The sequence below is a fragment of the Endozoicomonas arenosclerae genome (genome assembly GCF_001562015.1).
Taxonomy (GTDB): Bacteria; Pseudomonadota; Gammaproteobacteria; order Pseudomonadales; family Endozoicomonadaceae; genus Endozoicomonas_A; species Endozoicomonas_A arenosclerae.
The window spans coordinates 1-57,671 of the sequence record NZ_LASA01000060.1; the positions used below are offsets into that span (position 1 = coordinate 1).

The 57,671-nt window shown below is 47.2% G+C and carries 48 protein-coding genes (1 of these 48 running past the window's edge); 21 read left to right on the plus strand and 27 right to left on the minus strand.

The window, feature by feature from the left end; genetic code table 11:
* Nucleotides 1-164: 164 nt before the first annotated feature.
* Entirely contained in the window at nucleotides 165-644 is a 480-nt protein-coding gene (locus WG89_RS07755) for a hypothetical protein (RefSeq protein ID WP_153301476.1), read from the plus strand.
* Nucleotides 645-665: 21 nt separating this feature from the next.
* The gene (locus tag WG89_RS07760) at nucleotides 666-1,133 is read left to right on the plus strand and encodes a helix-turn-helix domain-containing protein (RefSeq protein WP_062263786.1); all 468 of its coding nucleotides are present in this window, start codon (nucleotides 666-668) and stop codon (nucleotides 1,131-1,133) included.
* Here WG89_RS07760 and WG89_RS07765 read toward each other — a convergent pair.
* The 8 genes from WG89_RS07765 to WG89_RS07800 all read right to left on the minus strand — a co-directional run bounded on the left by WG89_RS07765 (nucleotide 1,123) and on the right by WG89_RS07800 (nucleotide 9,873).
* Nucleotides 1,123-2,097 carry an IS30 family transposase gene (locus tag WG89_RS07765; protein ID WP_062263789.1) on the minus strand — a complete coding sequence of 325 codons (975 nt, stop codon included), beginning with the start codon at nucleotides 2,095-2,097 and terminating at the stop codon, nucleotides 1,123-1,125. The two genes, WG89_RS07760 and WG89_RS07765, sit on opposite strands and share 11 nt — an antisense overlap.
* Nucleotides 2,098-2,284: 187 nt before the next feature.
* Complete coding sequence (locus WG89_RS07770; RefSeq protein ID WP_062263792.1) at nucleotides 2,285-3,499, minus strand: tetratricopeptide repeat protein; 1,215 nt, start codon at nucleotides 3,497-3,499, stop codon at nucleotides 2,285-2,287.
* Complete coding sequence (locus WG89_RS07775) at nucleotides 3,492-4,169, minus strand: energy transducer TonB (protein WP_062263794.1); 678 nt, start codon at nucleotides 4,167-4,169, stop codon at nucleotides 3,492-3,494. Before WG89_RS07775 ends, WG89_RS07770 begins: the two co-directional genes overlap by 8 nt.
* A gap of 1 nt (nucleotide 4,170) precedes the next feature.
* The gene (locus WG89_RS07780; protein ID WP_062263798.1) at nucleotides 4,171-4,584 is read right to left on the minus strand and encodes an ExbD/TolR family protein; all 414 of its coding nucleotides are present in this window, start codon (nucleotides 4,582-4,584) and stop codon (nucleotides 4,171-4,173) included.
* Between the two features lie 83 nt (nucleotides 4,585-4,667).
* Entirely contained in the window at nucleotides 4,668-5,222 is a 555-nt protein-coding gene (locus WG89_RS07785; protein ID WP_062263801.1) for a MotA/TolQ/ExbB proton channel family protein, read from the minus strand.
* An 18-nt stretch (nucleotides 5,223-5,240) separates the two neighbouring features.
* Entirely contained in the window at nucleotides 5,241-6,674 is a 1,434-nt protein-coding gene (locus WG89_RS07790) for a MotA/TolQ/ExbB proton channel family protein (RefSeq protein WP_062263804.1), read from the minus strand.
* Complete coding sequence (locus WG89_RS07795; protein ID WP_079253716.1) at nucleotides 6,671-7,453, minus strand: DUF3450 domain-containing protein; 783 nt, start codon at nucleotides 7,451-7,453, stop codon at nucleotides 6,671-6,673. Before WG89_RS07795 ends, WG89_RS07790 begins: the two co-directional genes overlap by 4 nt.
* Nucleotides 7,454-7,731: 278 nt before the next feature.
* Nucleotides 7,732-9,873 carry a TonB-dependent receptor gene (locus WG89_RS07800; protein ID WP_062263810.1) on the minus strand — a complete coding sequence of 714 codons (2,142 nt, stop codon included), beginning with the start codon at nucleotides 9,871-9,873 and terminating at the stop codon, nucleotides 7,732-7,734.
* 676 nt (nucleotides 9,874-10,549) lie between these two features.
* Between WG89_RS07800 and WG89_RS07815 the strand changes: the two genes are divergently transcribed.
* From WG89_RS07815 to WG89_RS07825, 3 genes are all read left to right on the plus strand, one after another.
* A complete protein-coding gene (locus WG89_RS07815; protein ID WP_062263819.1) occupies nucleotides 10,550-11,629 on the plus strand; it encodes a 3-ketosteroid-9-alpha-monooxygenase, oxygenase component in 1,080 nt (359 codons plus the stop codon).
* A 75-nt stretch (nucleotides 11,630-11,704) separates the two neighbouring features.
* Nucleotides 11,705-12,346: a PAQR family membrane homeostasis protein TrhA gene (trhA, locus tag WG89_RS07820; protein ID WP_062263823.1), complete on the plus strand. Its 642-nt coding sequence runs from the start codon at nucleotides 11,705-11,707 to the stop codon at nucleotides 12,344-12,346.
* Nucleotides 12,347-12,454: 108 nt separating this feature from the next.
* Entirely contained in the window at nucleotides 12,455-13,336 is an 882-nt protein-coding gene (locus WG89_RS07825) for an amidohydrolase family protein (RefSeq protein WP_062263826.1), read from the plus strand.
* Between the two features lie 50 nt (nucleotides 13,337-13,386).
* Here WG89_RS07825 and WG89_RS07830 read toward each other — a convergent pair whose 3' ends face one another.
* Nucleotides 13,387-15,606, minus strand: coding sequence for a hypothetical protein (locus WG89_RS07830; RefSeq protein ID WP_062263829.1), 2,220 nt, complete (start codon nucleotides 15,604-15,606; stop codon nucleotides 13,387-13,389).
* A 433-nt stretch (nucleotides 15,607-16,039) separates the two neighbouring features.
* Between WG89_RS07830 and rlmB the strand changes: the two genes are divergently transcribed.
* On the plus strand, nucleotides 16,040-16,777 hold the full coding sequence (rlmB, locus tag WG89_RS07835; protein WP_062263833.1) for a 23S rRNA (guanosine(2251)-2'-O)-methyltransferase RlmB: 738 nt from the start codon (nucleotides 16,040-16,042) through the stop codon (nucleotides 16,775-16,777).
* Nucleotides 16,778-16,803: 26 nt separating this feature from the next.
* Here the strand turns inward: rlmB and WG89_RS07840 are convergent, their stop codons facing one another.
* A complete protein-coding gene (locus tag WG89_RS07840; RefSeq protein WP_062263838.1) occupies nucleotides 16,804-17,046 on the minus strand; it encodes a DUF2789 family protein in 243 nt (80 codons plus the stop codon).
* Nucleotides 17,047-17,138: 92 nt separating this feature from the next.
* Here WG89_RS07840 and WG89_RS07845 point away from each other — a divergent pair, with 92 nt between their 5' ends.
* Nucleotides 17,139-18,089, plus strand: coding sequence for a D-2-hydroxyacid dehydrogenase (locus tag WG89_RS07845; RefSeq protein WP_062263840.1), 951 nt, complete (start codon nucleotides 17,139-17,141; stop codon nucleotides 18,087-18,089).
* Here WG89_RS07845 and WG89_RS07850 read toward each other — a convergent pair.
* On the minus strand, nucleotides 17,995-20,379 hold the full coding sequence (locus tag WG89_RS07850; RefSeq protein WP_062263847.1) for a helix-loop-helix domain-containing protein: 2,385 nt from the start codon (nucleotides 20,377-20,379) through the stop codon (nucleotides 17,995-17,997). The two genes, WG89_RS07845 and WG89_RS07850, sit on opposite strands and share 95 nt — an antisense overlap.
* Before the next feature lie 169 nt (nucleotides 20,380-20,548).
* On the opposite strand from WG89_RS07850, the gene WG89_RS07855 reads away from it, so the two are divergent.
* Together WG89_RS07855 and WG89_RS07860 are read left to right on the plus strand one after the other, a co-directional pair.
* Nucleotides 20,549-21,046, plus strand: coding sequence for a flavin reductase family protein (locus tag WG89_RS07855; protein ID WP_062263849.1), 498 nt, complete (start codon nucleotides 20,549-20,551; stop codon nucleotides 21,044-21,046).
* 40 nt (nucleotides 21,047-21,086) lie between these two features.
* Entirely contained in the window at nucleotides 21,087-22,535 is a 1,449-nt protein-coding gene (locus tag WG89_RS07860) for an NAD-dependent succinate-semialdehyde dehydrogenase (protein ID WP_062263853.1), read from the plus strand.
* Nucleotides 22,536-22,595: 60 nt separating this feature from the next.
* Here WG89_RS07860 and ppnP read toward each other — a convergent pair whose 3' ends face one another.
* The 4 genes from ppnP to WG89_RS07880 form a co-directional block, all read right to left on the minus strand.
* On the minus strand, nucleotides 22,596-22,877 hold the full coding sequence (gene ppnP, locus WG89_RS07865) for a pyrimidine/purine nucleoside phosphorylase (protein WP_062263855.1): 282 nt from the start codon (nucleotides 22,875-22,877) through the stop codon (nucleotides 22,596-22,598).
* A gap of 89 nt (nucleotides 22,878-22,966) precedes the next feature.
* Nucleotides 22,967-26,260, minus strand: coding sequence for an autotransporter assembly complex protein TamB (gene tamB, locus WG89_RS07870; protein WP_062263858.1), 3,294 nt, complete (start codon nucleotides 26,258-26,260; stop codon nucleotides 22,967-22,969).
* Nucleotides 26,257-27,990 carry an autotransporter assembly complex protein TamA gene (gene tamA, locus WG89_RS07875; RefSeq protein WP_153301477.1) on the minus strand — a complete coding sequence of 578 codons (1,734 nt, stop codon included), beginning with the start codon at nucleotides 27,988-27,990 and terminating at the stop codon, nucleotides 26,257-26,259. The genes tamB and tamA overlap by 4 nt, the downstream gene beginning before the upstream one ends.
* A 92-nt stretch (nucleotides 27,991-28,082) precedes the next feature.
* On the minus strand, nucleotides 28,083-29,285 hold the full coding sequence (locus WG89_RS07880; protein WP_062263864.1) for a hypothetical protein: 1,203 nt from the start codon (nucleotides 29,283-29,285) through the stop codon (nucleotides 28,083-28,085).
* 411 nt (nucleotides 29,286-29,696) lie between these two features.
* On the opposite strand from WG89_RS07880, the gene rpsF reads away from it, so the two are divergent.
* The 7 genes from rpsF (at nucleotide 29,697) to WG89_RS07915 (ending at nucleotide 37,311) form a co-directional block, all read left to right on the plus strand.
* A complete protein-coding gene (gene rpsF, locus WG89_RS07885) occupies nucleotides 29,697-30,119 on the plus strand; it encodes a 30S ribosomal protein S6 (protein WP_062263867.1) in 423 nt (140 codons plus the stop codon).
* Between the two features lie 62 nt (nucleotides 30,120-30,181).
* Complete coding sequence (gene rpsR / locus WG89_RS07890; RefSeq protein WP_034835335.1) at nucleotides 30,182-30,406, plus strand: 30S ribosomal protein S18; 225 nt, start codon at nucleotides 30,182-30,184, stop codon at nucleotides 30,404-30,406.
* A 36-nt stretch (nucleotides 30,407-30,442) separates the two neighbouring features.
* A complete protein-coding gene (locus WG89_RS07895; protein ID WP_062263870.1) occupies nucleotides 30,443-31,315 on the plus strand; it encodes a YybS family protein in 873 nt (290 codons plus the stop codon).
* A gap of 32 nt (nucleotides 31,316-31,347) precedes the next feature.
* Nucleotides 31,348-31,794: a 50S ribosomal protein L9 gene (rplI, locus tag WG89_RS07900; protein WP_062263874.1), complete on the plus strand. Its 447-nt coding sequence runs from the start codon at nucleotides 31,348-31,350 to the stop codon at nucleotides 31,792-31,794.
* 409 nt (nucleotides 31,795-32,203) lie between these two features.
* The gene (locus tag WG89_RS07905) at nucleotides 32,204-32,854 is read left to right on the plus strand and encodes a hypothetical protein (protein ID WP_172806741.1); all 651 of its coding nucleotides are present in this window, start codon (nucleotides 32,204-32,206) and stop codon (nucleotides 32,852-32,854) included.
* A 134-nt stretch (nucleotides 32,855-32,988) separates the two neighbouring features.
* Nucleotides 32,989-35,046 carry a PhoX family protein gene (locus WG89_RS07910; protein ID WP_062263886.1) on the plus strand — a complete coding sequence of 686 codons (2,058 nt, stop codon included), beginning with the start codon at nucleotides 32,989-32,991 and terminating at the stop codon, nucleotides 35,044-35,046.
* Nucleotides 35,047-35,241: 195 nt separating this feature from the next.
* A complete protein-coding gene (locus WG89_RS07915; RefSeq protein ID WP_062263889.1) occupies nucleotides 35,242-37,311 on the plus strand; it encodes a PhoX family protein in 2,070 nt (689 codons plus the stop codon).
* A gap of 75 nt (nucleotides 37,312-37,386) precedes the next feature.
* On the opposite strand, the gene WG89_RS07920 is transcribed toward WG89_RS07915, so the two are convergent.
* The 5 genes from WG89_RS07920 to tatA all read right to left on the minus strand — a co-directional run bounded on the left by WG89_RS07920 (nucleotide 37,387) and on the right by tatA (nucleotide 42,349).
* Nucleotides 37,387-39,819 (minus strand): PKD domain-containing protein, encoded by a 2,433-nt coding sequence (locus tag WG89_RS07920; protein WP_062263892.1) that lies wholly within the window; start codon nucleotides 39,817-39,819, stop codon nucleotides 37,387-37,389.
* A gap of 43 nt (nucleotides 39,820-39,862) precedes the next feature.
* Entirely contained in the window at nucleotides 39,863-40,570 is a 708-nt protein-coding gene (locus tag WG89_RS07925) for a hypothetical protein (RefSeq protein ID WP_062263895.1), read from the minus strand.
* 474 nt (nucleotides 40,571-41,044) lie between these two features.
* Nucleotides 41,045-41,791, minus strand: a complete 747-nt coding sequence (gene tatC, locus WG89_RS07930; protein WP_062263898.1) for a twin-arginine translocase subunit TatC — start codon at nucleotides 41,789-41,791, stop codon at nucleotides 41,045-41,047.
* Nucleotides 41,792-41,825: 34 nt separating this feature from the next.
* The gene (gene tatB, locus WG89_RS07935) at nucleotides 41,826-42,119 is read right to left on the minus strand and encodes a Sec-independent protein translocase protein TatB (RefSeq protein ID WP_062263901.1); all 294 of its coding nucleotides are present in this window, start codon (nucleotides 42,117-42,119) and stop codon (nucleotides 41,826-41,828) included.
* Nucleotides 42,120-42,130: 11 nt separating this feature from the next.
* The gene (tatA, locus tag WG89_RS07940) at nucleotides 42,131-42,349 is read right to left on the minus strand and encodes a Sec-independent protein translocase subunit TatA (RefSeq protein WP_062263904.1); all 219 of its coding nucleotides are present in this window, start codon (nucleotides 42,347-42,349) and stop codon (nucleotides 42,131-42,133) included.
* A 299-nt stretch (nucleotides 42,350-42,648) separates the two neighbouring features.
* Here tatA and dnaB point away from each other — a divergent pair, with 299 nt between their 5' ends.
* Nucleotides 42,649-44,052 carry a replicative DNA helicase gene (gene dnaB / locus WG89_RS07945; protein ID WP_153301482.1) on the plus strand — a complete coding sequence of 468 codons (1,404 nt, stop codon included), beginning with the start codon at nucleotides 42,649-42,651 and terminating at the stop codon, nucleotides 44,050-44,052.
* A 22-nt stretch (nucleotides 44,053-44,074) separates the two neighbouring features.
* Here dnaB and WG89_RS07950 read toward each other — a convergent pair whose 3' ends face one another.
* Complete coding sequence (locus WG89_RS07950; protein WP_062263906.1) at nucleotides 44,075-45,073, minus strand: serine/threonine protein kinase; 999 nt, start codon at nucleotides 45,071-45,073, stop codon at nucleotides 44,075-44,077.
* A 156-nt stretch (nucleotides 45,074-45,229) separates the two neighbouring features.
* Between WG89_RS07950 and WG89_RS07955 the strand changes: the two genes are divergently transcribed.
* Complete coding sequence (locus WG89_RS07955) at nucleotides 45,230-46,129, plus strand: protein kinase domain-containing protein (RefSeq protein WP_062263908.1); 900 nt, start codon at nucleotides 45,230-45,232, stop codon at nucleotides 46,127-46,129.
* A gap of 8 nt (nucleotides 46,130-46,137) precedes the next feature.
* On the opposite strand, the gene WG89_RS07960 is transcribed toward WG89_RS07955, so the two are convergent.
* The 6 genes from WG89_RS07960 to WG89_RS07990 all read right to left on the minus strand — a co-directional run bounded on the left by WG89_RS07960 (nucleotide 46,138) and on the right by WG89_RS07990 (nucleotide 54,743).
* Nucleotides 46,138-47,304, minus strand: coding sequence for a DUF3322 domain-containing protein (locus WG89_RS07960; protein ID WP_172806742.1), 1,167 nt, complete (start codon nucleotides 47,302-47,304; stop codon nucleotides 46,138-46,140).
* Between the two features lie 4 nt (nucleotides 47,305-47,308).
* Nucleotides 47,309-50,734, minus strand: coding sequence for an ATP-binding protein (locus WG89_RS07965; protein ID WP_062263914.1), 3,426 nt, complete (start codon nucleotides 50,732-50,734; stop codon nucleotides 47,309-47,311).
* Nucleotides 50,727-51,476 carry a DUF4194 domain-containing protein gene (locus tag WG89_RS07970; RefSeq protein ID WP_062263916.1) on the minus strand — a complete coding sequence of 250 codons (750 nt, stop codon included), beginning with the start codon at nucleotides 51,474-51,476 and terminating at the stop codon, nucleotides 50,727-50,729. Before WG89_RS07970 ends, WG89_RS07965 begins: the two co-directional genes overlap by 8 nt.
* On the minus strand, nucleotides 51,473-52,933 hold the full coding sequence (locus tag WG89_RS07975) for a DUF3375 domain-containing protein (RefSeq protein ID WP_062263918.1): 1,461 nt from the start codon (nucleotides 52,931-52,933) through the stop codon (nucleotides 51,473-51,475). The genes WG89_RS07970 and WG89_RS07975 overlap by 4 nt, the downstream gene beginning before the upstream one ends.
* 181 nt (nucleotides 52,934-53,114) lie before the next feature.
* Entirely contained in the window at nucleotides 53,115-53,606 is a 492-nt protein-coding gene (locus WG89_RS07980; RefSeq protein ID WP_153301481.1) for a hypothetical protein, read from the minus strand.
* A gap of 390 nt (nucleotides 53,607-53,996) precedes the next feature.
* Entirely contained in the window at nucleotides 53,997-54,743 is a 747-nt protein-coding gene (locus WG89_RS07990; RefSeq protein WP_079253720.1) for a phosphoribosyltransferase family protein, read from the minus strand.
* A gap of 106 nt (nucleotides 54,744-54,849) precedes the next feature.
* Between WG89_RS07990 and bioB the strand changes: the two genes are divergently transcribed.
* The 3 genes in view from bioB to WG89_RS08005 are tightly spaced (each overlapping or abutting the next) and all read left to right on the plus strand, a layout consistent with a single transcriptional unit that may run on beyond the window.
* The gene (gene bioB / locus WG89_RS07995; RefSeq protein WP_062263929.1) at nucleotides 54,850-55,941 is read left to right on the plus strand and encodes a biotin synthase BioB; all 1,092 of its coding nucleotides are present in this window, start codon (nucleotides 54,850-54,852) and stop codon (nucleotides 55,939-55,941) included.
* A complete protein-coding gene (gene bioF, locus WG89_RS08000) occupies nucleotides 55,941-57,116 on the plus strand; it encodes an 8-amino-7-oxononanoate synthase (RefSeq protein WP_062263932.1) in 1,176 nt (391 codons plus the stop codon). The genes bioB and bioF overlap by 1 nt, the downstream gene beginning before the upstream one ends.
* A protein-coding gene (locus WG89_RS08005) for an alpha/beta fold hydrolase (RefSeq protein ID WP_062263935.1) crosses the window boundary here: on the plus strand, nucleotides 57,113-57,671 show its 5' portion. 188 nt of this gene lie beyond the right edge of the window; only the first 559 of its 747 coding nucleotides appear in the window; the start codon lies at nucleotides 57,113-57,115; the stop codon falls past the right edge of the window. Before bioF ends, WG89_RS08005 begins: the two co-directional genes overlap by 4 nt.

The following is a 57,671-nucleotide window of genomic DNA, read 5'->3' on the forward strand; positions in this document are numbered from 1 at the left end:
GAATTCTTTGGTCACTTTCTTTTCTTACACTATCAATAGCATCATACTGCAAAATAAAAGAAACCTAACAAAAGCATGGAATTCGTTCCGCCCTAAAGGGCTCCACCCGACGCGCCTTCGGCGCGCGGCTCATGCAGGCGTTATGCATTGAGAGAATTCGAGTTTTGTTCAAATTAAAGAAGAATACAGAGAATGAATTCACAGCAATTAAGCTGTACTCGATAGATAGTGACCAGAATTCAATAAAAAGAGATGCCACAATTGATTGTGTGTTACAAATTATGGAATTGCAATTTAATGGATATCCCGATGAATTCGATATTCATGGACCTTATGGCATTAAAAAAGGATCGAGTGTAAAGATCGAAAGCTTTAAGAAAAAGCTCTCTCAAAAGGGACATGAAAAATATTACGCATTAGACGGCTTATCACATGATGAATTTGGATTTCATATTTCTTATGCAAATAAATTCAAAGATCACACATACTCTGAATTAATCATCTGGTGGCGTTCTGATAAATATAAAGTAGATCAAGTCTCTATCATAAATAAATTGTCTCGGCCATTTTGCGTGAGTTCAGGATATGAAATTGAACTATTGATCTGGGCCAAAACTTCCCGACAAGAGTTTCTGTATAACTGACACCTCATATTTGAGGTGTACATGAGCAAAGTCGACGGCCGTAAAATTTCCCATGATGTTCGAGAATCTATTCGTTTAGAGGCTATACACCTATGGCTGGAGGGCGCCACTGTCAATCAGCTATCCGAAAAGTATTCTACTCACAGGTCATGCGTTTACGACTGGATTGATCGTTATGAACGAGGTGGCTTGGAAGCCCTGAAAACTCGACCTATCAACGGTCGGCCTTCCAAACTGAGCTTGCAACAGAGAGAAGAGCTCACACTGATTATTTCATCAAAGCTCCCCACTGACTTTGGGTTTTATAAGGCTATGTGGACTCGGGATATTGTAGCTTCTGTCATCAAGTCTGAGTTTGGAGTGTCTATGCACCCAGCAGCCGTCGGTAAAATGCTCAAACGGTTGGGCCTCAGTCCTCAGAGTCCTGTACGAAAAGCCTGGCAACAGGATCAAAAAAAGTCGATGACTGGTGCTGGATTCAAGCAATAAGTGCAATCGACACCCCGGAGTAGACTTCGAGAGGAGTCCGCCCTCCTAAAACCTTCCTCGGCATCGTATTGATCAAGAGTTCAGTTTCTCGAATACTTTCCTCTGAAAGATTCCCAAGAGCTATTTTCTTTGGCCAGGTTCGACGGATAATTCCATTGGTATTTTCGTTAGTTCCTCGCTGATAACTGGCATAAGGTTTGGCAAAAAATACATCAGCATTCATAGCTTTTGATACCTTCTCATGAGCCGCAAACTCGCCTCCGTTATCCAGTGTGATGATGCAAACGGTTGAGACTCGTTTCAGCAGATTAATCATCGTGTCTGCCACTGTTTCAGCTTGTTTGGTATCCGTTTTTCCAATGAGCGTATATCGGCTCTTTCGGTCAACCAGGGTCACCAGATGAGCGTCCTGCCCAAATACCGTATCGCCTTCCCAGTCGCCCAGTCGGGAGCGGAGTTCGACCACTTCAGGACGTTCGCTAATATCGACACGATTGGGGATCAAGAAGCGCCCGGCCTTGCGTTTACCGCCTTTGCAGCGCCTTTTTCCATAACGGGGTGGCTCTTTATACAATGTTCCTCCCTGAGTCTTGTTGGCACCTATACGCTTGTAAATAGTCATATGGCTGAGGGCGATCTCAGGCACCTCCACTTTCATCCGTGCGCTGATGTTTTCCGGCGACCAGCCGAGAGATAAACCTTTCTTGATGATCGGCATATGTCGTTCATTTGATTTGCTGAACTTTGTGGGGGACGCTCTACGCTGAGTAGTCAGGGCATGAGCGGTTTCGGCATAGTATCCGTCATTACTGGCATTACGGTGCAATTCGCGGGATAAAGTACTCTCAGTGATGCCAACCTTATCTGCGATTTCTTTTTGCAGAAGATCTGTCCCAAGAAGGGCTTCAATCTGGTATCGTTGCCCCAGAGTCAGTTGTTTGTATTGTCTGGTTTGTGTACTCATTCCTAACGTCCATTTCTGAGTGTGATCGCTACGAAATGTACCAGCAGCTGGCTCACATCCGAAATATCAGTCGATTGCACTTATTGTATTAATCCAGCTGAAACTCCCATTTGCTTTTTCTTTTATAAGTTGATCTGATCCTATCAAAAAGTTAGAAGCCTTTTAAAGTATCTTTACTTTATCGATTTCATCTCTCAGCTTCACTGCGATTTATCTCTATCTTTGTATAGTCCAACCACTGTTGAGCAGAGGTTCTGGTTTTCTTATGTTTTGAAGCGGTCTCAAGAGCAACCAGCGCATCCTGAAATTTTTTCTGATTAAACTGGGCCATCCCCAGCATTAACTGAGCGGTGGGCTGATCTTTGAGATTCTTCGTCAATGCTGACTTCAAAGCAGTCTCAGCTTCTGACCACTTTTGCGAGCGCAGATGCAGTTGGGCCATCAGTAAAGACGACTGACCCGTGTTATCCAGAGCTGCAGCTTTCTTAAGAGTTTGGAGGGCTTTGTCGTCTTCCCTTGCCTGCAGCCAGGCCTGAGCCAGCAGTCTGAGGTTATCCAGTGAAGACTCCATAAATCCGGCATTAAGTCCCTGGGACAAGACTTTGGCGGATTTGATGGGAAGGTCCTGCTGCAAAAGTATTGTTGCGAGTGCTTTTAAATGAGGTTCGCTGTCCAGCTGACCGGTTTCAAACAATCCTTCCAGTAAGACCAGTTGTTTTTTGGGTTTTTCCATCTGACTGTAGATGGCAGAGAGTGCCAGCATAGTGTCTTTTTTTGGAAAACGCGTCACCATTTCTTCCAGTACTTTGGCTACAGCAGGGAAGTCTTCCAGAATCTGGTAGTTAGCCCTGAGTAGCTGATACCAGCTTTCTTCCGGCTTTTGGGAGGAATGTATTGTCAGTTGGATAACTTTGGCAGACTCCTTGTGCTGCTTTAACTGATAGAGGCAGTGGGCCATCAGGATGCTCAGACCCGTGTCCTGTGTTTTTTGATCAGCAGTGACTGAGCGGGCTTGTTCAAGCGCATCCTTATATTGACCCATACTGAACCAGAGTTGGGCCAGTGTTCTTCGGGTACTGAGTTTCAGAGCATCCGGAAGATCTTCCTGTTTCAGTACCTGTTGGTAGGCATCCACTGCTTTGGTGTAGTTGTCTTCGAGATAAAAAGTATACCCGGTCAGGTTCCAGATCTGTGCTTTCTCATAGGATGACAGACGGCTATTGTCGGCCAGGAGTTTTTTTAGCTCAGTATGAGCCGCTTGATACTGGGTTTCGTTGACCTGGTCTCGGATACTTTCCAGCGATCGGTATACAGACTCGGACATAGCCGTAGCCTGGAGCTCCATAGAGGCAACCAGCGTAAAGCAGAGCAGTGCATTACGCAGAGTAGAAAGCTTAACCATTGTTACCTCCCTGTAATTGATAGGTGAAGCGGTTTTTGACGCCTTTTACTTCCTGGGCTTTACCATTCACGACTTTGGGCTGGTAGCGGAAACGTTTGGCTGCATTGATGGAAGGTTTCTGGAATAGCCAGCTGTCACAGAGAGACTCAAGCACTTTGACGTCCTTCACAAGGCCTTCACGAGTGACGGTATACTCCACCGTACAATAACCTTCTATGCCACGGTTGATAGCTCGCTCTGGATAGATTGGAGCCACTTTCACAATGGGCAGGTATGCACCTTCCTGCAGGTTGCCCAGATTAAAACCCAGACCATCCATATTAATGGCGGGATTAATGGAAGGCTGCGAAGTAGCGATTTTTTCCAATACTGGAGCATCGGTGTTTACCTGAGGCATGGCCGGTGGCGGTGGAGGCGCTTTGGGTGTTTCCGGCTTTGCAGGACGTTCTTTCTTTTTAACGGGTTCCTCTTTGGGTTTGACCCGGACAAAATCCAGAACATCCCCATAACGCTGGGCTTCGGCATTGCCTGATGGCAGATCGATCAGGGCCTTCATGCCCCAGCAAAGTGCCAGAGTGATCACAGCTCCGGGAAGGGCAACCGTCAGAAGCCGTCTGGCAAGCAGAGGCTCCCGAAAGTTTTGCTCAATATCTATGGCTTGTGGACTCACGTCATTCACCCTCTGCCGTAGCAATGGCGACATTACTGACTCCCACCGCTCTGGCAGAGTCCATAACGGCAATCAGCAACTCATTGCGTGAATCTTTGTCAGCCTGAATCACCACGGAACCTTTGGGGTTCTCGGCATGCAGACGTTCGATATTGGCTCGAAGGGCGTGCTGTTCAATCTTTCTGCCATCAATCCAGATGCTGTCATCATCGGTCAGGGCTACCAGAATGCTGGCATTCTCCTGTTGAACGGCGGTGGAAGCCTGTGGGCGATTGACGTCTATACCGGCTTCCTTGACGAAGCTGGCGGTGACGATGAAAAAGATCAGCAGAATAAACACCACGTCCAGCATGGGTGTGACATCAATATTCAGCTCCTCGTCACCCATGCCTTCCTGCCAGGAAAATTTCTTCATTATGCTTTCTCCTTAAACTGTACCGTGAAAAATATCTTGCGACTTTGTTATGGTTGAGCTCGGTGCAAAATATTTTTCTTCCGCTATGGGCATCCAGCCGGAAGGGAAGTGAGAGATTGCTGAGCCTGATTAAGCATGCGCTCATTCAGCAGTCGTTTTTCTTTCTGGGCGCTGCGCATCAGCCAGGTAATCACCAGAATTCCGGACAGGGCAGTGACCATGCCTGCCATGGTCGGCACAGTGGCTTTGGAGACGCCAGAGGCCATAGCCCGAGCGTTTCCTGTACCGGTGAAGGACATGACTTCAAAGACTTCCAGCATACCGGTCACGGTGCCCAGTAGGCCCAGTAGAGGGCATACGGCAATCAATGTCTTGATCAGGGCAAGATTACGCTCCAGCTTCAGGCTGACCAGAGACATCAATCTCTGCTTCAGTTTTTGGGTAAACCAGGGTTCATTGTGGTCCTGCGCATGCCAAAGTGTCAGAGCCTTGCTGACCATTTTCGGATGGTGGAATTTCAGGTAGTAGATTCTTTCCAGCACCAGTACCCAGAGAAGTCCTGTTACCAGGGCGATCACGGTCAGTACCGTGCCCCCCAGTTCCAGAAAGTCTCTGATCGAAATCAGTATCTGTTCCATTGCATTCTCCTGCCGTGTTTAAGCCATTGCTTCAGCAGGTTTGTTGACTGTTTGGCTACTCTTGGCTTTTGGCTCGGCAACGGTCTGCACCTTACCAGCCTGTTCAGCAATGATGCCCACCGCCTGTTCTTCCAGAATCTGGGACAGAACCTTGGCTTTGCTGGATACCAGAGAGTGAAGCAGCATGGTTGGGATAGCGACCGCAAGACCCAGAACAGTGGTGACCAGAGCCTGGGAGATACCACCAGCCATAAGACGGGGGTCGCCTGTACCAAACAGAGTCAGAGCCTGGAAGGTCACGATCATACCGGTGACGGTTCCCAGCAGTCCCAGCAGAGGAGAAATGACGGCGATGACTTTAAGTATCGTCAGTCGTTTCTGGATAGCAGGCACTTCTTTCATCAGAGCCTTGCCTATTTTCAGCTCCAGCGTTTCGGGGTCTGCAGAACGATTCTTTTCATAGCTTGCCAGAATTCTGCCCAGAGGGTTGTTACCTGCTGTGTCTGGCTGTTTGATCTGTTTTCGAATGCTGCTGCCTGTCAGACCGAGAGAAATTAACCGTTCCAGAGTCACCAGCAGAGCCAGGAAGCCGAGAGCCAGAATGACGTAGCCGACAATCCCACCCTGCTCAATTCTCTCTTTCAAGTTCGGAACGTTAACCAGCATGGAAAGGAGCTGTCCACGGGTAGGGTCCAGAGAAAATGTGGTTGGGGTTGTGCTATCTGCGTTGTTAATAAGAGTGTTCAAATCAGCAATAGCATTGAGATAACGACTTTGTGGCTGACGGGGCAGTTCTACCAGACGGCCAGTCTCTGCAATGTACTGAAGGTATTTTTCGCTGCTGACCACATTAAAAAGACCTACACGGGTGACATCTGTCAGTTGTGTTTCACCGGATGTATCAGTGACTTGAGCCTGAAAACGTACAACTTTTCCGGACTCTGTCATTTCCTGCTGAAGCTCGAACCAGAGTCGTTCAATATCCTGCAGGTCTGGCAGTCGTGTAGCTTTGCCCATTCTTTCGGAGAAGTTCTCAAGAAAAACATCCCGTTCGGGGTATTGAACCTGAGTAATAGAGGCGCTGAGCTGTGAGCGACTCTCATTGGCGGTCTGTTGAAGCACGCCAAACAGCTCTTTCATTGAACCCAGCTTTAACGACAATGCTTCATTTAATTCATCGAGTTGTTGGCTGTTCTTTTCGTACTGTTGCTCATAGTCTTTGCTGATACTGTCCAGCTGAGTTTTTTCCTGCTGGAGCGTTTTCAGCTGCTGTTGCTGTTCAGCTCTGTCCTTACGAAACTCGGCCAGACGGTTTTTATGCTGGGTTTGATCTTCAATGCTGCCTTTTTTGATGTGTTCCAGCAGTGCGTCAAGAGTGACGGGTTCGTTTGCTGAAAGAGCTGAAGGCAGAATAAGCGATGCGCCAAGGATAAGAGCCTTTAACGTTTTCACAGGGCTTCTCCTTTGGCATCAACATTGAATACGGGGATCGATAACAAATCCGGAGCAGCCAGCTTTCGCGCTATTTTCAGGCCCTGACTTAAATGTCTCTGGTAGTCAGATGCTTCCAGTGACTGCCATTCCCTGGTGGTAGAGTTCCAGGCTCCCATCTGATCGCCGGATGCTGTTTGATACAGTAATGCCACTCGACCAACCCTCAGAAAATCAACATCACGGGGAGAGCCTTTCAGCTCCAGTTGTCCGCGATAGGCTTCAATGGTCCGGCCGTATTTGTTTTCTTCCTGATAGGCTTCAAACACTTTACGAAGTTTTTCTGCTGTTGATACATCAGGGCGTCCCAGCAAGGTTTTTAATGAAGCGACACGTTGCTGGCGTTCTTCTGTTAAGAAGGGGGTATCCAGAGTGACAAAAGCATCCAGCGCTTGAATCATTCGTGTGATTAAAGGAATGATCTGTCGTTCAATTTCAGCAGCGTTTTCAATGGAGTTCTGGATATCGGCAATCTCTGCTGTTTGACTATCCAGCTGCTGTTTCAGTACTGAGTTGTAAGTTTTAATGCCTTCCGTCACTTTGGATAAGTGCAGGTAGTCTCTTTCCAGTGATGTGATCTGGTTATCAATAGCTTCTATTTGTTGTTGAGCTTTCTGGCCTGACTGGATGCGATCCTGACCAGTACGAGTGACTTCTTCAATAGTGGATGCCAAGGTCTTCCCTGAAACAGCGACAGCAAGGAGGAGTCCGACATGGCATAAACATTTATTTTTATTCATTGATACTGTTATGGGCTGGTTGAATACATGAATTCTGTCAGTTTTTTTTGACAGAAATATTTCGTTCAGGCAAGTCTGCCTCAAGACATGCCTCTATAATAGTGATCCCTTCAATATTATTAATTCCCGGAACCTGACCGAGATTTTAGACTGCTCAGCAGTTCATAACATTGAGCAACACAATGTTTACGAAAGCAGATAAGCCAAGTCAGGAACACTTAATTAGAAAAGGGCTGTGTTCCTGTTTGGGCTTCATATCAATTGTTAAAATCTTGTAGTCAGAATCTGTATACTGCTTCAATACCATAAGTTCGGGGGTCGCCGTAATAATTGACAGCTCCTGTCCCGTTATTGTTGCCACCAACAGTAATCCCGTTAATCCTGTATTCTTCATCTCCCAGATTCTTGCCCCAGACAGCTATTTCCAATGTCTGTTCTGGACCTATTTTTATCTCTTCAAGGGCTATACGTGCATTCCATAACCTGTAATCACCTGTTTTTGTTAACTCGGCTGCAACAGGATTTGGAGAAAGATAAATTGTATCTACCCAACTGTAATCAAGACGGCCTGTCAGGTTAGCAAAACCAAGATCCTGATGATAAGTCAGTCCTGCTGATATTTTATTCTCAGGCGCATAAGTAAATCTGTTGGTGTCTTTTAACTCATTACCATTCAAATCCTTATAGGAATCGTATTTTGAATCCAGGTAACCATAATTCAGGTTAAAGGTAAGCTGGTTAGTCAATACTGCCATGGCTTCCAGTTCAATACCTCGCATAGTTGCCCTGCCTGCGTTATCGACTAACGAATAGGCTCCCTGGAAGTTGGATATCTGAAGATCCTTGACATTATTTTGAAACAGGGCGGTATTCAGCTGTAAGCGGTCATTAAACCAACGCGATTTCAGACCTGCTTCAAATGCTGTTATTTTTTCTTCATCGTAAGATTGTTTGAATGCCTCTACACTTGGAGCTTCACCATTGAACCCCCCTGCTTTCCAGCCCTCGGAAACTTTGAAATAAACACTGGTGTCGTCGGAGAAGGCATACGTCAAAGCCACCGTAGGGGATATGTTGGACCAGTCATCCCTAGCCTGGAGTCTGGATATATTACCACCAAAATTACTTCCAGGGGTGTTATCCTGTCGCTGCAAAAAGGCTTCTTTCTCTTCTCTGGTCCAGCGAATCCCGCCTGTCAGTGTCCACTGGTCTGTCAGATAGTAATCTAACTGACCGAATAAAGCATGCGACTCACTTTTGACTCCATACCCATTCCTCACCACATTATTGTTTCCAAAAAGATGGAAAGGGTTTAAAGCATCAGAGTCTTCTTTAAAATAAAAGGCTCCCAAGACATAATCAAAACGATCACTTTTTCCTAACCACTGAAATTCCTGTGAAATCTGGTCTGATTCCACATCACGGACGGTATGGAAACCAATTACGTCTGTTCCATCATAGTCGCCAGCATCTTTGAATTTGGTGGAGCGATAGGCTGAAATGGATTTCAAGGTAATAATGTCAGAAAGTTGATAGGTGAGATGTAACGCATGCCCAAAAGTGTCAGAAGTATCTTCAATACCGCCATCATTAGCGCCTTCTCTTCTTCTTTCAACACGGCTGCCAGGTAAGTCCAGCTGAGCAAAAGAGGGTGTATTGTCTTTTTTACTTTGATCAAAAATATAAAAGGCTTCCAGCTGGTCAGTAATATCAAAAGAACCAGTCAGTCTTACTGCAGTAGTATCCAGCTTTTTAAATTCATCTGCTGCTTCTGACGCTCTTGACGTATTGTCATAGAAGCCATCACGCTGTCTGACACTCAGAGCTATATTGAATGCTGCTCGTTCAGCCAATCTGCCGGTATCAAGACTGAAAAAGCCCTCTTTGTAATCATAATTCCCGCTTGATAACTTCAAGGTGCCACCAAACTCTTCAGAGGGCTTGCGTGTAATCAGATTAATGGCTCCACCCAAAGTGTTCTTTCCATAAAGGGTTCCTTGTGGGCCACGAAGGATTTCAACACGTTCCAACTCAGCAACATCAAATAAACCACCAACATTCTTGGCTACAAAAACACCATCAACATAGATACCTACCGAAGGCTCCCAGGTCACTGCAGGATTACCTGTAACCAACCCTCGTATACTAATAGTTGCTCCTGTATTGCCTCCAGGGGAGGGGGCTATTTCTACATTCGGCAGATATTGACTTATATCAGAAATGTCCTCAATACCTTGCTCTTCAATAGCTGAAACGTTAAAAGCGGATATGGCAATTGGTGTGTCTTGCAGATTTTGTTCTCGTTTTTGAGCAGTGACAATGACTTCTTCCAAAGCCCTTGTTTCAGCATAAAGCTGTCCTCCATACAAGGCAATGGAAAGTGCTAGAGCGAGTGGAGATCTGAACAGGGTGGTTGGCATTTGCTTTACTCTCAACTTTTTTATGATTTTTAAATAACAGTCATCTGTAAATTTTCAGAAAGAGTTAGTTTGAAAAAGTACAGCGGATTTACCTGATCTGTCGCACTTATTACTTTAATTACTTGAAAGGCTCTGTTCACAATAGATGTTGGCGTACTCTCGAAAGCCAGTAATGGCGAGGGGAGCTGTATTTTTGTGAATGCAACGAATTGCAAGGCTCTCCGCGACATTCCGTATGCTGCCAACATTTAGTTTGAACAGAGCCTACTTGAAATATGTAAGTCCTGACTGTCTCCTAAGCACTTTGATTTTGAGCCTATCACTACAACTTTAATTAACCACTAGTCTTTTTGGATTAGTTGGAGATTGTTTTGTCAACTGCTTTCCATTGAATAACTTTGAGTGTCGACACACTCTTTTTTTTTTAAGTAGTTATGTTCAGAATGATACATGTTAAACATTGAAACGCTGACTTTATTCAAAATAGATGTTGGCGATTTTGATAAACCATATGAAGGCTCATTACAGCTTCTTCCAAAAACACGACTTACCATGGTATCAATGGCTTTAAAGGGTGCAACAACGAACATCTATTGTATGTACTGTGAACAGAGCCGAAACGTTTATTGACAAGAGCTGATCCAAACTTTCTGATAGGACGAAGGAGCACCTTAAAATGGAGCAGACAAGCAGAGCAGATATTGAGCCCTATGAAATTAAAGGGGAACTTCCTGATCGTTTTCCGCGAGGTTGGTTTTGTATCGGTGCAGATTATGAATTTACTTCTACTCCCAGAAAACTAGACTATTTTGGTACATCAATAGTGGCATACAGGGGGGCTGACAGTGGAAAAGTGCACATTCTGGACGCTTATTGTCCCCATATGGGAGCTAACCTGGCAAGTGAAGGAAGCTTGATTGTTGGTGATTCAGTCGTTTGCCCATTTCATGCCTGGCACTGGGGGGGGGATGGTTATTGTAAGCATATCCCATACGCTAAAAAAATTCCTGTCAAGGCTCGTATAAAATCTTGGCAAGTGATGGAGGAAAATCAACTGGTTTTTCTCTGGTTTGATCCTGATGGTGGAGGCTCTATTCCTGAGCAGGCAATTCCTAGAGATGAAGAAGTTTTTGAAGAGCACTGGACTCCCTGGGTTATTCGTCGAACCATAGTCAAAAGCAATAGCAGAGAAGTTATTGATAATATGGCGGATAAAGCACATTTTATTCAGGTTCATGGCAGTTCAGAAATCAATCACTTCACTAATATCAGTGAAGGACATAAATATACGCAACTCATGAAGGGGTGGGGTCAGTCAGGTGTTGTAGATTCTGAAGCCACCTATCATGGGCCAAGTTATATGTTGCATCGTATGACTATAACTCCTGATGAAGAGCCTGATGTAAGATCATTGTCACTGGTGATGAATGTGCCGACCAGCTTGAACAGCTTTGAGTTTCTGGCAGGTTTTAAATACCTTATTCCACCCGGTATGCAAGGTAATATAGTGGCACAAATTGAATACTGTAACGAGATGATTGATCAGAACGTACAGGGTGTATTCGCTGATCTGGCTATCTGGAAGGATAAGGTCACGATTGACAACCCGGTTCTTTGTGATGGAGATGGCCCGGTACACCAATTAAGGCGGTGGTATAATCAATTCCTGGTGGCTGTTAATGAAGTTCCAGAGGCTTTAAAAGAGCGTAAAGTTTATGAAAATCATGATGTTATTAAGGCTGGCCCTTTATTTTAAAGTGAGTCAAGTCAAAATCCATTTCTGTAACGTCAATATTGGGGCTATTTAGTACAGTAAGTAGGAAGACGTTTAATGTCCAGAAGCTACAGCCTGGCAGAAGAAATTGCGAACAGTATCACCCACGGCCTGGGAGCTTTGCTCAGTGTGGCAGGTTTAACTCTGTTGGTGGTGTTTGCAGTCCAACAGCAGGATGTCTGGCGTATTGTCAGTTTTAGTATCTATGGAGCAACACTGATACTGTTGTTTCTCTCTTCAACGTTGTACCACAGTTTTCAGCACGCAAAGACCAAGAAGGTTTTCAAGCTGTTGGATCATTGTTCCATTTATCTTCTAATCGCGGGTACCTACACACCGTTCCTGCTGGTCAGTATGAGGGGGACAGTAGGCTGGACCATGTTTGCCATTATCTGGCTGCTGGCGTTTTCAGGAATAGCCTTTAAAGTCTGGTTTGGTCCACGGTTTAAAAAGCTCTCAGTATCCACTTATATCCTGATGGGATGGCTGGTTCTATTTGCCTCAAAAGAGCTGGCCAGCAAGATCTCTCTGGAAGGTATTTACTGGCTGGTGGCCGGTGGGCTCTCCTACACCCTGGGAGCCGTTTTCTATCTCTGGAAAAAACTGCCTTTTAACCATGCTATCTGGCATGTGTTCGTTCTGGGTGGTAGCGTTTGCCACTTCTTTGCGGTGCTTTTGCACGTCCTCCCTGCCAAATAATTTGCATTCAGGCTATCGATTTAAGTCGGTAGCCTGAATAGAAGTTGTCGATTCCTGTCCTGCTCTGCACAATAGAACCCAATAAAATAACAATAAGGGACTATTCCCATGCCAATGCCTAATGACATAAAGATCATTGACCTCATGCTCAGTGTACCCGGTGAAGACAACAGTCAGTGGTACGAATATATGAAGCCGATGCTGCTGGATGCCGAGAGCCGTGAGATGTTCAAAATGCCTGCCCAGTATATGTTCACGGATATTCCGGAGGCCGGTAAAAAGGAAGATTACATTGCCTACACTCTTGAGCAGATGGACAAACACAACATTGATAAAGCCTTGATGGGGTTTGATGAAGATAATGACACCGCTATGAAAGCCTTAAAGCGTTTTCCTGACCGCTTTATGGCTTCTTATGAAGCCAACCCCAATAATGCCATGGATGAAGTGCGCAAGATCGAGAGGCTGTATCACGAATACGGGATTAAGGCGGTGACAGGCTTTCCATCCGGTTTGTGTCCCCAGGTGCCGATCAACGATAAGAAGTGGTATCCGATCTATGCCAAATTGGTGGAACTGGATCTGCCTTTTTGTGTCTGTGTCGGTGTGCCCGGCCCGCGTTTGCCCATGGCGCCACAGAAAGTGGAATTGCTGGATGAAGTCTGCTGGTTCTTCCCGGAGCTGAAAGTAGTCATGAGGCATGGTGGTGAACCCTGGGACGATCTGGCCTGGAAGCTGATGCTGAAATACCCCAACCTTTATTATTCAACCAGTGCCTTTGCGCCGAAATATTATCCGGAATCGATCATAGAGTTTGTCAACACCCGGGGTGCCAATCAGGTCATGTATGCAGGTTATTTCCCCATGGGCATCTCTCTGGATCGTATTTTCAGAGAGTTGCCCGAAGTGCCTTTCAAAGATGAAGTCTGGCCCAAGTTTCTTCGTGAAAATGCCAGGCGGGTTTTTAAAATCAATGAAGATATAACCTGAGGGTTTTAAAAATACCCCGCATCGGATGTGCAGGGTAAGCTTTCGGACATTCAAAATGTTGGTTTATAGGGTAAAGAAGTCCACCTTGGAACGGCTAATGCGGAGGTTCCACTATCGCTAATCATAGGTACTCCTATGTTTTGGTAGGCAATATTGGGACTTCTTCTTCCTCCCAGATATTCACTGGTATTCTTCCCTTTGCAAGGGATTACACTTTCTTTCCCATGTTCTCGAACCGCTAAATAGTGAGAGCGTTTAGAGGGAGAATACAACATTGCTATGCGAATACCGCTCGTATGGGTTACGCAGCCAACGTCGAATGCATCTTCAGGTTTAGGACATAAATCTTGGCTTCTGACTTTTCCTTTCATTCCGGCTTTGTCAGGGAATAAGGATTCCAAAACCTTCATTGTGGCTTCGGAAAATATTTCTACCAGAAAGCGAGAGCGCGTTGAATTATCAAAGGCATGGATCTTTGTGTAGTCTGCATAGGAAACCATGGGGAACCCTATCCATTCATCGTATAGACTTTGTGCAATTAATCCAAAGGGCTCCTCAGGCAATTTAACGGGTGTTGCCATATCTTTGAAATAACTGAAGGGGTAACTTTTGTTTCCAAGAAAACTTTGTAGTGTCCGCAAATGCTTTCTTATGCACTCTCTCTGGGTGTCGCTAAAGCGTCCAGCTTTATTTTCAAACGCGGCTTTCAGTTGTGTAAGAGACCAGCTTCTAGCCTCTTCAGGAGAAACATCGGCTGGAGAATCAAATCGCCTCATAACAGGTTGCTCAAGAAGTTCCACTAAGGTGCAATGTATATTGGCAGGCTTTCCGGGCTTTTCGTTATTAATGGCCATTACTTCGGGAGGGCGTGTTCCCGGTGGCACGACTTCATCCTGAATAGCACGTACATCAACAAGATGCCCCGTTTTACTGATGACTTTATCTTTAGAAAGTGGTTTTTTGGCAATGTCTCTTGTTTTCTCAACAACTTTCGCATTGGCTGCATCAGCCATAAGCACCATTTTTTTGGTAGCTGCTGCCATTTTTTCTTGATCTCCCTGAGCATCGGCAACTTCCTGCTTCCTTTGTTCAATTATTTTGAATTTCGTCTTTGTTTTCGTCATCTCCTTTGTTTTTACAGGTTTAACCAGCATTAATGGAGCAGGGCGCAACGTTTCTGAAGTGGGTGGTAGAGAACTATCTTTATGTTGTTCTTGTTCATCTCTTTCTTTGATGTTGTCTAAAGAAGGGGATAAAGTTGTGGCAGTGTTTCCTGGTGCAGGAAAACTTTTCCTTTGTTTTAAATTTTCTTCCTCGAGTTTTTTTGTCAAAAGCTTTTGCCATTGGTCAAGACTATCAAGCTCCGACTGTTTTTTTCGCTCTTCAAATTCCTGCTTGCTTCTTTCGATCTCACCTATTGAGGCCATGGCTTTTCTATATTCTTCATCATCCTTTGCCTTTTTTTCACTTTCTTCTTTTGATTTTTTTGCTTCTTCTTCTGGTCTCATTGGAGCACGGTCGGAACTGGATAACGCTTCTTCACCTTCCCCTTCATCTGAAGAGTCTCCAGGCTGGGAAGGATCTGCCACTTCAGCGACTATGTGATTAATATCCAGCTGGTATTCTTCAAACGCCATTAAGTCTTGTATGGCCTGAACCTGATTTTTTTGTTCCTCTGTTGAACATGTGGTTATGACTCTGTCTTTTTCAGCGTGACGGTAGGTTTGTCTAATACAGTGTTTTCTAACTTCCGTTGTCAGAAAATCCATTTTGTCTGCCAGCATATTTAAAGCTTTTTTAATAAGGCTTCTGGCATATTCAGATTTTGGAAGTGCTTTGGCTACTCTCCTGAATTCTTCCATGCAGATTGTGAAATGCTTTGCCGCTTTATCTTGATTAGGTGACACAAAAGCATGTGTCAGGTGGTTTACGAAGCCCGCAACATCTTGTTCCAGAGATAAGCGTTCACACTCTTTTGTTTCAGCGTCCTGTATCCTTTGAGAGAGAATAACAGGGTCTAATCCAAACGCTTTGGAGATAGAAACTCTTTCCGGAGAAAAGTCTCCCAGTTCATCACCCAGAGAAAATTCACCCAGATCATCCCGTAGTTGATCGAAATCCTTGTCCAGATTCTTAGGGTCAATGCTATCGGGAATCTCATAATCTTTGAGTGGATGAGGCTGAACCAATTTTTGGCGCATGTTCATCCATTCCACTTTGCGTTCGGAGCATTTTGGGTGCTGGCTCCATGTGTCGTGGCTTACAGCCATAGATCTTCTCGCAGTATGCTTAGTGCTAGTTTTTCCTTTCTGTGGGGCAGACTGTGAATGTGTGTGCGGTTTCTGAGCGACCTGTGAAAGCATGGAAAAATCTCCTCTATGATGCGTATTTGATCCTATTGGACAACAACTTTGCAGGAGAGTTTTTCTGTTGTTAGAAATACTGTCGCAGTTGTTAGAAATATCATGAAAAGAACTTCCAACCGAGATACCGGTGTCGGTGCAATCCAGACGGAAGGAGTAGTCTCTCACCCCGCATAAATCAGGATGAGAGAAGTCTAAACGGGCGAGTGTGTAGGGGGTGGTTGTTTTATGTACACAGACGATTCAAGATTGGGTCAATGGATCAAAATTCCACTAGAGCCTTTGGCTCTGCTAATATGCAGAACAATCCTAATTCCATATCTGTATACGAATTCCCGCAATGAGTGATGATGTTGTTTTTGGCCTGCATGCCGTGCAGAGCCTGTTTGAGCATTCTCCGGAAAAAGTTCTGGAACTGCTGATCCAGAAAGGCCGTACTGACAAGCGTATTAATGCGCTGGTGGACGAAGCCCGCAGCCAGGGAGTAACGGTGCGTTTTGTTGAGCGTGGCCGACTGGACTCAAAAGTTGAGGGTGTGCACCAGGGAATTGTTGCCCGTGTTGCCCAGGCAAAAGTGTATCGGGAAGGTGATCTGGAAGATCTTCTGAACAACCTCGATGAACCTCCTTTTCTGTTGATACTGGATGGCGTGACCGACCCTCACAACCTGGGTGCCTGCCTGAGAACAGCTGATGCCGCTGGCGTACATGCCCTGATTACTCCCAAGGACAAGTCAGCCAGCCTGAATGCCACTGCCAGAAAGGTAGCTTGTGGTGCTACAGAAAATGTTCCGCTGGTGCAGGTCACCAACCTTTCCAGAACGATGGAGTGGCTGAAAGATCGTGGCGTCTGGATGATTGGTACGGCAGGAGAAAGCTCGTCTGATATCTACAAAACAGATCTAAAGGGGCCGTTGGCTCTGGTCATGGGTGCTGAAGGTAAAGGCATGAGAAGACTGACCCGGGACAAATGCGATTCACTGATATTTATTCCCATGGCCGGATCAGTCAGCAGTTTGAATGTTTCAGTAGCGACAGGTGTATGTCTGTTTGAGGCCGTAAGGCAGAGAAAGAGTTGATTGAAGCGTGACAGGGTCTGACGTTCTCAAGAAGGTTTTTCCCTGAGCAGAGCGTCCAGATGTTCGATAACTACCACCCAGTCGGCATCTTCATGATAAGCCTGTTGAATAAATGCCTGCTGGCTGTCCGAAAAAAAGTCGGCATGCTGGATTTTGGTCTGGTGGGGTATTCGTTGGTGTTTGGCGATAAACAGGTCAATTTCTTTATCACTGCTGGGTAATCCCAGCTGATCAAACAGGTCGTTCATGGTGTGATGAGCAGGTTCCATGGATACCTCCTGACAGAATCTGTTCTCGTACCGTCAGAATAGCAGGCTACTGTCTTCAGCAAAGATAAAATGCAGATTCCAAAGGTAAAAATGTGAGTACGACTAAGAACGCCGTTTTATTGGATCAAGGGACTCTGGGTGCAGGCGTTTCGCTGGAAGCCTTTCATCACCTTTCTGTCCCGCTGGAAACTTATGAGCAGAGTGGTTCAGAAGATGTGGTTGACCGTTGTCGTGATGCAGTAGCCATTTTTACGAATAAAGTGGTCATTGATGAGGCGGCACTTTCTTCTTTACCCAATCTCCGATACATCGGTGTGCTGGCAACGGGAACGAATAACATTGATCTTGCTGCCTGTGATATTCACGGTATCAGGGTTCAGAATGTTGAGCGATACAGTACCGCATCAGTAGCCCAGCATGCCATGGCGCTAATTCTTTCTCTGGCAGGGTATCTGCCAGCTTATTCCCGTGACGCAGCAAATGGAACCTGGGCCGCCAGCGATATGTTTTGTCTGTTGGATCATCCAATCATTGAACTGGAAGGCAAAACCCTGCTGATTGTAGGTTATGGCGACTTGGGTAAGGCCACGGCAAGGCTGGCAGAAGCTTTTGGCATGAAGATTATGAAGGCCAGGGTTCCAGGTTCTGGTTCAGGGGCTGAAGATCGCATTGAACTTGATGAAGGTCTAAAAGAGGCCGATGTCGTTAGTCTGCACTGCCCTTTGATCGAAAGCACTTGCAACCTGATTGATCAGAGAAGGCTTTCGCTAATGAAAGACTCTGCCATTCTGATTAACACCTCAAGAGGAGGGCTGGTTGATGAAATGGCTTTGTTAACGGCTCTGGAGTCTGGCCAGCTGGGAGCAGCCGGGTTTGATGTTTTGACGGAAGAACCTCCCGTCAATGGTAACCCTTTGCTGCAGCAGAAGTCTTTGCCGAACCTGATCGTTACACCTCACTGTGCGTGGGGGAGTCTGGAGTCGAGACAACGTCTTGTGAATCTGGCCGCCCAACACTTTGAACAGTTTCTTGAGGGGGTATAATTGAACTGGTAACAGCTTCCATATCTACAGCGCTGCCGACTCTCGAAAGGGAGAAATCTTCAGAGCTTGTACTCACAGGTGTAAGAGGTTCTTGAAATGGATTCATCTCTTGGACTTTGGTAGCGGCATCTGTGAGAATGGCAAGTTGTGAACGCTTTTTCTTTGATTGAGGCTTGGGTAGTAGTGATCCAAGCTTATTAAGCTTATGTGCAATTTCTGAGCGGCGTTTCTGTTCATTCTGAAGGTGACCCTGATATTTCTGATCCTTTGTTTGCTTTTTGAGTCTTCTAAAGTGTTCCTGATGTCTTTTAACGGGAGAGGGTAAATGGCGTTCCTGGATATGGGATATAGTGGCATTCAATATATCCACTTTATACTTTAAGTGATGGAACTTGCTGGGTAATGCTGATAAGAGCTGTTGATAGGCTTGATGCATTTTATCTCTTGATTGCTTTTCACGAATTTTATGTAGGAATTTATTGGTAACTATTAAAGTTTCTTGCCTTCTTGGCGTTCTATCATTTGAAGTAACGGATGCTGTTGAGCTGCTTAGTTGAAGTGTCTCTTGATCCAGAGTTGCTGGTGGTTTTTTCTTGGTCGAGGGAGGGCAATAATCCGGTGACAAGGAATAACTGTGCTCCTCTCTGACTCTCTTCAGTTCACTGCTCAGGTTCGACTCTGAAGGGCTGATAGTCGGCTCTTCAGGTGTACGATCATGGCTACGTTCTCTGGGCGGTGAAGGTTCCGACAAAGAGGGGGTCTCTGTTGTTGATACAGTGCTATCGGAATTAGAGAGAAAGTGGTCTCGCCATAGCATCAGCATCTTATAACGCTTGCCGGTACTGACCAGGCAGCAGTCCACTTTTGCTGCTCCAGTACCCGTATAGTTAGGGACTCCCTTGTGGCTGTGATATTCACGGTACTGTCTAAGGGTCATCGCTGGTGTTAATTGAACACCGTCCTGCATTTTTTCGCGGTGAACGACTACGTCCATCAAGTTTTTGCCAACATGTGGGCTTATAGCATCATCAGGCACAACTCTGTCCAAGTCTTTACTCGAGCCCTGGTAGAGCTTTAGAAGGACTGCTGGATAATCCACCAGATCAATCATCAAGTGGTTTGTCGTTGTTCTTTTTCTTTCGTGAGTATCAGGCAAGGGCTTGTCAGGCGCGGCCTGTTTAAGAAGCCATGGGTCCAGCTTATTCTCGGGTTTGGCCAGGGCGTTCAGGGTTTTTTCAGTAAAGACACCACAGGAAGAAAAATCTTTTTGACTTTCAAATGCCGGGGACAGTATCACCCTGTTCATGGTCGGAAAGGCTCTTTCAAGGGCTTTTGTTACTTCTTTATAAATCCCTTCAGAATGTTTGTTACCACCGTCCAGGGTTTCATGGAGATAGCAGACAAGATGATCGCCTTTTCGAATGATTCGGGCGGCAATCATATGGGCAGCGAAAGAGTGTTGGACAATAAAGCTGACGGCTCCATCTTCCTGCAGGGTTTTCATCCAGGGAATCATTTCTTCCGATGTTCTGAAGACTTCAGGCCTTGTTCCATGCTTGAGCTCAAATAAATCTTGAACAACATCTGACGTTGGGTAGAGTTCGCCTTCAGTAACCGGGTGAGGGAGAGGTTTCCCAGTGGTATCAAAGACTCTGGGAATATCAAAGACGAGGGGGTTACTCTGAATAAACTGATCTTTCACTGCGCCAAATTCGGCACCCTTTCTCCAGACTGGCTTGCCATTCTGTCCGGTTGTTCTTTCAAGGATAAGGCCTTTCCAGGATTCCAGATTAAGGTGAGTCCTCTCTTCATGATTTTGGATCACCAGTGTTTTTTTTTCTTCCGAGTTAAAGACAGAAATGAGGGTGTTTTCCTCGAAACGATCCGCTTTCGGCAGTTTCAAATCGGTGGAATGGCCATATTTCCAGTTATAGCCCAGTGATTTAGGCTTGTCGGGCGTGGCAGGCATATCCTTGGATGATTCGGCTTTTCTCCGATAGGACAGCGCCATGGAGTGAGCAAGGTCATCGGGACTTCGTTTGTCGAAAGACTCTCTGGCGTTGGTGATCCGGTAGATATCCCAGTTATCTGTGTCCCTTTTCAATCGGTCACACAGAGGTGTTCCCAGAAAATGCTGCCGATCTGGCTCCAGAAGTTTAAAGATTTTGACGGGGAGAGTATCTAGAAAATGGAATCCGAAACTTTTTCTGACATGCGAGTAAACCTCACGTTCGTCAAACGCTTCTGATGATACTGGTCCTGAGGGCTTGGTAACTGCATGCAGATCCATTGCTGATGACTCTCCCTTTCGATCTTTATCCAATCAATGAATAGACCTTTTCGAATAGCTGAAGTTCCCGGATGGCGTGGGAATAGATTCGTCTGGGTTATAAGTGTTGAAGTGAGCGTTCGTTCCGTTATAATTTGAGCACTAACCTGATGGGCGAGGAAGAATAACAATGATCAGTGAAGAGCTATACAAACAGGCACTGGGCTCCTTTCCGGCAGGCGTCACCATCGTCTCTGCTTATGACGACAATGGTCAGGTGACAGGTTTAACCGCCAGTGCTTTTTCAGCGGTGTCCATGTCTCCGCCTCTGGTGCTTGTCTGCCCTAATTACAGTTCTGACACTTATCCGGTTCTGACTGAAGGGAAACGCTTTGCCATTAATATTCTGGCGTCAGATCAGGCAGGGCCTGCTTTTGCTTTTGCCAAAAAAGGGGAAGCCAAAGTCGAAGCCATCAAGGGGGTGGCAGTCAGTGAAGGACAAACGGGCGTTCCGGTCATTGAAGGAGCTGTAGCAACCATTGAGTGCAGTCTGTGGAATGAATACGACGGTGGAGATCACGCCATTCTGGTAGGGAAGGTGGAATACATTCATCTGGATCAAAACAGTGCGCCTTTGGTGTATTGCCGTGGGCAAATGAGTGCCTGGGAAGAACCTGTTACAGCATAACGTCAAGCCATTCTGATCAGCTCCTGTGGAGAAAAAAACAATGCCGGATACCGAATTTTTTAAACAGCAGGCTTATATTGCCGGCCAGTGGCTGGACAGTGAAGACGGAGAGAAGGCCAATGTCACCAACCCCGCAACCGGAGAGGTGGTTGGAACGGTTCCATTTTTAGGGGCTGAAGCGACTCAAATGGCGATTGAGAGTGCTGAAGCGGCTCGTCATGAATGGGCTGGAAGGACTGCTCAGGAGCGAAGTGCTGTTCTCAGGCGCTGGTATGATCTGATGATGACTCATGCGGATGAACTGGCTGAGATTCTGACGCTGGAGCAGGGTAAGCCATTGGCTGAAGCCAAAGGTGAGATCCATTACGCTGCCAGCTTTCTGGAGTGGTTTGCCGAGGAAGGTAAACGTATATACGGCGATGTTATTCCAACACATAAGGCTGACGCCCGCCTTATGGTGGTAAAACAGCCGGTGGGTGTTGTTGCTGCCATCACCCCCTGGAACTTTCCGGCGGCCATGATTACCCGTAAATGTGCACCCGCCCTGGCAGCAGGGTGTTCATTTATCGTCAAGCCTGCTCTGGAAACCCCTTTATCGGCATTGGCTTTAGCCGCTCTGGCGGAAAAAGCAGGTGTGCCCGCAGGAGTTTTTAATGTTATTACAGGAAAGTCATCCGCTATTGGCAAAGTGATGACAGAGAGCAAACTGGTTCGCAAATTGAGCTTTACAGGCTCCACGCATATTGGAAAGTTGCTCATGCAGCAGTGTGCTGGAACTGTGAAAAAAGTATCTATGGAGTTGGGTGGCAATGCGCCGTTCATAGTTTTTCCCGATGCTGATCTTGATTCGGCTGTTGAAGGCGCTATGGCTTCCAAGTTCCGTAATGCCGGTCAAACCTGTGTCTGTACCAATCGTTTCCTTGTGCATGATGAGGTTTATGATCTGTTCGTTGAGAAGCTGACAGTAGCTGTGAATAAGTTGCGAGTGGGCAATGGTCTGGGTGATGTTGATCAAGGGCCGTTGATTAACGCTGAGGCAGTCAGCAAAGTAGAAGAGCATGTTGCTGATGCGGTCAGTAAAGGTGCGAAAATCACAACGGGTGGAGAGCTCCATCCCAAGGGTGGAAACTTTTATAAGCCCACTGTTGTCTGCAACGTAACACCTGATATGCAAGTGGCTGATGACGAAACATTTGGGCCACTGGCTCCTGTTTTTCGTTTCAGCACTGAAGATGAAGCGATCAGTATGGCCAATGATACTGAGTCAGGACTTGCTGCTTATGTTTATACCCGGGACATTGGTCGGGTCTGGAGGGTCAGTGAAAAGCTTGAATATGGCATGGTGGGTATCAACGAAGGCATTATTTCCACGGCAGTAGCACCTTTTGGGGGCATCAAGGAATCGGGTACAGGTCGGGAAGGCTCGAAGTACGGTATTGATGACTATGTGGAGATCAAATACCTGATGATGGGTGGTTTAGGCCGCTGACTTTTGTTTGCCAGAAGTTTCAGACTTTAATCACCCGATTAAAGTCTGATGGTCTGAAGTTTACTCGTAAGAGCAAAGGTAGGCGGTATCGCTGGCCACTTTCAGTTGAAAAGACTGATTGGCTTCAACGATAAAATGCTCGCTGGCTCGGAAAGTTTGCCAGATATCACTGTCCGGTAGCTTCACAGTCAGTGCTCCGCTGATGACAGTCATGGTTTCTTTCTGGCTGGTGCCAAACTCGTACTCTCCAGGAGCCATAACACCCACCGTTGTGGGGAGTTTGTCACCTTTAAATGCAATGGATTTCACCTGCCCGTCAAAATACTCGTTAACTTCCAGCATACAACTTCCTTATGGGATTTTTATTATTGGCCGCTGCAGTATATTACGACTTATTCATGGCCACAAAAGTTGAAAAGGATCGCGGTCTTTTAGTCATGTTTGATGGTAAAGCGATAGAAGATATCCACCGCCTGGGCCAGGCCGCTGACCACCTGCAGATAAAGTCTTGGCATCAATTCATAGCGGACTTTCACTTCACTGACTGAACTGAAGACACCGGCACCGTATTGCAATCGCAGACCAGGGGCAATGTAGCCACCAATTGTGACCTGAGTATCTTCGCCACTTCCCTCAGTGTCCAATGAGACATCGGTGAAACCAAAGGTTTCACCGATAGAGGTGGCAATCCCCCCAAACTGGGACACACCGATACCAACCAGCATGGCCTGAGCGCTGGAACTGTCTCCCCCTTCCAGGCCTTTTCCTCGGAGCAGGTAGGAAATCTGTTCCTGCTGGGGCATTTCCGGGCTGGAGTAAACGGTCCATTCCGGTTTTGTTACGGGGCCACTGACGTTAATGCCGACCTCAACATTGTCTTCAATGGTATCCGGGTTGCGAATGGCATTAACCAGCAAGTAAGGGGTATCGATAGGTCCCTGGAAAATGATCTTTCCTTCTTTGATCAGTAAGTCCTGCCCCAGCTGACGGTATCGTCCCTCAATCAGTTTAATAGTACCGTGTCCTTCAAGCGGCTTGTTGGGCAGTTGCAGAAGATCAAGATGTCCTGCGAGTTTGGTTTTCAGGCCGTAGGCGTCCAGTCGTATATCGTCCCCCAAGGCTATCCGTACTTTCATGGAGAAACGTTTGCTGGCCTCCTCATGTAACTCTGACGTTTGCCCTTTGCGTATGACAACAACGTCGTCTGAAACTGAAACGGCACTTTCAGGAAGACTATTGATATCAATACGGCTCCAGGGAATATTGATAATGCCAGTCAGTTCGATCTGTTCAGAGAGAGCCAGCTTTAACTTCGGCGAAACCCTGATTTCGCCAATGCCTGGGTACTTCACGTCCAGGTTCTGGCCTTCAAGGCTGATGGTGCCTGATGGGTTTTGAAGATCTTTCCAATCCAGTTTGCCGCCAAGATTCAGGGAGCCCTGTCCCACCTGCATTTTTCCTTCTACGGTTCCGGAGTCGCCATTCACGTTCAGGTAGGTGTTGAGTTCGGAAACACTGACTATTTCGCGGGTGGTATTGGCGTAACCATTTTCGATAGCCAGTCGGCCATAGAACAGAGGTTGAGTCAGGGTTCCGGCCAGCCGCCCCTTAGCAGAGAAAGTGCCGTTCAGGTCGCTGACTTCAGGCATGAAGGGCGCAAAGATTTCCAGTAGCAACTGATCAATATTCAGCTGTCCGCTTAAGTTTTTTTGATCTTGCAGATCATCGACTGCTACTGAAAGACTGCTGTGGCCCAGTTTGTCAGAGAGAAAGTTTAATGAACTTCTTAGCTGATTGTTGGCAATGCTGGCTTCTACAGAAAGCTGTCTGTAATCGCCTGACAGATCATAGGCCTGAAGTGTTCCGGGGGTTGAGGATAACTTCAGGGTGAGTTCCGGTTGATTGTCTTTCCAACTGACTTCTCCCTCTGAGGAAAGGAAAGCCTGCCAGTCAAAACGGGCAGGGAAAAAAGCTTTAAACCGTTCGGGTGCCAGTTGGTCGATAGTAAAAGAAAGCTGCCCAGCGTCTTTACTTAATTGACTCGATTGTATGCAGATGCTGGAGGGTGATGACTGCAGGCAGAACTGGGAGAAAGATGCACTGGCAGGTGTCGCTGTGATATCAACAGGACGCTTCAGTGACCAGTCGCCAAACCGGGTATTCAAATCGCTTCGGGTCAGTTGTCCTTGCCACTTTTCATGACTGTAACTGCCTTTGACCGAGATGATGCTCTTGAGCTCTTTGCCCTGAGTCGTCAGTCGGGCTTCGTGCTGCTGCTCATTTCCCCTTGCTTCCAGTAAGATGTCGTTAAGCGTTTGAGAGCCCTGGGTTAGCGCTTCAAGATTGATTCGTCCTTGTCCGATAATTTGCTCTTTCTTGTCGATATCACCTTTGGCAGAAAGTCCTTTGATGGTCGTGTCCAGATAGTGGACGGATGGACTTGTCAGTTGAAAGTTCAAGTGGGGTTGTTCTTTACTCCCGGTGATGTTTACTGAACCTGTCAGTTCACCTTTAAGGCCGGGATAAAGCTCTGCCAGTTTTGATGCGTTAATGCTTGCTTCTATATTCCATTGTTCATCAAGGTGTCCGTGGGCGCTAAGGCTGTTTTCACCCACCTCGGCATTGAAACGATCTACTTCCCACTTAAAAAGACTGTTGACGTCTAAAGTGCCGGACAGCGAAACGGGTTTGTCCCTGAGCGTTCCTGAAATGTCCATTTTGGAAACAATCAGATGCCAGGCATTACCTTCGAGACTGAAATTGCTTTCCAGAACACCGTCTAGCATGCCAGGGTAGTCCGGTAAAAATGTACCTGTATCAAGGGTTTCGAGATTTACCTTCCCGCTCCAGGCAATACCGTGAGTCCAGTCAAAGCGTCCGGTAACTTCTGCGTTGCCCTGAGGGGTTGAGAGGTAAAGTCGTTGGATAGCAATATGCTCAAGGCTGCCCTGTGCCTTGAGAGTAGTTTCAACTCGTAACTCTTGTTGAGCAACAGGCGCTTTCTGGGCCTCTGGCGTGGAGAGAAACGTGGAAACAAACGCCGTTGTCGCTTTGAGGCGATAATTGACTAAAGAGCCGTGGGCAGAAACATGCAGTGTTTCAGGCTGCAATTGGTCATTCAAAGGGGCCGCATCAACGGTAAGCTCTGCCGAAAGGGGGTAGTTGCCATTTAAAGTTATATCACCTTCAAGGCTTGCTTTGCCCAAAGCATGCTCAGCATGAAGCTTGTGGATCTTGATGTGAGATTGACGGGCATCGGCAGACAGAAAAAGATCGGTGACTTCTTCTTTGGTTTCTCCCTGTTCATAGATGCCTTGATCCAGGGTCAGCTTTTTCAGGGTGATGGGTAAAGGCATCACTACTTCAGGCAGTTCAATCCTGTCGCTGGAGCTTGCAGGTTCTTCAACTGACGTTGGCAGCTTTATTGTCAGGCTTTCCAGAACCAGATCATCAATCACCAGCCGCCCTTCAAACAACATTTGGGGTTGCCACTGAAGAGTCAGCCAGTTGGCTGTGAAAGACATCTCCTGATCTGCCCAGCCCGGGTTTTTGAATACCAGGCCGTTGGGGATTGAGCCTTTAATCAACTCACCCTGAAGCTCTGGCAGCTGTGAACGTGCCAGGTTCCATAACCAGAGATTGCCTGTATGGGTGAGCAGAAGAAACAGCACCATACAGAGGACTGCAACCAGGGTGATCAGAGTAGCCTGCAGAGCCGTCTTCATATCTCTGGCCCCATGGAAAAGTGCAACTTATAGGGCGTGCCGGGCTCACTGACAGCAAAAGCCAGATCCACTCTCAAGGCTCCCAGAGGTGTCACCCACCGAATACCGAAACCGGCGCCGGTTTTCCAATCGTCCTTGTAATCATTGGTGGCCGTGCCTGAGTCTACAAAAACTGCCGCTCGCCAGTGCTCAAGAAACTGATAGTTGTACTCCACACTGAGCGCCGTCATGTATTGGGCGCCGATCAGTTTTCCATTAGCATCCTTTGGCGCAATGCTCTCATAGTTGTATCCCCTGACAGTTTGATCTCCCCCGGTAAAGAAACGAATGGATGGAGGAATCTTGTTGACGTCGTTTATCCAGATAGCACCTTGCTCAACTCTGCCAATAAACCGGTGTTTTTCTGCCAGTGTCGTTAAACCTTTGGTACGTCCCCAAAGCTTTACGAAGTTCTGATCTGACCCCCAGAGTTTTTCAGAAAATTCAGCCTTGGACATGATCAGATAACCGCTTCTTGGATCCAGCTTCCCTCCTTTTGCACGACGCTGGGTCATTGAAATGCCGGGAATCATCAGAAAGCTTTCACCGTCCTGCAAACCCTGTTCATAGCTTTCGTACTGGATTCGAAAAAACAGATCCCGGTCCCAGCCCTGAGGGTTTTTATTCCACTTATGGATAGCGGTTGAAGCCAGATTACTCTTGGTGTCTTCCTGCTTTTTGTACTGATAACCAGCCTGCAGGTCATAAAACTCGGTTAAAGGGTTTCCGTAAGGAATCTTGTAGCTGGAGGTCAACTCGGTTCTGGGAGCGGAGATCAATGCTTCATTGGTCAGGCTGTGCCCCCTGTCATTGATCAGAGGGATATCCCAGGTGAGAGAAAGCCTTGGCCCCTCGTCTGTGGAGTAGCCGGCACCGGTCTCTATTTCATAGTTTTTGTTGGGAGATACATTAATAAAAATCGGTACATGGTAGTTCTCGGTGCGGTTCCGCATAGGCCGGATATCAATCTGCTGAAAATACCCTGTGGAAGCCAGATCCTTGTTCAGGTTACCCAGCCGGACAGATCGGTATTTTGAACCGGGCTTGAAGGTCAGCATCTCTTCGATAAGGGCTTTAGTGTTTTCAGGGATTTCGCCATAAACGATTTCTCCAAACCGGTAGCGTTTGCCTGAATCAAAAACCAGCTCAACATCGGCGGCATAATCGCCCGGATAAATTTTGACTGTGTGGGTTTGCATCTGGGCATCAAAAAACCCCAGCGACTGGCCCTGAGTACTTAGAGAAGATTTCAGGTCTTCATATTCACCGCTGTTGAACACCGCACCTTTTTTCAATGGCGATCGTTTGACGATTTTTTTGAAGGTACGGTTTTTCCGGGCTTCCCCTTTCAGCTCGACTTTTATATTTCGGATCAGAATGGGTTGGCCCGGATCAACCTGAATGTTGAGCTGATTGTGGTCCTTTGCGTCCAGCGCCATGGAAATGGTTGGGTGGTAGTAGCCCAGAGCCTTCAGGGCGTTCTGTACGGCTTCGAGAATACTGGGTTGATAGCGAGGGAGTTGGTCTGGCTCAATAGCAGGCAGTGTCTGCAGAAAAAGCTCGGCATTACGTTTCTGGCCGTCTTTCAGGCCTTTGACGTCATAGGTCAGAGAGGACAGAGCTTTGCTTTCAATGATCAGCATGGAAAGCAATAGAGCGACAACCTTCAGGAATGTATTCAGATTACCCACTGGAGACCATTTTGTTGTGAAGAAAAGGTGGGATAACTCGATATCCTAGAAGGTCTGTTGATGTATCTCAATAAAAAGCCATGTTCTGCTGCTTATTGAGTGTTGGCCGATCCCGCGAATCTTCTTTGATGCTGCATGCTGGATAAATATTCGATGACCAGTGTATCCAGATGTTTATAAACGGCCGGATTCCCGATCAGCTGTCTCTGGCCAGCTTTCTCTAACAACATATCGAGAGTGGGTTTATTCAGTACTTTCTCACGATTGAGGTGGTCTGGTTCTATGACTTTGTTTCTAAAGCTTTGTTCCAGATAAGCAGGTAAAGGACCGCTCCTGTTTATGCCAAACAGCGCTCTTTTTACTATTTGATAAAGCTCCTGGTCTGAAGGTTGTGGCTGGGCAATGCCGAGAGCAGCGGACTTTTTGTGCCCTTTTTTACTTTTGGCTGGTTTGACCAGAGGTGCTGCCTTAACAGGCGTGTCCGGAGCAGTCGAGTCTTCAGAGGTTGATACCACAGCGGTTGTTGTCTGGGACGATACGGGTCTTCTGCGCTTGACTTCCCCTTTTACCCATAGCTCAACCATGTTATCGATAATGTCGTAGCAGTACTGGTTATCACGGTGCTGTGGCAGGCCAGCAACTTTCAGTAAGTGGTTTTTCAGTTTTGGATCAAGAATCAGTTGGGTCTTATCCTGGTGAGAAGCGGTCAATTCGTTCTCAACAAAGTGTTTACGCAGGTAAGAGTGCAGTACGCCCCGGGTTAATAGAGAGACATCTACACACATCTTGAGAAAGGCTTCAGAGCAGGGCTCCAATGTTTCTTGTTCAACGGTTGATGTGCTGTCAACTGTGCCAGATATTGGTCCGCTTGTTGTTGAAGCAATATTATCTTCAATGGGTTCACTTTCCGGCAGAGGCTGGAGCAAAGGAGCAGTAAGTTTGGGCTCTTCGCTCACTGGTTGACTCATGCTCAGTTCGGGTGAGCGGGTGGAGGCTGTTGCTGGCTCCTGGAAAGAGACGGATCGTCTTATTTTGGGCAAAACTTTCAGGGTATTCCTGACTTCCCTGGCGGTAACAAACTCTCGATCTCCCCAGTTACCACGTGTTCGACGTTCCAGATAGGTTTTCATCATCATCGCGTGGAGCTTTTCATCATCTCCCAGTCCTTCATTAACAGGAGAGACTGTGCGTAAAGACTTGGATATTTTGCCCAGATTGAGCAATACGGCATGACCCGACGGGGACAAGGTTCTCAGAATACCTAGTCTTTCTGCTCTGGGAGTTAATCCATCCATTGTTTAATCTCCTTATGAAACAATGCGATTGAAATGAGGAAGATGTGAGCCTTAAGGCTACGCTCAAAAAGTTATTTCCATAATCCTTGCCGAGCTTTCGACCGGTCATCTGGGGAAAAGTTCCCTATATAGTTCATACACTTATTGCTTTAGGGCTTCAGAAGCCGTTATCTTCACAGGCCATCCGCTTTCCCCTGTTGCGTTTTACCGCTGGCTGACATCGGTTTTTAATTCTTGCAACCATGGTCACACTTCTCTAGAATTCGCCGTTCTTTGTATGCTGGGCGTGGTGTGCAGGCATCTTTTAGGTGACTGTTTTACCTGTCCATCTCCTTGCCTTACTGCTGTTTGAAGTGAGACGTAAGTTTCACCTTTGGAGTGGGAGGCTGTTTAACCCGTAAGGAGCAAATAATGCGTCATTACGAGATTGTTTTTCTGGTACATCCTGACCAGAGCGAGCAAGTACCAGGCATGATAGAGCGTTACACACGTGCTATCAGCGAAAACGGCGGTCAGGTACACCGTCTTGAAGACTGGGGCCGCCGTCAGCTGGCTTACCCAATCAACAAGATCCACAAAGCTCACTACGTTCTGATGAACATCGAGTGCAGCAACGAGATCCTGGACGAACTGACAGATAACTTCCGTTACAACGACGCAGTTATCCGTAACATGGTGATCCGTCGTGATGAGGCCGTTTCCGAGCCATCCATCATGATGCAGGCTGAAGAGAAGCGTGAGCGCCGTGACGATCGTCGTGAAGAGCGTCGCGAAGAAGCTGCTGAAGCTCCAGAAGCTGCTGCTGAAGAAGTAGCTGAAGAAGCTGCTGAGTAAGTCGTCCTTGGTCCATATGGATTAAGAACATCACCATTTGTTGAATTCAAGGAGACGTTGCAATGGCACGTTTTTTCCGCCGCAGAAAGTTCTGCCGTTTCACCGCTGAAGGCGTGAAAGAGATCGATTACAAAGATCTGAACACTCTGAAAGCTTATGTTTCTGAAACTGGCAAGATCGTACCAAGCCGCATCACCGGTACCAAAGCCCGTTATCAGCGTCAGCTGGCGACAGCTATCAAGCGTGCGCGTTACATCGCACTGCTGCCATACACTGATCGTCACTGATCAGTCGGCAAACTTTGGAACTGAAGGTATTGCTTGATGCGTAAACTGGCGGAACTGGCAATGAAAAGCCCGAAACACTCGCTGTTTCTGGCAGTCATATTTGCCTGTATTCCCATGCTTTTCTGGCTGAGTGCGGCCATTGTATCTCTGGTGATACTGCGTCGCGGCATTGACCACGGACTGAAAGTCCTGATGTGGGCTCTGTTACCTGGAATCGCCTGGGCCGCCTTTGGTCAGCACAGCGTATTGATAGGGCTGGTAACAACATCGTTACTGGCTTGTGTCCTGCGCCAGACTGTCTCCTGGCCTAAAACCCTGCTGGCCGTTGTGCCGCTGGGTGGTCTCGTGGCTTTTGCCATGTACCAGATATCGCCACAGATGATCAGTGCCATGGCTGATACTGTGATGGAGTTTCTGAAAAAGAGTCTCCAGAACAGTGGCAGTGAAGGTGCTCTTCAGATGGGTGAACATCTGAGACAGATTCTGGAATACGGTGTGGCAGGTGCCTTGGCCTGGGTGCACATACTGTTTTGTGTACTGGCTCTGGTACTGGCACGTTCCTGGCAGGCAGGTTTGTATAACCCCGGCGGATTCGGCGAAGAATTCCGTCAGGTGCGTTTACCTGCTGCTGCAGGAGTAGTGCTACTGGCCATTACTTTGATGGGTTCAGCCTTGTCACCGATGTTGACAGCTCTGGTACCCATCGCATCGCTGCCCCTGTTTATCGCAGGCCTGTCACTGGTCCACGGACTGGTGAAACTGCGTCAGCTGGGCAGCTTCTGGTTGATTGGCATCTATATGCTGTTGATCACCCTTACGCAACTGGCATACCCGGTTATCGTTTTGACTGCTTGTCTTGACAGTCTGTTTGACTTTCGCAACCGCGTAAATCAACAGACTCAGGGCTGACAGGCACTTGGTATTGAGGTAAGAGGCTAGCGATGGACGTTATCCTGCTTGAGAAAATTGCCAATCTTGGCAACCTGGGCGACAAGGTAACCGTTAAAGCCGGTTACGGTCGTAACTTTCTGATTCCTTTCAGCAAGGCTGTGCCTGCTTCCAAGGAAAATGTTGAAGCTTTTGAAGCTCGCCGTGCTGAGCTGGAAAAGGCTGCTAACGAGAAGCTGGCTGCTGCTGAGAAGCGTGCAGCTGAAATGGCTGAAATCGAACTGACCCTGACCGCCAAAGCGGGCGATGAAGGCAAGCTGTTCGGTTCTATCGGCCCACGTGATCTGGCTGAAGCCATCACTGGTGCTGGCGTTGAAGTAGCTAAAAGCGAAATCCGCATGGCTGAAGGTCCTATCCGCGCTACTGGCGAATACGACATCGGCATCCAGCTGCACACTGACATTGCAGCTACTATCAAGGTATTCGTTGAAGCTGAATAAGTTCTGCTTTAGCTACGCTTGATACAAAATACCCGTGAGTTTCGGCTCACGGGTATTTTTTTATGTACAGGGACGTACGGTATCCTGACAATGCACGACTACAGGATGTAAGAGTTAGAGTGAAGCAGGAGCCCGAGCCGGGGAGCAATTGTCAGGGTGGAGGCTTTTTAAGAATATTAAATTTCAAATATATCCGGTAAAGACAGCTATAAATATGGGCTGAGAGTTCTTACTTGGATGTTGATAATTGTATAAAAAGAAAAGTATCTGCTTTTGGCTGAGTCTTTTTCTGTTCTCGGCTGTTCTCAATGCACAGCCTTTCTATTGCCCGGAGTGTAATCGGTTTTTAGCAGGGAAAAACTGCCATCTGCACCGAGGATGTGGCGTTCAGATTCTTCCTGAGCTGAATTTGTTTCTGGCGTATCAGCCGCCTTCCGGTACCGATGAACCGCCTATTCTGGATTTTGGGCAAGGCAATATCAGTTTTCAGGATATGCAGCAGACTGTGTATCAGTCTGGTTTTGAAGGATGGGAGTCAACAGTTCAGGTTGTTTCTGTACCTGCTCAGGGGATTAGTCAAATCAGTGTCAAAGACAGCCGGTTGAAAAACCATCTTTTAAGAAGCCGAAAGGCAACACTGAGAGAAATAAGAAGGCAGCTGAAAAAAATCCTTCCTAAAGATGATTTTACCGGCCGTAAGAGGCGGGAGTTATTGGCAGCTCGTCGCGATCAAAGTCAGTGGGTGTTTATTCACCTCGTCTTTGATCAGGATGCTATGGTGCTCTGGTTGGACGGACATGATGCTGCTCTCAGCTTTGATAATTATGGAGAGGTTTATTTTCTGTTGCAGGAGTTGCTGCACTCTATGGGACTGACCGCAGTCTTTCATTTCTCAATAGATGTTTCTGAAGACGTTTCTGAGGTCTCTTCAGATTCGGGGGTTGGGGATTCCGAGAATACATCTGTGGGCCATGTTAGTCAGTATGATTCGTCAGAGGATGAGTCTGATCTATCTGATCTGAGTGACTTGGAAGATGAAAACCTTGATTCAGGCAGTTAAGCTCAAAATAGCTTACTGACGGGTCAATGAAAATTTAAGACTGTCACATTAAAGACATCTTACTGTAATGCTTATGTCGTTTAATACCTGCGGCTTAGACAAGAATTAAAGCTGGCTCGCAGTATAGGTGTAACATGAGCAAACATACTTTTGATCCGACGGTGTATAACTCCAGTGACAACAAGCCGATTTCGGCAGTGCTGGAAAAAGAACTTTCCCGTCGGGGTGTTCTTAAGCGTGGGGGAGCGCTGGCTGCATTTACTGCACTGGCTAGTTTTGGTCTGACGGGTTGTAACGATGACAACTCTGATGATGTTACTCCCCCTCCTTCCTCAGGCCTTTCCCTCGGCTTTGACTCTATTCCCGGTTCCAAGACAGATGCTGTTTCTGTGCCTGCAGGTTATACCGCTCAGGTGCTGGCTCCATGGGGTACCCCTTTGAATAATGATGCTGCAGATTGGAAAGACGATGGCAGCAATACTTCCGAAGATCAGCTGAATGCCACAGGCATGATGCACGACGGCATGCATTTCTTCCCTCTGAATGGCAGTACCACAGAAGGCCTGCTCTGCATGAACCATGAGTTCATCGACCAGAACAGACTGCATTCAAATGGGGCCACTGAAAACAATGGCAAACGCCCAGCGGAAGAAGTTCGCAAAGAAATCAACGCCCATGGCGTATCTGTTGTACACATCAGACTAACGGGTGGCGTTTGGGATGTTGTTAAGAACAGTGAGTACAACAAGCGCTATACAGCAGGTACAGAAATGGATCTGACTGGTCCGGTGGCTGACAGTGATCTGCTGGTGACACAATACACTGCGGAAAAAGGTAATAAAGCACTTGCCCGTGGTACCAATAACAACTGCGGTAATGGTCACACCCCTTGGGGCACTTATCTGACCTGTGAAGAGAACTGGCCTGGTTACTTTACCCGTACTGATGACCCGTCAAACTGGACTGAAGAGCAGAGACGCTTGGGTATCAGCGACAGTGGGACTCGTTATAAGTGGGATACTGTTCTATCCGCTGCAGAAAAAGAAACCGGTGAGTTTACCCGTTTTGATGTAACGCCAAGCTCTGGAGACGCAACTCATGACTTCCGTAACGAAGCCAACGGTCACGGCTATATCGTAGAAATTGATCCCTACAACCCTCAGGCCAATGCCATCAAACGCACAGCTCTGGGCCGTTTCCGCCATGAAGACTGTTCATTTGGCAAACTGGTAGAAGGTCAGCCTGTTGTCTTCTATTCCGGTCATGACAGTAAGTTTGAGTACATCTACAAGTTTGTTTCCAAGGAGCTTTGGAATCCAGCAGATGCCAACTCGCAAGATCGTCTGGCTACCGGTGCCAAGTACATGAATAAAGGCACCTTATATGTAGCTCGCTTTGATGAAGAGGGTGTTGGAGCCTGGTTACCACTGACTACAGATGCCAAGACTAAAGACGGCCGTATTCTGGGTAATATCCCAGGCTTCAAAACTCAGGCTGAAATTATTCTGAACACCCCCGGTGCTGCTGATCTGGTAGGTGCTACCCCTATGGATCGTCCTGAGTGGACAGCTGTTGACCCGAAAACAGGTTCAGTTTATGTGACCCTGACCAATAACGATCAGCGCAGTTCGAATGATGGTGACGATTCTACCAATCCAAACAGCGCAAACCCGAGAGAGAATAATGTCTACGGTCATATTATTCGTTGGGATGAGGGAGCAAGCCCTGAAGAATTTAAGTGGGAGTTCTTCCTGTTTGGTTCTAATGCCTCTGCAAACTCTCTGGTAAATTTGTCCGGTTTGAATGAAACCAATGAGTTTGGTAGTCCAGATGGTCTGGCGTTCGACGACCGAGGACTGTTGTGGATTCAGACTGACGGTGGCGCCAATGAAAATACCAATGATCAGATGTTGGCGATCATTCCCTCTGAGCTGAACAGTAACGATAGCAAGCTGGCCGTTAATGCCGACAATCAGGATCAGCTGAAGCGATTCTTCGTAGGCCCAAATGCCTGTGAAGTAACCGGCATAGCATTTACTCCTGATAACCAGAGCCTGTTCCTGAATGTGCAGCATCCTTCCAACTGGCCAGCAACTGGTGCTACCGATGCTACTGATGGCAGCGGTGCCAAAAGAGCGCGCTCTTCCACTGTAGTCATTATGAAAGACGGTGGTGGTGAGGTCGGCGTTTAAATAGCCGCTATTGACTGAAAACATGAAAAAGTCGGGGAGAAAAATACTCCTCGGCTTTCATGTGTTCGGCAGAAGTTCAGAAAAGAATAAGACTTCAATTTGTCATATTTGAGACATTTAATTGAAATTACTGTGTCGTTTAATGGTTGCAGCTTCCAATAAATAAAAAACCTGGCTGCAGGATATAAAACGACGATGAGTAAGCATACTTTTGATCCTACCATTTATAACGAGAGTGGTAATAAACCGATTTCTGCTGTTCTGGAAAAAGAGCTGACCCGCAGAGGCGTACTTAAGCGTGGTGGCGCTCTGGCGGCTTTTACGGCACTGGCCAGCTTTGGATTGGCGGGATGTAATAGCGACGACGATTCTGAAACAACTGCACCTGCTGACCTTACTCTGGGCTTTCAGTCCATTGCCGGAGCAAAACTCGATGCGGTTGCTCTAGCTGCAGGCTATAAAGCCCAAGTCCTGGCTCCCTGGGGAACGCCCTTGAATGATTCTGCCAATGCATGGGCAGATGATGGCTCCAATACGTCTCAAGATCAGTTGAATGCAGTGGGTATGCATCACGACGGTATGCACTTCTTCCCGTTAGGGGATGGTACCAGCGAAGGGATTCTGTGTATTAATCATGAATACATTGATCAGGATGCTCTGCACCCAAATGGGGACACTGAAGAATCTCCAGGTGTTCGTCCTGCCGAAGAGGTTAGAAAGGAAATCAATGCTCACGGCGTATCAGTGGTACATATCAAGCTGGAAAACGGTGTCTGGGATGTAGTGAAAAACAGTCAATACAACAGACGCATTACCTCTGCTACGGAAATGGATATTTCCGGTCCTATTGCCGACAGTGATCAGGATCTTCTGGTGACACCGTATACGACTGAGAGAGGAATCAAGAACATTGCCCGTGGCACCAATAACAACTGCGGTAACGGTCATACTCCTTGGGGAACTTATCTGACCTGTGAAGAAAACTGGCCAGGTTATTTCACGCGTAGCGACTCTACGGATAACTGGCCTGCTGAACAGAAGCGCATGGGAATCAGTTCCAGAGGCACACGCTATGGCTGGGAGACGCCCGCCAATGGATCGGTCACTGGTGAGTTTTCTCGTTTCAATATTACTCCCACGGGAGCTGATGCTACCCAGGACTATCGTAATGAGGCCAATGGCCACGGTTATATTGTAGAAATTGATCCCTTCAAGGCTGATACCAAAGCCATCAAGCGTACCGCTCTGGGTCGCTTCCGTCATGAAGACTGCTCATTCGGCAATGTTGAACAGGGCAAGCCTGTTGTTTTCTACTCAGGCCATGACGGTCGCTTTGAATATATCTACAAGTTTGTTTCTGAAGCTCTGTGGGACTCCGCAGATGCCAATCCTGCTGATCGTCTGGCAACCGGTGCCAAGTACATGGACAAGGGCACTCTATACGTCGCGCGCTTTGATGAGAGTGGCGTAGGAGTATGGTTGCCTCTGACACCAGACGCCACTACTAAAGACAATCAGCGTCTGGGGGATGTCAGTGGTTTTGAAACTCTGGCAAAGATTCTTTTGAATACTCCGGGAGCTGCGGACCTTTTGGGGGCGACGCCAATGGACCGTCCTGAGTGGACTGCCGTAGATCCAAAAACCGGTGCGGTATACGTCACACTGACGAATAATACCAAGCGTGATAATCAGGATTCCGACACCGACAACAATACCAATATTGCTAATCCCAGAGAAAATAATCAGTACGGCCACATTATTCGCTGGACAGAAGGCTCTGAGGCCACGGCTTTCAACTGGGAGTTCTTCCTGTTTGGTTCTCCGGCTAACGGCAACGCAGACACCAACCGCTCTACTCTGAATGCCAGTAATGAGCTGGCCAGTCCGGACGGACTGGTGTTTGATGATCGCGGTATTCTGTGGATTCAGACCGATAACGGCGCGTCTGAAGTGACAGAAAATACCAATGATCAGATGCTGGCCATTATTCCTTCACAACTGGGTCAGCCATCAGATGGTAAGCCTGTAGTGAACAATGAGAATCAGGATCAGCTGAGACGTTTCTTTGTAGGCCCTAACGGTTGTGAAGTCACAGGTCTGGCCTTTAACAATGGTCACACCAGTTTCTTTGCCAATATCCAGCATCCTTCAAACTGGCCTTATACCAACAATGCGGCAGAAGAGACACCGGCTGATTTCAACGTCAGACCACGTGCGGCTACTGTCGTTATTATGAAGGAAGAGGGTGGCGAAATAGGTGTGTAATTAACCTGCTTTTATCACCACAAAAAAACCGGAGAGCATTTTGCTGTCCGGTTTTTTATGATCATCAGAGTGTGTTTATTTTAGAGTGACCTTTAGAGTCATACCTGTGCGGGCGCCGACTACGCTGATGTACTGGTAACCTGAACCGGGATTACTGACCGTAATGCTTTCAGTATTACCTGATCCGGTGGAGCTTTGGTCGTAGTTGCTGGCCGTTGCCCAGGTGCTGGCTTTGTAATAAACATTGCCATTGCCACTGCCGTGTCCGGCTTCAATCTCTATAGAGCTTGTGCCTTCAGGTACAAGAATCCAATAGTATTGAATATTGGTTGAGCTGCTGGAGTCCGGAACACACACGGCATCAGCACTGGTCATTCCATTGGCTGTTTGTGGTGCTTCTGTTGCACAGGCATTTTCTAAACCGCTGCCTGAACCGTCTGTAACAGTAACGGTTGCTGAGTCTGAAGAGGTGGCCCCGTCATTATCAGTCACGGTGAGTTCAGCGGTAAATGAACCTGCTGATGAGTAACTGTGAGTGGGGTTAGCCGCTGAGCTGCTGTTGCCATCGCCAAAGTTCCAGCTGTAAGAGGCAATGGAACCATCAGAGTCCGAAGACCCAGCACTGCTGAAGGCAATATTGCTACCGACATTGCCGGAGTAGGGGCCATTGGCATTCACTGCAGGTGGTTGATTGGTTGTACCTGCCACAATATTTACAGAGTAGTCTTCGACTTCGCCATCACCGATATTTCCACAGGAAGAAGACGGTGCTGAGTTGTACTTCATGGCAATACGCATGCGGGTGCCGCTAACACCTGCTGCAGAAGCAGGAATATTCAAGGTGGAGTTCACCGCTGCAGATCCGGAAACACCACTCAGAACTTGTTCTCCACCATCTTCAAAGTCCCCATCCTTATTCAGGTCGATCCATACTGACCAGTGTTCGGTATAGGAATTTCCGGAGAAACCAGGTGTGAGCGTGACTGAATTGTTACCGGTATTCAGGCTTGCTGTCTGGCTGGTAAAGTCCGTGTATGTTGAATTATCAGAACTGTTATTTATCCCTCCGGTCGTAACGTTGGCTATCCATTCATAGTTGCCACCACCTTGAGCAGGGCAATAAGCTACATCTTCAGTGGACACGGTGACGGAAGCCGTATCTGAAGCTGTTAGTCCGGAATTATCCGATACACTCAAACTGACAGTATAAGAACCCGTGGACGTATAAGTATGACTTGGATTGGCGGCTGTACTGGTATTGCCATCGCCAAAATTCCAGCTGTAGGAAGCAATATTGCCATCAGGATCGTTTGAGCCCGAGCTGCTGAATGCAATCGGATTGTTTACAGAACCTGTGTAAGGTCCATTGGCTTCAGCAACCGGTGGTTGGCCCGAAGAACCGGACCCCGTCCGTATATGGATGTAGCTGCTGTTGTTGGCTTCTGTCCACTCGGAGATGGTGTTGTCATTATCAATAATGACGCCCAGATAGTAGTCGGTATTGGCTGACAGATTATCTGGAATCACAACGTTTCGAGTAACCGTATCAGGCGTATTGCGAGTTACAGTTACCGTATCAGTAGAGATTAAAGAGTCGGTATTGGTGATGGTGGCGTTGGTTGAAATGTAGTAACCCAGAGCAACGGTGTGGGAGTTGGTGCCATTATTTTCCAGGGTCATTTCATATTGGATAGCCTGACCCGGTTCCACTTCATAGCGTCGTTCACAGTTGGAATAACCGCAGTCTGCGACAGCAACGGTAGAATTGAGAACGGCTCCGGTGCTATCAAACAGCCGGGTTCTGCCGTGGGAACTGTATTCACCAGAAGCGCCGGTATGCCTCCAGGCGGCAACAGACAAATCTTCACGGGCGGTTTGACCATAAATAGCAATCAAACCATTAACGGCGTCTTCCCCCATATAAGAGCGTAAACCCGTCTCGCCGGTGGTGTGAACGTGGGTATAGTCAGAGCCCATGATATTGTAGAAACGGTTTTCGTGGGCCAGGCCAATAGTATGACCAACTTCATGGAGTGCAGTGGTTTCGAAGGTTCTGCCGTCGCCGCCATAGTTCCAGAAGTTGGTTTTGTCATCCATGCCGTCTTTATACGTGACGGTATTGTGAAAAATAATATCCCCTTCAATGGTATTACCGCAGGGGTCGGTAATGTTGTAGCCGATGGCTGAGTTACCATTGTTACCCCACCAGACTTCACTCTCACCATTACCTACGCCTACGTTAAGGTCGTTATCCAACTGGACATTGATCAGTAAGTTAACGGGGGTATCGTTAAAACGATCCAGGGCGTTGGAGAATGAGGTGAACCACTTGGCGTATTGGCCATCAAACCCTGTTGGGTTGGCATTAAAGATAAAATTGTTACTGCCCCATTTTCTCGGCGTGTTGTTGCCACAGTCGGTCCAATATTTATAAGCAAGGGCTTGCCCGCTTGATGCGGTTAATAAGGTGACAGCTCCCAACCTTATAAGAAATTTATTCAGTTCCATGATGGTCATCGCATTTAAAATGTTTGAGACAGGTTGGGAGAAGTTATTCTTTATCGCCGCTGTAACTTTCGGAGAGAACAGGGTTGCCACCGTTCTTCCTCAGCTGTTCCAGCTCCCATTGATCATGGGAGTTACCCTTGGCTTCAAAGGACTGTTGCTGGGTAATGCCTGGCTTTGGCACTGCAGGCGCTTTCAGAGATTGAGTTAAAACGTTATAGGCTTTAAAAGGCGTGTTCTTATCAAGGTTTTGAACGGTTACACGAGTCTGTTTTCTCAGACTCTCTGTTGATTTATCCAGAGACTTCAAATGAGAAACAAATTGAGGGAGGTTGGATTTTTCAAGACTGGCTGCGTGCATGCCCATTAACTGGGCTGAGTGAGAAATATAATCAACACCTCCCTTGTCATCCACGACGATAGCCGATTGATTACCCGCTATGATTTTGCCGCTGTCCAGTAAAAAGCGACCATGTTCACATTCAACCAGATCGCAGCCGGTATCGCTGTTTTTCTGCACCAGCAATATAGCCTGTTCGCCAATAATGACATCGGGTGTATTGGTTGCACTGAGCCGGTTGCCGTTAGCAAATGTCCCACCTACATACTTTAAAGTTATGGTGGGTTCTGCATAATTACCGGCAATAACCTGGTCAACTTTATAAGTAATGAAGGTGTAGGGAATACCTTCAACGGATAGTTCCTCATTCTTTTCCAGTAGCTCCCCTTTAAATACCAGATCTGCTCGTAGCATCAAATCCTGTAATGAGGTGTTACCGGCTCCACCTGCAAATACCAGGCGGCTACTTATGAGCAGGCTGATAGCCAGGAAAAGGCTTATTCGTCTTAAATTATTATTTGATTTCACATTAACCTCTTTAAGCAGAGCGTTGATTAGTTGGTTTTGTCGTCTACTGCCGGGCTGGTTACTGCTTTATGAATGACTGAATTAATATTTATTGAATATTTTATACAGTTTTTGTTTTCGTGATCACTTTACAAACTCTATAAATTTATTTTTGTGTGTTAATTAACAGTTTTATAAAAAAGAAAGGGATTCTCTGACGGTTTCTTTAGGAAAAATCAGCGAATATTAAATATGTGGAGGAGTGTTGTGGTTTTCTTTTTAGTTTTATAGAAAACAGCTTTGAATAAGTATTCGCGAATCTGGAATTTTTTGTTGGAATAATAAACGGGTTCAGTTTGCTCTGAACCCGTTTATTATTTCTCAGGCAGGCTTTTTCATGAAAGGAGTCAGTCGTGCAAACAGGATTCCCATTTCGAACAGCAGCCACATGGGACCTGCCAGCAGGCTTTGGGAAATGACATCGGGAGGTGTTAGAAGCATACCGACCACAAAGCAGCCTACTACGATATAAGGTCGTTTCTGGGAAAGGGATTCAACGGTGCTGATACCAGACCAGATCAGCAATACTGTTGCGACAGGGATTTCGAAGGCCAGACCAAAGGCAAAGAACAGTTTCAGGATAAAGTTCAGGTAACTGCTGATGTCGGTCATCATGGTGACGCTTTCAGGTCCGGTGGTAGTGAAAAAACCAAAGATCAGCGGGAACACCACAAAATAGGCAAAGGCGACACCGGCATAAAACAGTATGACGCTGGCAATCAGCAGAGGAATGGCCAGATACTTTTCATTCTTATACAACCCTGGAGAAATAAAGCCCCAGACCTGGTGGAGAATAAAAGGAATCGCCAGGAATAATGACAGTACCAGGCTCAGTTTGAAGGGGGCGAAGAAAGGGGAAGCCACATCAGTAGCAATCATGCTGGTGCCTTCCGGCATGAGCATGCGCAGAGGTTCAGAAACCAGCTCATAAATATCACTGGAAAAGTAGAACAGTCCGGCAAAAAATAGCAGCATGACCACCATGCTTTTGAGTATTCGTGTCCTTAACTCAAGCAAGTGCTGAATCAAAGGCTGTTCTGATTGAACCGTAGAGGTTTGAGTAGTCATAAATGTCTCGACAAGACAAAAAGAAAGGCAGCTTTCAGGCTGCCTTTTTGTTGGTATCGGTTGGCGTGGAAGGTTTGTCAGCGGGTGCAGATACATCCTGCTTCAGGGATTGAACCTGCTGGTTCAGCTCTTCCAGTTGCAGCTCCTGTTTGATCTCATCCACTTTCAGCTCTTTATTCACCGATTCTTTTATATTGTTGGCACTGCGGCGAAGGTAGCCTACCCATTGCATGGTGGTTCTGATGGCATGGGGCAGACGCTCGGGTCCCAATATAACCAGTGACAGCACGGATATGACCAGAAGCTCGGCAAAGCCTATATCAAACACTTGGCTTTACCTCAGACTTTATTATGGGTTAATTCCCCGTTTTGCTGGGTGTCCTGACTGGCGGGTTGGTTTTCTGCCTTATCAGAATCGTCGTTGATGCTCTTTTTGAAGCCCTTGATGGCTCCACCCAGGTCGCTGCCCAGACCTTTCAGTCGTTTGGTGCCAAACAGCATGACAACAATCAACAGTACGATTAAGAGTTGCCAGATACTGATACCGCCAAGACCCATAGTGATGACTCCGTATAGAGAGTGATGATATTGCCTGCCACAAGCTTAAAGCAGTGGCTACATGGACTCATGATGCATAATCAGGGTCATGGTAATGTCAAAACATGACAGTTGTCTTACAAGTGGGTGTATGACTTTGCTCGGGTTGAAGCTGGTGGTTAATGATGTTCAGGGAAAGAGGTTACTGGTTCGGTACTATTGTACCCATCGGGCTTTTTCGCGACATGGGACAATTCCCTGTTCAGCCCATGCCCGACTTGCGTTATTCTGTAAGTTCCGACTTTGGTATTCATGACATCATGCTGGAAGCCTTGCCCCGAGAAAGCGAACTGCCCATTGATGAGGCAACCGTGAGCCTGAAAACTCCCCCTCACTCCATTGAGGCGGAGCAGTCTGTGCTGGGTGGCCTGCTACTGGACAATGAAGCCTGGGACAAAGTGGCGGACAAAATCACACCAGAAGACTTTTATCACCCTCGCCACAAGGTTATTTTCTCGTCGATGGCTAAATCGGCGAACGAGAGTATTCCCTTTGACCCTCTGACACTGGCTGCCACCCTGGAAAACCAGGATGAGCTGGAACAGGCCGGTGGCATGGTGTACATCACCGAACTGGTGGCTAACGTTGCCGGTATCGCCAATATTGAAGCCTACGCCCAGATCATTCAGGAACGCTCTGTTCTCAGGAAAGTGATTAACGCCAGTCAGCAGATGGCTGAAAGTGCCTACAACCCTGAAGGCCGTGACAGTCAGACTGTTCTGGATGAAGCCGAACGACTGGTTTTTAATATTGCTGAAGAGCGACCCAAGACCGGTGGCCCTGTAGGCGTCAGGGAGATTCTGGATAAAACCGTTCAGAAGATTGATGAGCTTTTTAATGCGGGGGATGCCATCACCGGTATCACCACTGGCTTCAACGATCTGGATGAAATGACATCGGGTATGCAGCCTTCCGATATGATTATCGTGGCTGCCAGGCCGTCGATGGGCAAAACGACCTTCGCGATGAATCTGGTAGAAAACGCCCTGTTGAATACTGAAAAAGTGGTTATGGTATTCAGCCTGGAAATGCCAGGAGAGCAGTTGATGATGCGTATGTTGTCATCTCTTGGTCGTATCAATCAGTCCAAGGTGCGTTCCGGTAAACTGGAAGAGGAAGACTGGCCTAAGCTCGTATCAGCCGTAGAGAGAATCAAGGACAAGAAACTGTTTATTGATGATACTGCCGGTATTAGCCCTTCAGAAATGCGCTCCCGTATTCGTCGTGTGGTTCGAGAGCATGGTGATATGGCCATGATTATGATCGACTATCTTCAGCTGATGCAGATTCCTGGATTCAGTGAAGGCCGAACCAACGAAATCTCGGAAATTTCCCGATCTCTAAAAGCGATTGCCAAGGAATTCAACGTACCGGTTATTGCATTGTCCCAGCTCAACAGGGCTCTGGAGCAACGCCCTAATAAACGTCCGGTAAACTCTGACCTTCGTGAATCCGGAGCGATCGAGCAGGATGCCGACGTTATCATGTTCATCTATAGGGATGAGGTCTATAACCCGGACACGGAATACAAGGGGATTGGTGAGATCATCATTGGTAAGCAGCGTAACGGCCCCATCGGTTCCGTAAGACTGGCCTTTATTGGTCAGTACACCCGGTTTGAAAATCTCGCACCGGATGCCTATGTCAATTTTGACGATGAATAAGGTTATTCATCGTCTCTCCACTTTATAAGTTCCCGAATGCAGACAGCGGAGGCTCATCCAGGTTAGCCATCTGCTCTCGCAATTCCAGAATATGTTCTGACCAGTAACGTTCGGTATTGAACCAGGTAAAGGCCATGGGGAAGGCAGGATCTTGCCAGCGTTTGGCCAGCCAGCCTGAATAGTTGATCAGCCGCAGCGTCCGAAAATACTCAATCAGATTCAGTTCAATCGGGTCAAACTCGTTGAACTCTTCATAACCTTCCAGCAGTTCTGCTAACTGAGTGGTCTGGCTGGCTCTGTCACCGCTCAGGAACATCCATAAATCCTGGATGGCCGGTGCCATGCAGGTGTCATCGAAGTCAACAAAGTGGGGGTTGTCATCTCGCCAGAGAATGTTTCCGACGTGGGCGTCACCATGTACCCGAATGAATTCGGGATTATAGTTGGCCTCGATTCTGGCAAGACGATCCAGAATATCCCGGGTCAGGGTTTCATAGGCTTCTCTTAGAGCGGCTGGGATAAAATCATTTTCCAGCAGCCAGCTGACATTGTCGGTGCCATATCTTTGCAGGCTGATCTCTGGCCGGTGCTGAAATGGAACCGCTGAGCCCAGCTTATGAAGCCTGCCCATGCATCGACCCAGAATAAGCAGATGATCCAGGTTATCCAGTTCCGGAGGATAGCCCCCCATGCGTTTAAACAGCGCGAACTGGAAACCGTCAAATTCATGTAGGGTTTCCTGATTTTCGTTCTGCATAGGCGCAACGATCGGGAATTCCATATCCTGCAGCTCCAGTGAAAAAGAGTGCTCCTCCAGAATCTGTTCCCGACTCCAGCGCTCGGGGCGATAGAATTTGGCAATGATGGGGGTGCCGTCCTCAATCCCTACCTGATAGACCCGGTTTTCGTAGCTGTTCAGTGCCAGGTTTCTTGCATCACACAGATACCCCTGACTTTCCACTGCGTCCATCACCCGATCAGGCGTCAGTCGCTCATAGGGGTGCTGGGTATCTGAACTCATAGAAGGCTCCCAATAGGCCAATAATCTTTAGCTGCTGAAGTTTACTACGAACGATCCCTGTGGGCGTTAGAATTCCTTACCTTTCTGTCAGTTATTTTGAAAACCATTTGCCGGGTTGCTTTGTCTAACACCCAAATGGATTTCAGGAATAACGTCATGATGGATGCACCACTCCCGCCTTCCGGCATAAATAACCCTGCACCAGAAGCTCAGGAGCTTCAGAGTACCTGGGAAGTAGTCACTAATGCATTTCGTTATGTGCTGGGTAAAGCCAGACTGATCACCATTCCGCAGGAAATGGTGTCCTCAAAGGTCACTCATAAGGATGAGGATTTTTCCCTGACCTGTGAGTGCTGGTGGTCTCCGATTGATACCAGTATCTATATGCGAAAGTGTGCAGTGTCAGAAGGGGCTGTCAATATTCTGAGGGATGAAAAAGAAATTCTCAGAGCGGCTCAGGGACCCAATATTGTTCCGCTGATTGAATCCGGTGACGATTCTATATTAATGCCCCATGCCGGTCAGACACTTTATTACAAGCTGGAACAGCAGGATGAAGGCATGTCGCATCCAGATTTCAGAGTGTACGGTTCTCAGTTAATAAATGGCCTGACTCACCTGCATAATTCACGAATCTGGCATTTGGATTTGAAACCCGCGAATGTGTTAATCGATGAAGAAGGCCGTTTGTCCATTATTGATTTTGGTCTGGCACAGTATGTTGGCCCAGCAGAAAATGCAGAGGTGTGTACCGAGGGTTATAAGCCCCCGGAAATGTTTTATCGAGGGAAGAAGGAAGTTTCCAAGAAAACCGATGTGTTCTCGGCCGGGGTTATTCTCTTTGAAATGCTGACCAATGAGAGGCTTTTTCCTGAAGCGCTCGATACTCAAACCATGGAAAAGCAGCACCTGTACTATGAATACCTGAATAATCGCTTGAAGGCTGTAGATAGGATAGACAGTGGCTATGCCAGGTTACTGAAGTCCATGCTCGCCTGGAATCCCAGACACAGGCCTACTGCAAGTCAGGTGCTGGGTGATTTCATGAGATTTTGACTGTGATATTAGGAATGAGCTTTCCAGTCAGTAAGGTTTCTGAAAATATAGTCTTGATCCAAAAATTCCTGTTCAAGGCGTGTCTTGCCCTGCTTTGCATTGAGCAGTTGATTGAAGAGAATCTTTTCTTCTGGCGTCAGATTTTCGGGCATTCTTTTGACGGGCTGGTTTTCGTGAGATGCTCTTTTCAGGCCTGTTTCATAGGTTTTACCGTCCATCATCAGAGCCGAGAGGCTAGGCATCATAGAGCGGGCATCACTGAGGATGGATAGACCCCAAGTATCAATATCCCCCCAGTATGCAACACTTTTCTCTTTTAACCAGTGAGCATCCATCCAGGATACGTTTTTGCCGCCGCCTATAACTGCTACTGTGTTGGTGAGTTGAGGCAGGGCAAAGCCGGTTTGTTCATTCTCAACCACCAGGGTATGTGTGCCTGGCATAGAGGTATTACGCAGTACATCAGTTGATAATTTCAGAATCGGAAGACCCATCATTTCTGTCTGAGTCTGCGGGCAGAGCGGGCGTATGATCAGCCAGCCTGAAGGTGTTTCATTGCAGTCCAGCCACTGATACAGGTCCTGGATAGTTTCAGTGTGCATCACTTCAAGGAAATTCCGGATAATCGTGGCGTTTTGCTCTATAAATTTGGTATTAATACCTGAAATAGGGAGTGCTCTTGAATAAAACCCTTTTCCCATTCCTTTTTTTATTTGAGGCAACACTCTGGCCAGGGACTCTATCTCATCCTCAGGCATTGATTCCAGCATTCTTAGATGCTTGATCAGTACGTTTTTTAATTCAGGATTAATTCCCAGAAACGGTTTGAATAGCTTTTCCCAACTGCGGCTGCGTTTTATTGCTTCAGGACCCAAAGCGTTAAACAAAGACTGCAGGTTGGGTAAAGTCAAAGCGACGGGAATTCTGTGCTGGCCGATTTTATGATAATCCCGGGTTTCCCATTCGACTTGCTCTGGGGGGTGCCATTCTTGCCACTGCTTAATGTATTGATGGAATCGGGAAATATCAGCCAGTGCTTGCTTTCCCACAGGTGGCTTTAAAGAGATACGGATGGAGCCAGGGTCTAACAAGTGTTTACGCAGACGATCCCATCTATCCCACTCTTTTTCTTGTAATTGCTTTCTGGCAGCTTCAACCGTGACTCCCCAGTTCATTTTTTCAGGCCTCCTCTGTTTCATCGAGTTCAATGCCCAGCTCTCTGGCATCCTGCTCAATGAATCCAGAATGATTCATTTTCTGGTCAATCTCTTCCCAGGTAACTTCGCATAAGCTGCTTTCATGAGTTTTCGGATCTCTCTCGGCAATAAGAAGCGATTTGGCAGACTCGCGGGCAAGGTTCAGGTTTTTGTAGGGAGTGATCAGGTTGATATGGATACTCAACTCCTTGAATACTTTCAGTACACGGCGACTTACTGATTCCGCCGTGTTGGAGAAAGCTTCATCCAGAAAAACAGTGCTGTAAACCGGTCGGTCATAGCCATCAGGGGTCAGTACATAGGCCAGGCTGGCGGCCACCACAGTGCCTGCAAAGGATTCTTTCTCGCCACCGGACTTGCCTGTGGACGAAGCCAGTACATCCAGTACCTTTCGGGAGGTATTGTCTACTTCTTCGGCATAAAACGACAATTGATATCGGGAGTCCAGTAACCGGAGGCTTTCAAGGTTATTGGCAGTGTTGACTGCTGTAGCTTTGTCCAGAATATCCACAACTGTTTTCAGGTTTTTGAAGCGCAGTTCATGATCCTCACTCCCTGCCTGTTGTAGCACATTCCTTAACTGCTTTTTGAACTCGGTAACATGGGGGAAGTCTTCCGTTTTTGCACCAAGGCGCAAGAAAGTCCCTTTTTTGAATTCGGTGCGAGCCAGTACCTGATTAATGGTTCTAATTCGCTCTTCTATTTCTTCTCGTTCTGAATCCATTTTCTGGCTGATGGCAGCCAGTGATTGTGTTGTATGCCGGGTAAGGCGTTCTTGAAAGCGATCCACTAATACTGGCAGTCCTTCGTGATCCAGCTTTTCCAGATATTGGATAAAGTCTGGCAGTCCTTCAATATTGCTTAACCATTCAATGGTGATATGCCCCCATTGTTGTGAAAAAGCAGACATAATGCCTACGGCACGCTGGGAAGTAATTCTCTCGACATCGGTCGCTTTTGTTTTTGCTTTATCGATATCAATTCGATGCTCTTCTTCCAGTCCTATAGCGTTCTCAAGATCATCATTCACCAGTTCACCGATACGGTCAGTAAGTTCAGTGCGAGGCGCATCCGTCATGCCTTTCGAAGCGGTAGATTCTGCTTTTGAACGTTCTTTCTCTCCCATACCCTTTCGGGTGTTTAATGCAGCTTGTTGAGCTTGTTCAGTCTCTTTTTTGTTTTGAATACTGGCCAGCTCATTTTTGGATTGCTCCCAGCGCAGTCTTGCCTGTTCCAGATCACCTCCGGATTGTTGGAGGTGCTCCAGTTCCTGTTGGCTTTTTGTCACCCTTTCTTGCCAGTATGGGACATTGATAGCATCCCAGCTGAACTGGCTCAGAGCTTTCCAGAGTTCTTCTCGTTCTCCGGCCTGGTTCAATTGTTTTTTTGCCTCAGTAACGGCCTGAAGGCACAGGCTGACCTGTTCTTGTTGCTGCTTAAGATCCTGTTTAAGCAGTGCAAGCCGGTCTTTGTTGCTGAAACCCAGTTGCCAGGCCCGACGGTCATCGACTCTGCGTCGGTCTTTTTTCTCAAAGCGGCCTTTTTCCATATGAACCAATCCCTGCTCGGTCATGGAAAAAGGGGTTTTATCCAGTGCCTCGGTACTGCTGACGCAGTGAAGATCAAAACGGGCCAGGTGGTGTTTTAGCCATTCTCGGTAGGGGTGGTTGCGCCATTGCAACTTTCTGAGATAACCGTCAGCAAAAAAGTCTTTTGTACTGTTGACCTGTCTTACTACTTGAACCCGTACGTGCAACCCGGTATGCCGCCGGTTCAGCCACTTTGTTACCTGGGGGAAGGTGTTTTCGGGCACCGCCAGGGTCGTTCTCAGGCCTCCCAGTGCCCTCTCAATAGCGCCCTGCCAGTTCTTCTCATCCGGTTTGACGTCTACCAGCTCACCCATAAACATCAGATCTGTTTTGTCGATATCCAGGGATTCAGAGAGTTCATCCCTTAACTTCTGAAAGTCCGGATCGATATTGGAATCCGGTCGTGAACTGATTTCTTCGACTTCTTTTGTCAGTAACTTTTCTTGATCCTGGGCATTCTCCCATTCTCCCGTTGCGGAACCAAAGGCACTTAGTAGCGCATCTATTTCTTCTTTGATTTGATGGAGGCTGTTGATAAGAATGTCAGCATTTTTCCGGTAGGTGGGTTCCGTGAGTTGATCATCCAGAGCCAGCTTTTGGACAGTTTCCTGATATTTTCCTGCTTTGTAATTAACCTCATTCAGCTTTTCCTTGTCCCTTTTTAACTCCGCCTCCAAGTGAACTATTCGGTCACCTCCCAGCTGGATAAAGTCTTTATGGCGACTTTCCACCAGTCGATTGGCATCGGCTTCTTGATGAGCTATTTGCTGTAATTGTTGTTCACAGTCTTCAATGAGCGCTTCCAATCGTTTCAGACGAACCGTCCATAGTTGATAACGTTGCTCAGCAAACCAGATGGGCAGGGCTGAGAGTTGGGCTGAAAGGGATTGTATAGACGTCTGCGTTATTTCCAGCTTTGTGGCAAGCTCTGGCAAGGGAGCCAGCATGTCCCGTTGGCTTCTTGCCGTTAACAACTCATTATGGATGCTGACCAGATCTTCAAAGCCGGAGACGGCCTTGGTGGCATCCTCTCTGATTCGACTGGGTTCAAGCACCAGCTTTCGAATCAGGTCTGTCAGGTCATCAATTTTTTTTAATCCTAATGCTCTTGATAACAAAGCAGGCGCATTGCGGTTTTCCATCTGTAAAAGTCGGCAATACGTTTCCTGATATTCATGAAAACGATCATCGCACAAGGTGACCAGTGGGTCATTTCTGAGCGTTTGCTTCAAGCCTCTGATATTGCTGGAACCAAAACTTTGCAGCAGTTCTTCCAGTGTCAGATTACGTTTGGCAACCAGATACATTCGGTTAAGATCTTTCAGGGCCTGGGTGTTCTGGGTCATCCAGAACAAGCCAGCCAGGGTGATTTCGGAACCGTCATCGGCTCGATATAAGGCTCTCAAACCAGAGATTACAGCACCTGGGCGTTTGTTAAGGGTGCTGGTTCGGGTTCCGTCATGTTCAGTGCCGTAGCTGCCTCGCACATAAGAGACCAGTGTACGATCAGAGCGATCTCCCTGAGCTGCGGCGACATTAAAACTGGCTTTTCCTGCGGGCAGTAATAAAGCCATCAGGCCATCAATAAGAGTGGATTTACCTGAGCCATTATCTCCTGTGATCAGGGTGCCTTCAGGATCAATCCTTGCGGTAAAAATCTCTCCATGAAAGGAGCCCCAGTTATGGAGCGAGATCTCTGCCAGGCGAATTTGGCCAGAGCTGAATAAAGTATTGATGGTCATTGGTTCGTTGGAATTGACATCCCTGCCTGTGTCCAGGCTGAAAAGGCTTTCAGTCATCACTGGCTCCTTCAGCCATGGATTGATACTTACCCAGCATTTCCTGCAAAAAGTCAGCATTCACTACATAGCGAATGACGGGCTGTATTTCAAAGCGTTCACCTTCCCTGGAACCGGACAAAATTTTGCGTTCTTTCATGCGATCCAGTGCCCCACCCAGATTACGTTTATCTGTACGACTACTGTTTGTTAGGGGAACAAAGGGGGTCAACAAGGCTTCTATCTGTTCCAGGTCAATAAAAATTTGCTGTTCTCCCGAGTTTTCTCGATCCTGGTAAAATCTTCTCAGTACCAGCAGTAGCAGGGAGTCGAAGAGAGAGAGGGTTCTTCGGGTGATCAGAGAAACCTGATCGTCCTCCTCGTCAATATTATCCTGTTCCTGGAGCAAGGCGATGCCAGACTGTTGATCCAGAGTAAGCCGGAGATACATATCAGCCAGATGATCCCTGACCAGTTTTTCGTGCTGGCAAAGACTGTTAAACAGTGCACCCTGACTTTTTGCAGAGATTACCCCCAGGCGCATCAGTCTGATCACGGCTCGCCGAGCTTCGGGAGGAAGTCTGCCTTTTTTAGTCGATGGCTGATCCTGTTCTCTTTCTGTATCCAGATCCAGATGCTTTTCTTTTTCTATGGACATTTGTGCAGAGGATAAAGCATCAATTCCATTGAGCTCAGTTGACTCTTCAGGCTGGGTCAAGCGATCAAAAAAGTCGGACGCTTGTTCTGAGGACTCTTGAGTCATAGTGTTAAGTCTTCCATACGATGTGGAAATTGATCAGAACTAAGGAGATAACAGGGGATCGTTGCCTGCAGGTTCGTACCATCCTTGTTTTGCAAACTGATGTGCTCCCGGTCTGATAGTATGGTGGCTTTTATTGCTTTGGCCACCCGTAAATGAGCCACCAGCTCCTCCAGCCCCTTGGTAACAGGGTGGTGCCGAATGATTCCTGCAATGGTGAGAGGGCCATTTTGCAATAAAATGGATTTGATGATTTCTGCCAGCTCCATCACTTTGACGGACTGTAAGTGTGACAACATTGAGGTGCTGGGAGACAACTGGTTCTTACTGGTTTTTACCTCACTGGTATCAAGTGCTTCGTCGGGTGTTCGAAGTACCAGGCTGTCCAGCGACTGAACTCTGACACTACCACTGTTCAGTTTCAGTTCAATCTCTGATTTCAGGCTGATATTTTGTTCTTGAAACTTGAGGGCCGTTTGCTCGAGTTGCTCCAATAGTTGGCTGACAGCCCGGCTTTCCAGATGAGCACCACTTTCTACGTATCTACGAAGACTCTCCTCGGTTCGTTTTCTTACGTGAAATACATGTTCGCTTTCATAAGTGAGTTCACGCAGTAAGCGTTCAAGAAATCGAGCCTGCTCATTACTAAGGTAGCTACTGGCCGGACGACTGAGAACAGAGCGGATCTGTTCCCTGAACTCGAGCCTCCTGTTTTCATCACAAAGCAGCTGGAAAAAACTGTCAAAAGCTCTGCCTGCGTCTGATTCTGCCAGAATGTTCTCTCCATCCAGCAAGGCTTTCAGAATATCACCGCGATGGTGATCGGCTTCAATCATATTAATTCTGAGTTGTTGGTCCAGTTGCCGTATCTCATCTTCTACCCTGCGAAAATCACCTGTAAGAACCGAAGCCAGCTGATAGACCTCTCGGATTCTTTCCTTCTGCTCCAGCTCTGATAGCTCAATAACAACACCTGCATTTAAAGCATCAATTTCATTTTGCAATTGTGTTTTTTTTGCTTCCAGAAGGATGACCCGCTCTTTTGGATCGGGGCTCAAAGCGACGGCTAAATCCCTGATGGCATCCTGAACAATTCTTAAATGTGAGGCTGTGGCATTATTTTCTCTCTCATCCAGCCCTTTAACAAAGCGCAGGGCTACTTCGCAGGGATCAGTTCGGGTCAGGTTGTCATCCAGCTCCCTGAGCCAGCCTGACTTGATCCATCCCCTGAGGTAAGCCATTGCATTGACATCGCCTTCAATCAGATTCAGTTCTCTTAATTGTTGCAGCTCTGCATCCAAAGCCACCCGAGCCTGACCTACAGGAACTTCACTGACTTCCTGGAATAAATCGGCAATAAAGGCCAGCATCAGCGGTGCATTTTCAGCTCGTAACAGTTTCCATGTTTGATGTTCCTGATATTGGCGGCGAAAGGCTGCGTATTTTTGTTGGAAGCTCATGAGATCGTTCTCAATGGTTGCTGGTGTTTCAGGTCATTCTGGGATAGTTAGAATTGGACAACAGGGATGAATATGAGTTCCTGTTTTCCTGACGCAGGCATGGGTTTCAGGCTGTGTCAGGATAATAATATTGGCCGGGTGTTTATGAAAACTCTCACATTGGGTTCGTTGCACACTATTTTTACGGCTCTTGAGTTCTGTCTTCTTCCGGAAAACTTGGGATGAGGCCCCAGGCTTTTCCAGTAGCAACAGGGTCAAATGATTCGGGATGGTTTTTTAATAGATTATTTAATTTTCTATCTCCGACCAGTGAAGCCATCTTCTTTTTCTTCTGTTCTGTAGGAACCATCGACAAAGCTATATTGATAGTTAGATCAAGCTCCTCCCTACTGTTGCTTTCAGCAGCTTTTTCTATTGCCTCTAAAAGGTCATTTCCCATAACTTTGCGATCACAGAAATAGGCGTTTCTATAGCTCAACCACAAAAGGAGTTGTTTTTGAGTATTTACCGTTTCTTGTCTTAGCCAATGTGAACTCGGTAAATCCAGTATACCCTTTCGACATTCCTGAGCCTGTGCTGAGCTCAGAATTACGATCACAATGAAAAAGAGAGCAATTTGTCTACCTGGTAGCATTCTGAACACACTCCCAAAATAATCTGTTTTTTCGATCATGGGAGTCTGAATAAAGGGATTCACTTGAGGCTATCTCCCATATTCTTCTTCTGTGATATTTATTAATGGACTTAAGTGTCTGCTCAAATGCAAGCCAGTCATAAGTCAGAGCATCAAAGGTCGTTTTCCCTTTTGGGGCGGGCTCTACAAAGATCTTATAGAGAGGGACGGTGCTGACGAGGGTTTTGAGTGTGTTGGACAGCTTTGTTTGTCTTTCGATAGTTTTCAGCGCCTTCAAGGTTTGTTCATCCGGCTCAAAGCTTCGAATATCGCAGTACTTCTGTACATCCAATGTAGCAGTCCTTCCGTGTTTATTGTTGAAAGTAGACTTATTGACAGCTTGTCAGATATGCATCTTAACTCGAACAGGGGTGTGGTTAAAGACTGGGTTTAGTGATGCTCAGGCGTTCTCGCCAAACACCAGATATCCACACGTTTTACTCCCTGTTTTTTCAAAAGTCGTGTAATTTCTGAAACGGTTGATCCCGTCGTAACCACATCGTCAATAATCGCCAGATGATTGCAGTGGGTTTTACCTGCAAGGCTGAAGGCGTTTTTAATATTTTTCCTTCTTTCCGATGCACTTAACCCTTGTTGAGAAGCCGTCTTCCGGTGTCGTTTTATAAGTTGAGTATTCACTGGGATATTGGCATGGGGTCTTAGAGCTTTTGATAATTGTCTGGCCAGTAAAAGAGACTGATCAAAGCCTCGGGTTCTCAACCTTTTGGTGTGCAGTGGAACCGGAATGATCATCTGGGGCCAGGCTGTATCGTCGTATTGATGAATTAATACTTCTCTGAGTTGTTTTACCAACGGAGGCAAATAAATCAGTTGTTGTTGGTGTTTGATCTGTTTGAGAAGGTGATCCAGCGGGTATTCGTAATTGAATGCTGAGTAGCAAGTGTCGAATAGCGGCTTCTTCTGCAGGCATTGGGCACAGTGGTCTGAAGCGTTAGCTTCGATCGGAATACCACAGCTTGTGCAATGTTTTTTTGCGATAGGCATGGCTCGCATGCATAAGTTGCAAACGGGCTCATCTAATAGAGTGTTAGTTCTACAAAGCAGGCAGCTCATGGTTAGAAATTGTCTGAAATTTAACCATTTGTAAACGCTGTTACGTTTTAACAATTGACGCATAATTTCATTTTATTATCATCGGTCATGTTTTTAATCTCGATTTCTAATAATTGAGCCGCTGACCAACAATACAGAGAGCTCCCACTGGGACGCATCAGTGAGAAACATGACCGACGTTTTAAACTACAAGGGCGCAAACCCCAGTGTTCTTCGCCATGACTGGACTGCCGATGAAGTCGAAGCCCTGTTCCAGATGCCGTTCAATGATCTGATTTTTCAGGCTCAGCTGGCTCATAGAAACCACTTTGATCCCAATCAGGTGCAGGTTAGTACACTGCTGTCCATCAAGACAGGTGCCTGCCCGGAAGACTGCAAGTACTGTCCCCAGAGCGGTCACTACAACACCGGTCTTGATAAAGAAAAGCTGATGGAAGTTCGTAAAGTTCTGGAAGAGGCACGTCATGCCAAAGCTTCCGGAGCCACCCGCTTCTGCATGGGCGCGGCCTGGAAAAATCCTCCGGCGAAAGACATGCCTTACATCCTGGAAATGGTGCAAGGCGTAAAGGAGATGGGTCTGGAAACCTGCATGACGCTGGGTATGCTGGATGAAGATCAGGCTGGGCAACTGGCGGAAGCGGGTCTGGACTATTACAACCACAATCTAGATACCTCTCCTGAATTTTACGGCAGCATCATTACTACCCGTACCTATTCCGATCGTCTGAACACATTGGCTCATGTTCGCGATGCAGGTATGAACATCTGCAGCGGCGGCATTGTAGGTCTGGGTGAGACCGAAAGAGATCGTGCCGGCATGTTGATTCAGCTGGCCAATCTGCCCAAGCACCCTGAAAGTGTTCCCATCAATATGCTGGTGCGAGTGGAAGGTACTCCGCTGGAAGATGTGGATGCTGTTGATGGTATTGATTTTGTTCGCACCATTGCCGTGGCCAAAATTATGATGCCAGCTTCCTGTGTTCGACTGTCTGCAGGTCGCGAAAACATGAGTGACGAACTGCAGGCTCTGGCGTTCCTTGCTGGTGCCAACTCTATTTTCCTGGGCGAAAAATTGCTGACTACTGCCAATCCCAAGGAAAGTAGTGACAGACAGCTGTTCAACAAGCTGGGCATCAATATGGAAGATACTTCCGAACTGGATGAACAGGCTCTGGCGAAAGTGTGTCCGCTGCGTGAGCAGGATAATGAGCAGTACTTTGATGCTATGAAAAGTGATGCCATGGGACAGAAGGCTTCCTGATGCCTTTCGATCTGGAAAAGGATCTTCAGGCCCGCAGAGATAATGGTCTGTATCGTTCGCGTAAAACCCTTGAGGCTCCTCAGGGTGCTGAAGTTGTGGTGGACGGAAAACCGTACCTGGCGTTTTGTAACAATGACTACCTGGGGTTGGCAAACCACCCGGAAGTCAGTGCAGCTATGGCTCAAGCGACTTCAGAGTATGGCACTGGCGGGGGGGCTTCCCATCTGGTAATTGGCCATAGTCGTGCACATCACCAGCTTGAAGAAGAGTTGGCAGAGTTCACCGGACGTGAAAGGGTGTTGCTCTTCTCCAACGGTTATATGGCTAACCTGGGTGTGATCAGTGCTCTGCTTGGAAAAGAAGATGCTGTTTTTCAAGATCGTCTGAATCATGCTTCTCTTCTGGATGCAGGTCTGTTGTCAGGAGCTCGTTTTCAGCGATACCTGCACAATGATGTAAACAACCTTGAAAGCCGCCTGAACAGAACAGAAGCCAGAAGAAAGCTAATCGTGACCGATGGCGTTTTCAGCATGGACGGTGATCTGGCTCCGCTGAAAGAGTTGTCTGAACTTTCTCTCAGGCACGATGCCTGGTTGATGGTGGATGATGCCCATGGCTTTGGTGCCCTGGGTAAAAAGGGTGGCGGTGTTGCAGAGTATTTTGGTCTGGATCAGGATCATTTGCCGGTTCTGGTCGGGACGCTTGGAAAAGCTTTTGGTACAGCAGGTGCTTTTGTTGCCGGCAGTGAAGCCTTGATTGAAACCTTGATCCAGTTCGCCCGTACCTATATATACACCACGTCCATGCCTCCAGCGGTTGCAGAGGCCACCCGAACCAGTCTTAGAATCCTGCAGGAAGAAAACTGGAGAAGAGAACGTCTGGATCAGTTGATCGATTTCTTCAGAAAAGAGTGCAAGCAGATGGGATTGGAACTCATGGACTCGCACTCTCCTATTCAGCCTGTTATTGTCGGGTCTGCTGATACTGCTGTGGCCATGAGTAACGCTCTGGCAGAACAGGGTATCCTGGTGACGGCCATTCGTCCCCCCACGGTTCCCAAAGGAACTTCAAGGTTACGTATTACCTTCAGTGCCGCTCATGAACAAAAACATGTAGAGCAGCTACTGGATGCACTGGAGAGAACGGTACGCCCGTTACAGGAGGAAGTAGCATGAGTTTACCCATTGTTCTGGTCAGTGGTTGGGCTATGCCTGCAACAGTTATGGAGCCTCTTGCGAGTGCTTTGGACGGCGATGGTCGAGTTTCTGTAGTTCAGCTGCCCGGCCTGGTCTGGGAGCGAAAGAAGTATGACTGGAAGCAGTTGTTGGACTATTTGGACATGCATCTGCTGGAAACTCCGGTGATCCTTGTCGGCTGGTCTTTAGGCGGTACATTAGCTTCGATTTATGCCAGTCAAAACCCCGATAAAGTCGCTGGTCTGGTAACGCTGGGCTGCAATCCGTGTTTTGTGCGCAATCAGGATTGGCCTGAAGCCATGCTTCCACAGACCTTTGAAAGCTTTTACGCCGGGATGCAGGAAGACTCCTCAGCCACGGTTGATCAGTTTTCACTGCTTTGCAGCATGGGCAACGGCAATCGCAAAGACGTTCTGAAAATGCTTCAGAGAGCCGTTAAAAGAGATGCTGACCTGGAATCAACTATTCTTCTGCAATTGCTGAAACTATTAGGTGCCAGTGACGTTCGATCCCAGCTGTCCGATATCCGTTGTC

Excerpts from the sequence above, each read along its gene's own strand:
- WG89_RS07760 (WP_062263786.1), top strand. The coding sequence starts at position 666 with ATGAGCAAAGTCGACGGCCGTAAAATTTCCCATGATGTTCGAGAATCT.
- WG89_RS07765 (WP_062263789.1), bottom strand. The coding sequence starts at position 2,097 with ATGAGTACACAAACCAGACAATACAAACAACTGACTCTGGGGCAACGA.
- WG89_RS07770 (WP_062263792.1), bottom strand. The coding sequence starts at position 3,499 with ATGGTTAAGCTTTCTACTCTGCGTAATGCACTGCTCTGCTTTACGCTG.
- WG89_RS07780 (WP_062263798.1), bottom strand. The coding sequence starts at position 4,584 with ATGAAGAAATTTTCCTGGCAGGAAGGCATGGGTGACGAGGAGCTGAAT.
- WG89_RS07785 (WP_062263801.1), bottom strand. The coding sequence starts at position 5,222 with ATGGAACAGATACTGATTTCGATCAGAGACTTTCTGGAACTGGGGGGC.
- WG89_RS07795 (WP_079253716.1), bottom strand. The coding sequence starts at position 7,453 with ATGAATAAAAATAAATGTTTATGCCATGTCGGACTCCTCCTTGCTGTC.
- WG89_RS07800 (WP_062263810.1), bottom strand. The coding sequence starts at position 9,873 with ATGCCAACCACCCTGTTCAGATCTCCACTCGCTCTAGCACTTTCCATT.
- WG89_RS07815 (WP_062263819.1), top strand. The coding sequence starts at position 10,550 with ATGGAGCAGACAAGCAGAGCAGATATTGAGCCCTATGAAATTAAAGGG.
- trhA (WP_062263823.1), top strand. The coding sequence starts at position 11,705 with ATGTCCAGAAGCTACAGCCTGGCAGAAGAAATTGCGAACAGTATCACC.
- WG89_RS07825 (WP_062263826.1), top strand. The coding sequence starts at position 12,455 with ATGCCAATGCCTAATGACATAAAGATCATTGACCTCATGCTCAGTGTA.
- WG89_RS07830 (WP_062263829.1), bottom strand. The coding sequence starts at position 15,606 with ATGGCTGTAAGCCACGACACATGGAGCCAGCACCCAAAATGCTCCGAA.
- rlmB (WP_062263833.1), top strand. The coding sequence starts at position 16,040 with ATGAGTGATGATGTTGTTTTTGGCCTGCATGCCGTGCAGAGCCTGTTT.
- WG89_RS07840 (WP_062263838.1), bottom strand. The coding sequence starts at position 17,046 with ATGGAACCTGCTCATCACACCATGAACGACCTGTTTGATCAGCTGGGA.
- WG89_RS07850 (WP_062263847.1), bottom strand. The coding sequence starts at position 20,379 with ATGGATCTGCATGCAGTTACCAAGCCCTCAGGACCAGTATCATCAGAA.
- WG89_RS07855 (WP_062263849.1), top strand. The coding sequence starts at position 20,549 with ATGATCAGTGAAGAGCTATACAAACAGGCACTGGGCTCCTTTCCGGCA.
- WG89_RS07860 (WP_062263853.1), top strand. The coding sequence starts at position 21,087 with ATGCCGGATACCGAATTTTTTAAACAGCAGGCTTATATTGCCGGCCAG.
- ppnP (WP_062263855.1), bottom strand. The coding sequence starts at position 22,877 with ATGCTGGAAGTTAACGAGTATTTTGACGGGCAGGTGAAATCCATTGCA.
- tamB (WP_062263858.1), bottom strand. The coding sequence starts at position 26,260 with ATGAAGACGGCTCTGCAGGCTACTCTGATCACCCTGGTTGCAGTCCTC.
- WG89_RS07880 (WP_062263864.1), bottom strand. The coding sequence starts at position 29,285 with ATGGATGGATTAACTCCCAGAGCAGAAAGACTAGGTATTCTGAGAACC.
- rpsF (WP_062263867.1), top strand. The coding sequence starts at position 29,697 with ATGCGTCATTACGAGATTGTTTTTCTGGTACATCCTGACCAGAGCGAG.
- rpsR (WP_034835335.1), top strand. The coding sequence starts at position 30,182 with ATGGCACGTTTTTTCCGCCGCAGAAAGTTCTGCCGTTTCACCGCTGAA.
- WG89_RS07895 (WP_062263870.1), top strand. The coding sequence starts at position 30,443 with ATGCGTAAACTGGCGGAACTGGCAATGAAAAGCCCGAAACACTCGCTG.
- rplI (WP_062263874.1), top strand. The coding sequence starts at position 31,348 with ATGGACGTTATCCTGCTTGAGAAAATTGCCAATCTTGGCAACCTGGGC.
- WG89_RS07910 (WP_062263886.1), top strand. The coding sequence starts at position 32,989 with ATGAGCAAACATACTTTTGATCCGACGGTGTATAACTCCAGTGACAAC.
- WG89_RS07915 (WP_062263889.1), top strand. The coding sequence starts at position 35,242 with ATGAGTAAGCATACTTTTGATCCTACCATTTATAACGAGAGTGGTAAT.
- WG89_RS07920 (WP_062263892.1), bottom strand. The coding sequence starts at position 39,819 with ATGGAACTGAATAAATTTCTTATAAGGTTGGGAGCTGTCACCTTATTA.
- WG89_RS07925 (WP_062263895.1), bottom strand. The coding sequence starts at position 40,570 with ATGCTACGAGCAGATCTGGTATTTAAAGGGGAGCTACTGGAAAAGAAT.
- tatC (WP_062263898.1), bottom strand. The coding sequence starts at position 41,791 with ATGACTACTCAAACCTCTACGGTTCAATCAGAACAGCCTTTGATTCAG.
- tatA (WP_062263904.1), bottom strand. The coding sequence starts at position 42,349 with ATGGGTCTTGGCGGTATCAGTATCTGGCAACTCTTAATCGTACTGTTG.
- dnaB (WP_153301482.1), top strand. The coding sequence starts at position 42,649 with ATGCTGGAAGCCTTGCCCCGAGAAAGCGAACTGCCCATTGATGAGGCA.
- WG89_RS07950 (WP_062263906.1), bottom strand. The coding sequence starts at position 45,073 with ATGAGTTCAGATACCCAGCACCCCTATGAGCGACTGACGCCTGATCGG.
- WG89_RS07955 (WP_062263908.1), top strand. The coding sequence starts at position 45,230 with ATGATGGATGCACCACTCCCGCCTTCCGGCATAAATAACCCTGCACCA.
- WG89_RS07960 (WP_172806742.1), bottom strand. The coding sequence starts at position 47,304 with ATGAACTGGGGAGTCACGGTTGAAGCTGCCAGAAAGCAATTACAAGAA.
- WG89_RS07965 (WP_062263914.1), bottom strand. The coding sequence starts at position 50,734 with ATGACTGAAAGCCTTTTCAGCCTGGACACAGGCAGGGATGTCAATTCC.
- WG89_RS07970 (WP_062263916.1), bottom strand. The coding sequence starts at position 51,476 with ATGACTCAAGAGTCCTCAGAACAAGCGTCCGACTTTTTTGATCGCTTG.
- WG89_RS07975 (WP_062263918.1), bottom strand. The coding sequence starts at position 52,933 with ATGAGCTTCCAACAAAAATACGCAGCCTTTCGCCGCCAATATCAGGAA.
- WG89_RS07980 (WP_153301481.1), bottom strand. The coding sequence starts at position 53,606 with ATGATCGAAAAAACAGATTATTTTGGGAGTGTGTTCAGAATGCTACCA.
- WG89_RS07990 (WP_079253720.1), bottom strand. The coding sequence starts at position 54,743 with ATGCGTCAATTGTTAAAACGTAACAGCGTTTACAAATGGTTAAATTTC.
- bioB (WP_062263929.1), top strand. The coding sequence starts at position 54,850 with ATGACCGACGTTTTAAACTACAAGGGCGCAAACCCCAGTGTTCTTCGC.
- bioF (WP_062263932.1), top strand. The coding sequence starts at position 55,941 with ATGCCTTTCGATCTGGAAAAGGATCTTCAGGCCCGCAGAGATAATGGT.